48 protein-coding genes and 1 pseudogene (1 of these 49 only partly in view) are annotated in these 56,645 nt (G+C 73.1%); 35 read left to right on the top strand and 14 right to left on the bottom strand.

Annotated elements, in window-relative coordinates; translation table 11 throughout:
* Both ACFZB9_RS11655 and ACFZB9_RS11650 read left to right on the top strand, forming a co-directional pair.
* Positions 1–1,142, top strand: partial view of an adenylate/guanylate cyclase domain-containing protein gene (locus ACFZB9_RS11655; RefSeq protein ID WP_391446030.1) — the 3' portion only. The gene continues 34 nt to the left of window position 1, outside the view; only the last 1,142 of its 1,176 coding nucleotides appear in the window; its start codon lies beyond the left edge, outside the window; its stop codon occupies positions 1,140–1,142.
* A gap of 320 nt (positions 1,143–1,462) precedes the next feature.
* Positions 1,463–2,641 (top strand): annotated as a pseudogene (locus tag ACFZB9_RS11650) (diguanylate cyclase domain-containing protein); the annotation flags it as partial.
* Positions 2,642–3,301: 660 nt separating this feature from the next.
* Here ACFZB9_RS11650 and fdhD read toward each other — a convergent pair.
* Positions 3,302–4,126 carry a formate dehydrogenase accessory sulfurtransferase FdhD gene (fdhD, locus tag ACFZB9_RS11645; RefSeq protein ID WP_391446028.1) on the bottom strand — a complete coding sequence of 275 codons (825 nt, stop codon included), beginning with the start codon at positions 4,124–4,126 and terminating at the stop codon, positions 3,302–3,304.
* Between the two features lie 164 nt (positions 4,127–4,290).
* On the opposite strand from fdhD, the gene hutH reads away from it, so the two are divergent.
* Positions 4,291–5,865, top strand: a complete 1,575-nt coding sequence (gene hutH, locus ACFZB9_RS11640) for a histidine ammonia-lyase (RefSeq protein ID WP_391446727.1) — start codon at positions 4,291–4,293, stop codon at positions 5,863–5,865.
* 24 nt (positions 5,866–5,889) lie between these two features.
* Here the strand turns inward: hutH and ACFZB9_RS11635 are convergent, their stop codons facing one another.
* Positions 5,890–6,339, bottom strand: a complete 450-nt coding sequence (locus tag ACFZB9_RS11635) for a hypothetical protein (protein WP_391446027.1) — start codon at positions 6,337–6,339, stop codon at positions 5,890–5,892.
* A 182-nt stretch (positions 6,340–6,521) separates the two neighbouring features.
* On the opposite strand from ACFZB9_RS11635, the gene ACFZB9_RS11630 reads away from it, so the two are divergent.
* Together ACFZB9_RS11630 and ACFZB9_RS11625 are read left to right on the top strand one after the other, a co-directional pair.
* Positions 6,522–7,388: a MurR/RpiR family transcriptional regulator gene (locus ACFZB9_RS11630; RefSeq protein WP_391446025.1), complete on the top strand. Its 867-nt coding sequence runs from the start codon at positions 6,522–6,524 to the stop codon at positions 7,386–7,388.
* Positions 7,389–7,468: 80 nt separating this feature from the next.
* Complete coding sequence (locus tag ACFZB9_RS11625; protein WP_391446024.1) at positions 7,469–7,819, top strand: hypothetical protein; 351 nt, start codon at positions 7,469–7,471, stop codon at positions 7,817–7,819.
* Positions 7,820–7,826: 7 nt separating this feature from the next.
* Here ACFZB9_RS11625 and ACFZB9_RS11620 read toward each other — a convergent pair whose 3' ends face one another.
* The gene (locus ACFZB9_RS11620) at positions 7,827–8,396 is read right to left on the bottom strand and encodes a Uma2 family endonuclease (protein ID WP_391446022.1); all 570 of its coding nucleotides are present in this window, start codon (positions 8,394–8,396) and stop codon (positions 7,827–7,829) included.
* Positions 8,397–8,579: 183 nt separating this feature from the next.
* Between ACFZB9_RS11620 and hutU the strand changes: the two genes are divergently transcribed.
* The 4 genes from hutU (at position 8,580) to hutI (ending at position 14,071) form a co-directional block, all read left to right on the top strand.
* The gene (gene hutU / locus ACFZB9_RS11615) at positions 8,580–10,250 is read left to right on the top strand and encodes a urocanate hydratase (RefSeq protein WP_391446020.1); all 1,671 of its coding nucleotides are present in this window, start codon (positions 8,580–8,582) and stop codon (positions 10,248–10,250) included.
* Positions 10,251–10,267: 17 nt separating this feature from the next.
* The gene (locus tag ACFZB9_RS11610; protein WP_391446725.1) at positions 10,268–11,452 is read left to right on the top strand and encodes an allantoate amidohydrolase; all 1,185 of its coding nucleotides are present in this window, start codon (positions 10,268–10,270) and stop codon (positions 11,450–11,452) included.
* Positions 11,443–12,828 carry a formimidoylglutamate deiminase gene (locus ACFZB9_RS11605; RefSeq protein ID WP_391446018.1) on the top strand — a complete coding sequence of 462 codons (1,386 nt, stop codon included), beginning with the start codon at positions 11,443–11,445 and terminating at the stop codon, positions 12,826–12,828. Before ACFZB9_RS11610 ends, ACFZB9_RS11605 begins: the two co-directional genes overlap by 10 nt.
* A 76-nt stretch (positions 12,829–12,904) precedes the next feature.
* Entirely contained in the window at positions 12,905–14,071 is a 1,167-nt protein-coding gene (gene hutI / locus ACFZB9_RS11600; protein ID WP_391446016.1) for an imidazolonepropionase, read from the top strand.
* 77 nt (positions 14,072–14,148) lie between these two features.
* Here the strand turns inward: hutI and ACFZB9_RS11595 are convergent, their stop codons facing one another.
* Positions 14,149–15,660: a peptide MFS transporter gene (locus ACFZB9_RS11595; RefSeq protein ID WP_391446014.1), complete on the bottom strand. Its 1,512-nt coding sequence runs from the start codon at positions 15,658–15,660 to the stop codon at positions 14,149–14,151.
* Positions 15,661–16,101: 441 nt separating this feature from the next.
* Here ACFZB9_RS11595 and ACFZB9_RS11590 point away from each other — a divergent pair, with 441 nt between their 5' ends.
* Positions 16,102–16,776 carry a response regulator transcription factor gene (locus tag ACFZB9_RS11590; protein ID WP_035848478.1) on the top strand — a complete coding sequence of 225 codons (675 nt, stop codon included), beginning with the start codon at positions 16,102–16,104 and terminating at the stop codon, positions 16,774–16,776.
* A gap of 17 nt (positions 16,777–16,793) precedes the next feature.
* The gene (locus tag ACFZB9_RS11585; RefSeq protein WP_391446012.1) at positions 16,794–18,038 is read left to right on the top strand and encodes an ATP-binding protein; all 1,245 of its coding nucleotides are present in this window, start codon (positions 16,794–16,796) and stop codon (positions 18,036–18,038) included.
* A 66-nt stretch (positions 18,039–18,104) separates the two neighbouring features.
* Here the strand turns inward: ACFZB9_RS11585 and ACFZB9_RS11580 are convergent, their stop codons facing one another.
* Positions 18,105–18,641, bottom strand: a complete 537-nt coding sequence (locus tag ACFZB9_RS11580; protein ID WP_391446010.1) for a GtrA family protein — start codon at positions 18,639–18,641, stop codon at positions 18,105–18,107.
* A 237-nt stretch (positions 18,642–18,878) separates the two neighbouring features.
* On the opposite strand from ACFZB9_RS11580, the gene ACFZB9_RS11575 reads away from it, so the two are divergent.
* The 3 genes from ACFZB9_RS11575 to ACFZB9_RS11565 are packed head-to-tail and all read left to right on the top strand — an operon-like array spanning position 18,879 to position 21,769.
* Positions 18,879–20,036 (top strand): 5-(carboxyamino)imidazole ribonucleotide synthase, encoded by a 1,158-nt coding sequence (locus tag ACFZB9_RS11575; RefSeq protein ID WP_391446008.1) that lies wholly within the window; start codon positions 18,879–18,881, stop codon positions 20,034–20,036.
* Positions 20,033–20,563 carry a 5-(carboxyamino)imidazole ribonucleotide mutase gene (purE, locus tag ACFZB9_RS11570; protein WP_391446006.1) on the top strand — a complete coding sequence of 177 codons (531 nt, stop codon included), beginning with the start codon at positions 20,033–20,035 and terminating at the stop codon, positions 20,561–20,563. The genes ACFZB9_RS11575 and purE overlap by 4 nt, the downstream gene beginning before the upstream one ends.
* Before the next feature lie 12 nt (positions 20,564–20,575).
* Entirely contained in the window at positions 20,576–21,769 is a 1,194-nt protein-coding gene (locus tag ACFZB9_RS11565; RefSeq protein ID WP_391446004.1) for a dipeptidase, read from the top strand.
* Positions 21,770–21,801: 32 nt separating this feature from the next.
* On the opposite strand, the gene ACFZB9_RS11560 is transcribed toward ACFZB9_RS11565, so the two are convergent.
* Positions 21,802–22,212 carry a CoA-binding protein gene (locus ACFZB9_RS11560; RefSeq protein ID WP_391446002.1) on the bottom strand — a complete coding sequence of 137 codons (411 nt, stop codon included), beginning with the start codon at positions 22,210–22,212 and terminating at the stop codon, positions 21,802–21,804.
* Between the two features lie 62 nt (positions 22,213–22,274).
* Positions 22,275–23,615, bottom strand: a complete 1,341-nt coding sequence (locus tag ACFZB9_RS11555) for a UDP-glucose dehydrogenase family protein (RefSeq protein ID WP_391446000.1) — start codon at positions 23,613–23,615, stop codon at positions 22,275–22,277.
* Between the two features lie 183 nt (positions 23,616–23,798).
* Between ACFZB9_RS11555 and ACFZB9_RS11550 the strand changes: the two genes are divergently transcribed.
* The gene (locus ACFZB9_RS11550) at positions 23,799–24,977 is read left to right on the top strand and encodes an acyl-CoA dehydrogenase (RefSeq protein WP_391445998.1); all 1,179 of its coding nucleotides are present in this window, start codon (positions 23,799–23,801) and stop codon (positions 24,975–24,977) included.
* A 171-nt stretch (positions 24,978–25,148) separates the two neighbouring features.
* Positions 25,149–25,850, top strand: coding sequence for a DUF4232 domain-containing protein (locus ACFZB9_RS11545; RefSeq protein ID WP_391445996.1), 702 nt, complete (start codon positions 25,149–25,151; stop codon positions 25,848–25,850).
* Positions 25,851–26,110: 260 nt separating this feature from the next.
* Here the strand turns inward: ACFZB9_RS11545 and ACFZB9_RS11540 are convergent, their stop codons facing one another.
* Positions 26,111–27,439: an LCP family protein gene (locus ACFZB9_RS11540; protein ID WP_391445994.1), complete on the bottom strand. Its 1,329-nt coding sequence runs from the start codon at positions 27,437–27,439 to the stop codon at positions 26,111–26,113.
* Positions 27,440–27,606: 167 nt separating this feature from the next.
* On the opposite strand from ACFZB9_RS11540, the gene ACFZB9_RS11535 reads away from it, so the two are divergent.
* From ACFZB9_RS11535 to ACFZB9_RS11510, 6 genes are all read left to right on the top strand, one after another.
* Complete coding sequence (locus ACFZB9_RS11535) at positions 27,607–27,705, top strand: putative leader peptide (RefSeq protein WP_391445992.1); 99 nt, start codon at positions 27,607–27,609, stop codon at positions 27,703–27,705.
* Positions 27,706–27,895: 190 nt separating this feature from the next.
* Complete coding sequence (gene ssuE / locus ACFZB9_RS11530; protein ID WP_391445990.1) at positions 27,896–28,462, top strand: NADPH-dependent FMN reductase; 567 nt, start codon at positions 27,896–27,898, stop codon at positions 28,460–28,462.
* A gap of 177 nt (positions 28,463–28,639) precedes the next feature.
* Positions 28,640–29,428, top strand: coding sequence for an ABC transporter ATP-binding protein (locus tag ACFZB9_RS11525; protein ID WP_391445988.1), 789 nt, complete (start codon positions 28,640–28,642; stop codon positions 29,426–29,428).
* Between the two features lie 16 nt (positions 29,429–29,444).
* The gene (locus tag ACFZB9_RS11520) at positions 29,445–32,015 is read left to right on the top strand and encodes an ABC transporter permease (protein WP_391445986.1); all 2,571 of its coding nucleotides are present in this window, start codon (positions 29,445–29,447) and stop codon (positions 32,013–32,015) included.
* 110 nt (positions 32,016–32,125) lie between these two features.
* A complete protein-coding gene (locus tag ACFZB9_RS11515; RefSeq protein ID WP_391445984.1) occupies positions 32,126–33,157 on the top strand; it encodes a glycosyltransferase family 2 protein in 1,032 nt (343 codons plus the stop codon).
* Positions 33,158–33,183: 26 nt separating this feature from the next.
* The gene (locus ACFZB9_RS11510) at positions 33,184–33,783 is read left to right on the top strand and encodes an acyltransferase (RefSeq protein WP_391445982.1); all 600 of its coding nucleotides are present in this window, start codon (positions 33,184–33,186) and stop codon (positions 33,781–33,783) included.
* Between the two features lie 39 nt (positions 33,784–33,822).
* Here ACFZB9_RS11510 and ACFZB9_RS11505 read toward each other — a convergent pair whose 3' ends face one another.
* Positions 33,823–34,599: a TIGR03089 family protein gene (locus ACFZB9_RS11505; RefSeq protein ID WP_391445980.1), complete on the bottom strand. Its 777-nt coding sequence runs from the start codon at positions 34,597–34,599 to the stop codon at positions 33,823–33,825.
* Between the two features lie 257 nt (positions 34,600–34,856).
* On the opposite strand from ACFZB9_RS11505, the gene ACFZB9_RS11500 reads away from it, so the two are divergent.
* On the top strand, positions 34,857–36,122 hold the full coding sequence (locus tag ACFZB9_RS11500) for a peptidoglycan recognition protein (RefSeq protein WP_391445978.1): 1,266 nt from the start codon (positions 34,857–34,859) through the stop codon (positions 36,120–36,122).
* Between the two features lie 125 nt (positions 36,123–36,247).
* On the top strand, positions 36,248–37,180 hold the full coding sequence (locus tag ACFZB9_RS11495; RefSeq protein ID WP_391445976.1) for a DNA-3-methyladenine glycosylase family protein: 933 nt from the start codon (positions 36,248–36,250) through the stop codon (positions 37,178–37,180).
* 24 nt (positions 37,181–37,204) lie between these two features.
* Here the strand turns inward: ACFZB9_RS11495 and ACFZB9_RS11490 are convergent, their stop codons facing one another.
* The gene (locus ACFZB9_RS11490; RefSeq protein WP_391445974.1) at positions 37,205–37,429 is read right to left on the bottom strand and encodes a hypothetical protein; all 225 of its coding nucleotides are present in this window, start codon (positions 37,427–37,429) and stop codon (positions 37,205–37,207) included.
* Positions 37,430–37,630: 201 nt separating this feature from the next.
* Between ACFZB9_RS11490 and ACFZB9_RS11485 the strand changes: the two genes are divergently transcribed.
* Entirely contained in the window at positions 37,631–38,287 is a 657-nt protein-coding gene (locus ACFZB9_RS11485) for a class I SAM-dependent methyltransferase (RefSeq protein ID WP_391445972.1), read from the top strand.
* Positions 38,288–38,315: 28 nt separating this feature from the next.
* On the opposite strand, the gene ACFZB9_RS11480 is transcribed toward ACFZB9_RS11485, so the two are convergent.
* The 3 genes from ACFZB9_RS11480 to ACFZB9_RS11470 are packed head-to-tail and all read right to left on the bottom strand — an operon-like array spanning position 38,316 to position 41,301.
* The gene (locus tag ACFZB9_RS11480; RefSeq protein ID WP_391445970.1) at positions 38,316–39,614 is read right to left on the bottom strand and encodes a coenzyme F420-0:L-glutamate ligase; all 1,299 of its coding nucleotides are present in this window, start codon (positions 39,612–39,614) and stop codon (positions 38,316–38,318) included.
* On the bottom strand, positions 39,611–40,570 hold the full coding sequence (gene cofD, locus ACFZB9_RS11475; RefSeq protein WP_391445968.1) for a 2-phospho-L-lactate transferase: 960 nt from the start codon (positions 40,568–40,570) through the stop codon (positions 39,611–39,613). Before cofD ends, ACFZB9_RS11480 begins: the two co-directional genes overlap by 4 nt.
* A 50-nt stretch (positions 40,571–40,620) precedes the next feature.
* The gene (locus ACFZB9_RS11470) at positions 40,621–41,301 is read right to left on the bottom strand and encodes a cysteine dioxygenase (RefSeq protein WP_391445966.1); all 681 of its coding nucleotides are present in this window, start codon (positions 41,299–41,301) and stop codon (positions 40,621–40,623) included.
* 849 nt (positions 41,302–42,150) lie between these two features.
* On the opposite strand from ACFZB9_RS11470, the gene ACFZB9_RS11465 reads away from it, so the two are divergent.
* The 3 genes from ACFZB9_RS11465 (at position 42,151) to ACFZB9_RS11455 (ending at position 48,354) form a co-directional block, all read left to right on the top strand.
* Positions 42,151–42,420: a WhiB family transcriptional regulator gene (locus ACFZB9_RS11465; protein WP_035848588.1), complete on the top strand. Its 270-nt coding sequence runs from the start codon at positions 42,151–42,153 to the stop codon at positions 42,418–42,420.
* A 283-nt stretch (positions 42,421–42,703) separates the two neighbouring features.
* A complete protein-coding gene (locus tag ACFZB9_RS11460; RefSeq protein WP_391445963.1) occupies positions 42,704–46,693 on the top strand; it encodes a glycosyltransferase in 3,990 nt (1,329 codons plus the stop codon).
* Positions 46,690–48,354 carry a DUF5719 family protein gene (locus tag ACFZB9_RS11455; RefSeq protein ID WP_391445961.1) on the top strand — a complete coding sequence of 555 codons (1,665 nt, stop codon included), beginning with the start codon at positions 46,690–46,692 and terminating at the stop codon, positions 48,352–48,354. The genes ACFZB9_RS11460 and ACFZB9_RS11455 overlap by 4 nt, the downstream gene beginning before the upstream one ends.
* Positions 48,355–48,389: 35 nt before the next feature.
* Here the strand turns inward: ACFZB9_RS11455 and ACFZB9_RS11450 are convergent, their stop codons facing one another.
* Complete coding sequence (locus tag ACFZB9_RS11450) at positions 48,390–48,893, bottom strand: metallopeptidase family protein (protein WP_391445959.1); 504 nt, start codon at positions 48,891–48,893, stop codon at positions 48,390–48,392.
* Positions 48,894–49,044: 151 nt separating this feature from the next.
* Here ACFZB9_RS11450 and ACFZB9_RS11445 point away from each other — a divergent pair, with 151 nt between their 5' ends.
* The 7 genes from ACFZB9_RS11445 to ahcY all read left to right on the top strand — a co-directional run bounded on the left by ACFZB9_RS11445 (position 49,045) and on the right by ahcY (position 56,499).
* Positions 49,045–49,416: a DUF3499 domain-containing protein gene (locus tag ACFZB9_RS11445; protein WP_391445957.1), complete on the top strand. Its 372-nt coding sequence runs from the start codon at positions 49,045–49,047 to the stop codon at positions 49,414–49,416.
* 214 nt (positions 49,417–49,630) lie between these two features.
* Positions 49,631–51,028: a phosphomannomutase/phosphoglucomutase gene (locus ACFZB9_RS11440; protein ID WP_391445955.1), complete on the top strand. Its 1,398-nt coding sequence runs from the start codon at positions 49,631–49,633 to the stop codon at positions 51,026–51,028.
* A 48-nt stretch (positions 51,029–51,076) separates the two neighbouring features.
* The gene (locus tag ACFZB9_RS11435) at positions 51,077–51,259 is read left to right on the top strand and encodes a Trm112 family protein (RefSeq protein ID WP_391445953.1); all 183 of its coding nucleotides are present in this window, start codon (positions 51,077–51,079) and stop codon (positions 51,257–51,259) included.
* A gap of 41 nt (positions 51,260–51,300) precedes the next feature.
* A complete protein-coding gene (locus ACFZB9_RS11430; protein WP_391445951.1) occupies positions 51,301–52,506 on the top strand; it encodes an SIS domain-containing protein in 1,206 nt (401 codons plus the stop codon).
* A gap of 92 nt (positions 52,507–52,598) precedes the next feature.
* Positions 52,599–53,804, top strand: a complete 1,206-nt coding sequence (gene manA / locus ACFZB9_RS11425) for a mannose-6-phosphate isomerase, class I (protein ID WP_391446723.1) — start codon at positions 52,599–52,601, stop codon at positions 53,802–53,804.
* Positions 53,805–53,814: 10 nt separating this feature from the next.
* Positions 53,815–54,780 (top strand): cation diffusion facilitator family transporter, encoded by a 966-nt coding sequence (locus ACFZB9_RS11420; RefSeq protein WP_391445949.1) that lies wholly within the window; start codon positions 53,815–53,817, stop codon positions 54,778–54,780.
* A 270-nt stretch (positions 54,781–55,050) separates the two neighbouring features.
* Entirely contained in the window at positions 55,051–56,499 is a 1,449-nt protein-coding gene (gene ahcY / locus ACFZB9_RS11415; protein WP_391445947.1) for an adenosylhomocysteinase, read from the top strand.
* The last annotated feature ends 146 nt before the right edge of the window (positions 56,500–56,645 follow it).

The following is a 56,645-nucleotide window of genomic DNA, read 5'->3' as shown; positions in this document are numbered from 1 at the left end:
ACAGCGCACGCGATGGCGGTGGGCCCGAGGAGGCCGACGACCACACCGTCGCGCTCGATCTGGAGGAGCTGATCCTGGGGGCGCCGCGCCGCTACACGCCCTACCAGGCGGCCCGCACCGCCGAGGTGCCGATGGAGCTGGCCACCCGGTTCTGGCGGGCCATGGGGTTCCCCGACATCGGCCAGCAGCGGGCGCTCAACGACGGCGACGTGATCGCGCTGCGCCGGCTGGCGGGCCTGGTGGAGTCCGGCCTGATCAACGAGGCGATGGCGATCCAGGTGGCCCGGTCCACCGGCCAGACCACCGCCCGGCTGGCGGGCTGGCAGATGGACACCTTCCTGGAGAACCTGACCCAGGCCGCCGAGCCCGGGCTGACCCGGGCCGAGGTGGCGTACCCGCTGGTCGAGCTGCTGCTGCCGGAGCTGGAGCAGTTCCTGATCTACGTCTGGCGGCGGCAACTGGCCGCCGTCACCGGGCGGGTGGTGCAGGCCGCCGAGGACACCGAGATGACCAGCGGCCGGCTCGCAGTGGGCTTCGCCGACCTGGTCGGCTTCACCCGGCTCTCCCGGCGGCTGGAGGAGGAGGAGCTGGGCTCGCTGGTGGAGACCTTCGAGTCCACCTGCGCCGACCTGATCGCCGGTCAGGGCGGGCGGCTGATCAAGACCCTGGGCGACGAGATCCTCTTCGTCTCCGAGGACCCGGTGACCGCGGCCGAGATCGCGCTGAGCCTGGTGGAGACGCTGACCGGCGAGGAGAACATGCCCGCGCTGCGGGTCGGGATGGCCTTCGGCACGGTCACCTCGCGGATGGGCGACGTCTTCGGCACCACGGTCAACCTGGCCAGCCGGCTCACCTCGATCGCGCAGCGCGACGCGGTGCTGCTCGACGGTGAGTTCGCCACCGCGCTGGAGCAGGCGGGGGCGGCGCTGCGCGGTGCCGCGGACGGGACGGGCAGCGCCCAGGCGCAGCTGGCGGACGCGCTCGCCGCGCACTCCGGGGCCCCGCTGGCCTCGCTGGGGCGCGGGGCGGGCCAGGGGGCCGCGCCGCGGTTCCAGCTGCAGGCGATGTGGCGGCGGCCGGTGCGCGGGCTCGGACTGGTCGAGCCGTGGCTGCTCACCCGGCGGACCCGGCCGGTCCGCTAGGGCTTGTCCGGACAAGCGCCGGCCCGCGCCTATACCCGTTTTCGGGCCGCCGCGTGTGCCCGATGCGGAGATTTCCGCCTTTTCTGGCAAACCGGGCATAACCTCGGCAATCGCCCCTAGTCTGGTCCCGAACGCGGGAGTACCGGACCGAAGCGGCAGGGGTGAACGTGGGCGGTGCGCAGGTGATGGCGGAGCTCGGAGACACCGGCGGGCTCGGCACCGAGCCCGAGCGGGCGGCAGTCGCCGGCCTTGCGGCCCCCGACCTCCAGACCCCCGGTCTGGACCGGCGGCTGCAGGCCGTGGTCGAGCTCGCCCAGGACATGGCCGGTGCGCAGAGCGCGCTGGAGGCGGTGCGGGCCGCCGCCGCCCGGGCCACCACCGCGCTCGGCGCCACCATGGCCGCCGTCTCGGTCTGGGACCGCGAGTCGGGCCGGCTGCGGGTGCTGGTCAACCACGGCGAGCTGGCCGCGGGCGAGGAGGAGATCCCGGAGGACGAGTCCTACCCGGTGGCCGACTACCCGGAAATCGTCAGCTTCCTGGAGGAGCGCGGCGGCGCCGGCCGGCTGCCCAGGGCCTGGGTGCAGACGGCGGAGGAGCCGACCCCCACCGGGCCCGCCGGGTACGGGGCCGGCGCGCATCCGGAGGCCGGCGCTTTCTGCCAGCAGCGCGCGGCCGGACTGCGCCGGCGCGGGCGGTCCTGCTGCCTGGTCGCCCCGATCGTGCTGCACGGCCAGGTCTGGGGCGAGCTCTACCTGGCCCGCGGCCTGGGGACGGCGGTCTTCACCGAGGCGGACGCCCAGTACGCCACCCTGCTGGCCGCACAGATCTCGGCGGGCCTGGCGCAGACCGAGCGGCTCGCCGACCTGCGCCGGCTGGCCTTCACCGACCCGCTGACCGGACTGGCCAACCGGCGCGCGGTGGACGCCCGGCTGGAGAGCGCGCTGGACAACCACAACCGCGACAACACCGTGGTCACCCTGATGGTCTGCGACGTCAACGGTCTCAAGCGGATCAACGACCAGCACGGCCACGAGGTCGGCGACCGGCTGCTGGAACGTTTTGCCGGGCAGCTGTCGCTGGCCGGTGCCAAGCTGCCGGGCTCGCTGGCCGCCCGGCTCGGCGGGGACGAGTTCTGCCTGCTGGTGGAGGGCCAGAAGGCGGACGAGGTGGTCGCGGTGGCCGAGGAGCTGTGCACCAGGGCACTGCAACTGGCCGACGGCGAGGGGGTGGCCTGCGGGATCGCCTCCACCGGCGACTCGATCGGCCCGGTCTCCACCTCGGACCGGCTCTTCAGGCTGGCCGACGCCGCCCAGTACCGGGCCAAGGCGGCCCGGGCCGCGCGCCCGGTGGTGGCCGGCCGCAGCCACGGCCCCGGCCTGGCCCCCGACCCCACGGTGCTGCTGGCCGACGCCGCCGATCCGCACCACCGCAGCTCCGACGCCCGCGGGCGGACCGGCGGTGGGCGCGGCCCGCACGGCGACCGCCGCCGCTTCCGCGGCGCCGCGCACAGCGCCGACCCCGGGCAGCTGATCAGCGTGGTGCTGGCCGCCCTCGACCAGGAGGGCGGGCCGCGCGCGCACCACCCGGCCGACACGCTGGGGCGGTTGGCCACCGTCGCCGAGGCGGCGGCCCGGCTGCTGGACGCGGTGGCCTGGTGGATCTCCTACGTGCCGCCCGGCTCCCGGCTGATGCACACCACCCGGCACGCGGTCTACCGGCTGACCAGCGGCCCGAGCCCGCGCGCCATGGGAGCGCTGACCCCGGGCGCCGCCCGCCGGGCGGCGGACCTGCGGGCCCGGGTGGAGGCCCCGGACGCGGTCTTCGACCTGGTGCACTACCCGCTCACCGCCCGCGCGGTGCGCGGCGGCAGCTTCGCGCTGCGCACCGGCGCGGCGGGCAACGACCCGGCCGAGGAGGCGGTGCTGGTGGTCGGCGGCTACCGGGGCATGGTGGCGGCCGGCGGCGGCAACCCGGCCGGCGGCTGGCTGGTCGAGCTCTTCGCCGACGACGCCACCCTGCCGCTGGGCCAGATCGCCCCGGCGCTGCGCGCGCTGGTCGCGGTGGCGCTGGCGGGGCCGGCCTCGCCGCCGCCCGGCTGACGGAGCGTTCCCCCGTCGGGCTGCGTCAGGTGGTGGACAGCGTCGGTGGGTGAGCTGTGTTCAGTCGGTGAGTACCCGGTCCGCCCGGGTGTAGATGTTCGCGCCCTCGCCGCGCAGGAACCCGATCAGGGTGAGTCCCAGCTCCTCGGCCAGGTCGGCCGCCAGCGAGGACGGCGCCGAGACGGCCGCGAGCAGCGGCAGTCCGGCCAGCGCCGCCTTCTGGGTGAGCTCGAACGAGGCCCGGCCGCTGACCAGCAGCAGGTGGCCGGTGAGCGGCAGCCGGTCCTCGCGCAGCGCCCAGCCGATCACCTTGTCGACCGCGTTGTGCCGCCCCACGTCCTCGCGCGCGCAGAGCAGTTCGCCCGCCGCCGTGAAGAGCCCGGCGGCGTGCAGACCGCCGGTGGAGTCGAAGGCGCGCTGGGCGGCGCGCAGGGTGTCGGGCAGCCCGTAGAGCAGTTCGGGGCGCACGGTCAGCGGGTCGTCGCCGGGCTTGAAGCGCACCTGGGTGCGCACCGCCTCCACCGTGTCGCGCCCGCACAGGCCGCAGGCGCTGGTGGTCAGCAGGTTCCGCTGGGCGGAGAGCGGCGGTGCGTCCGGCTCGCGCACGGTCGCGTCCACGACGTTATAGGTATTGGCCCCCGCCTCGTCGGTCCCCGCGCAGTAGCGCAGGGCGGGCAGTTGGTCGCGGCGGTGCAGCAGTCCCTCGCCGACCAGGAAGCCGGCCACCAGGTCGAAGTCGTGGCCCGGGGTGCGCATGGTGATGGTCAGCGCCTGGCCGCCGACCCGGATCTCCAGCGGCTCCTCCGCCGCCAGCGCGTCGGGACGGGGTGTGCGCTCGGTCCCGCGCAGTCGCACCACGCGCCGTCGTGCCGTCGCCCGTGTCATCCGGCCCCGCCTCTCCTGCCCGCCCTGCCCCGCGGGAGATGCCCCGCCGACCCGACCCCGGGGTTCGCCCGCCGGCTGTCACCCTCCAGCATGAGGCATGCGGGCTTTCGGGCGTACAACGGTTGTCATATCTTCATTCAGCTGATCTGATAGTGCATATGGATATGCACAGTGCTCCGGCCGCCGACGCGCCGCTTGTTCAGGTCGGCAAGGCCGACGTCACCGCCGAGGACGTGCTTGCCGTGGCACGCGGCAACGCCCGGGTCGAGATCGGCCCCGACGCGCTGGCCGAGATGGCCGTCTCCCGGGCCCGGATCGACGCGCTGGCCGCCGAGCCGCGCCCGGTCTACGGCGTCTCCACCGGTTTCGGCGCGCTCGCCGTGCGCCACATCAGCCCCGAGCTCCGCGCCCAGCTGCAGCGTTCGCTGGTCCGCTCGCACGCGGCCGGCATGGGCCCGGTCGTCGAGCGCGAGGTCACCCGCGCACTGATGTTCTTGCGGATGAAGACCCTGGCCTCCGGCCGCACCGGCGTGCGCCCGCTGGTCGCCGAGACGATGGCCGCGATCCTCAACGCCGGCATCACCCCCGTGGTGCGCGAGTACGGCTCGCTCGGCTGTTCCGGTGACCTCGCCCCGCTCTCGCACTGCGCGCTGGTGCTGATGGGCGAGGGCCTGGCCTACGGCCCGGACGGCGCCGAGCACCCGGCCGGCGAGCTGCTCGCCGCCGCCGGCATCACCCCGGTCGAGCTGCTGGAGAAGGAGGGCCTGGCCCTCATCAACGGCACCGACGGCATGCTCGGCATGCTGGTGATGGCGATCGCCGACCTCTCCCGGCTCTTCACCACCGCCGACATCACCGCCGCGATGAGCCTGGAGGCGCTGCTCGGCACCGAGAAGGTGCTGGCCCCCGAGCTGCACGGCCCGATCCGCCCGCACCCGGGCCAGGCGCTGAGCGCCGCCAACATGCTCGCCGTGCTCCAGGGCTCCGGCCTGACCGGCCACCACCAGGACGACGCGCCGCGGGTCCAGGACGCCTACTCGATCCGCTGCGCCCCGCAGGTGGCCGGCGCGGGCCGCGACACCCTGGCGCACGCCCGTACCGTCGCCGAGCGCGAGCTGGCCGCCTCGGTCGACAACCCGGTGGTGCTGCCGGACGGCCGGGTGGAGTCCAACGGCAACTTCCACGGCGCCCCGGTCGCCTACGTGCTGGACTTCCTGGCCATCGCCGCCGCCGACCTGGGCTCGATCGCCGAGCGCCGCACCGACCGGCTGCTCGACAAGAGCCGCTCGCACGGCCTGCCGGCCTTCCTGGCCGACGACCCGGGCGTGGACTCCGGTCTGATGATCGCTCAGTACACCCAGGCCGCGCTGGTCAGCGAGAACAAGCGGCTGGCCGTCCCCGCCTCGGTGGACTCGATCCCCTCCTCGGCCATGCAGGAGGACCACGTCTCGATGGGCTGGTCGGCCGCCCGCAAGCTGCGTCAGGCCGTGGACAACCTCGGCCGGATCCTGGCCGTCGAGCTGACCGCCGCCGGTCGCGCGCTGGAGATCCGCACCGCCGACGGCAACGTCGCGCCGGCACCGGCCACGGCGGCCGCGCTCGCCGCCGCCCGCGCGGCCGGCGTCGGTGGCGCGGGCCGGGACCGGTTCCTGGCGCCCGACCTGGCCGCGGCCGAGGCGCTGGTCGCCTCCGGCGCGCTGGTCAAGGCCGTCGAGCAGGTCACCGGGCCGCTGGCCTGAGCCGGCGGACGCGGTGAGTGGGCCTCAGGCCCACTCACCGCGGGTGGCGTTCGGGCGCCGTCGCTCCTCGCGCTCCTGCTCGTGCCGGCTGGCGAACGCCGCGGCGAAGTTGACGCCCACGATGCCGGCCCAGGTGGCGAGCATGCCGGGCAGGCCCGCGGCGGAGCCGATCCCGGTCAGCGGGATCGCGAAGATCAGCGACATGACCGACAGCTTGGTGCCGCTGCCACCGCTCCAGCCGCGCCGGCCCTCGCGGCGCTCGAAGCGCTGCTCCGCCCGGGGGACCGGGCCCAGGTCGGCCAGCCGCTCGGCCACCCGCTGCTCGACCCGGGCGTCCAGCCGCGCGTCGACCCGGGAGAGGAACGAGTCGATGAGCGCCGACTCGTAGTCGGGGCCCAGCTCCTTGCGGGTCTGCAGAGCGGCGTCCAGATCGGCCCGGAACTCCGAGGGGCGACTGTCGTGGCGAGGATCCATGGGGACCAGCCTGCGCGCCGTGGCCACCCCGGGTCCAGCCGGGCGGGGGCCTCTCAGGGGGAAATCAGGGTGACCCTGAGAGCGGGAGTCCCGGCCAACGAGACACCATTGCCCTGGCGCCGCACCTGCTGCACAGTACGTCGACCGCCGCACCTGCCGTAGCCAGCCGAAAGGGACGCACCATGAGGACCAACGCCGAGTCGTCCCCCCCGCCGTCCGCCCGGCTGCTGGACCTCTTCGACGGTCACCGGCTCACCCCCACGCAGCGCCGGATCGCGCACGCCCTGGTGCGGCACGCCGCCGAGGCGCCGTTCCTGTCCAGCGTCGAGGTGGCCGAGCTGGCCGGGGTCAGCCAGCCCTCGGTCACCCGGTTCGCGGTCGCGCTCGGCTACGACGGCTACCCGGCGCTGCGCAAGCGGCTGCGTGACCTCGGCGTGGGCGAGACGGCCGCGCCCGAGACCCCGGCCGAGGTGGTGCGCAACGAGCACCAGCAGGCGGTGCTCGCCGAGATCGCTCACCTGCGCCACCTCGCGGAGCTGCTGGCCGACCCCGAGCCGATCGTCCGCGCCGCCCGGCTGCTGGCCGCCTCCCGCCCGCTGCCGGTGCTCGGCCTGCGGGCGGCCTCCGCCCAGGCGCGCGGCTTCGCCTACTTCGCCGCCAAGGTGCACCCGGACATCCGCCTGCTGGACGAGGGCGGCAGCATGCTTGCCGACCGGATCGAGCAGGCCGCGGCGGCCGGCGCCTCGGCGCTCCTGTGCTTCGCACTGCCGCGCTACCCGCGCGAGCTGATGGACGCGCTCACCGTGGCGCGGAGCTGCGGGCTGACCGTACTGACCGTCGCCGACAGCGCGTTCGCGCCGGTGGCGGCGCTCTCCGACCTGCTGCTGCCCGCCGAGGTCGGCACCGGGCTGGTCTTCGACACCGCGTGCGCGCCGATGGTGCTGGGGCGGGTGCTACTGCAGAGCATGTGCGACGAACTACCGGGCGCCGAGGCCCGATTGGAGTCGATCGAACAGTCGGCGGCGGCCCGGGGACTGTTCCTGGAATAGCGTCGGCGGATCGAGCCCGCACGGGAGTAGTAACCCCTGGACCGGGCATCCCATAGGCGGGACGAACGGGGGTGTCCGCCATGCGCGTGATCCACGAGATGAGACCGGTCGGCAGACTCGCTTCGGGGGCCGAGGAGTGGGCCTGTCCCAGCTGCGGCCGCCGGGTGGCGCTCGGCCCGCCCGGGCCCGGGCTGCGGGTGCTGGAGCCGGGCGACGAGTCCGCCGTCCACATCGGCCTGACCGACCCCGCCCCGCCCGGCGGCTCCACCGCCGAACGCTACGGCCTGGGCCCGATCCAGGAGATCCCCCGCCCGCTGTCGCTGCCCATGCTCCCCCTCGAAGCGCCGGCCGAATCCCCCGAGACGGCCGAACGCGACCGCCAGTGGCTGGCCGAGATCGGCATCGACTGGGGCGACGACGCGGCGGCGTGACGGAGCGTCAACTCCCGTAGCGGGGGAGGGCGGTGGTGCTCAGCTCGCCGGTCAGCGGCCCGGTCAGCGGGACGGACTCGCCGTAAGTGCCGTGCAGCACGCCCTGGTAGACGCCGTCGCGGGGGTGACTGTGGAGCGTCCACGTGCCGTTGCGCGGGTCGACGGCGAGCAGGAGGACGACACCGGCGAGGGCGTACCAGCGGGTCTTGTCCGCGATGCCTCGGGCTCGCTCGGGGCCTGGGACGACTTCGACCGAGAACGCCACATCGTGCGGATCGGCGAGCCAGCCATCGTCGTCGCCCCAGTCGATCGGGAGAACGAGCAGGTCCGGGGTGGCGTAGTCGGCCTCGTCGTCGGGCATGCCAACGGAGGACATCTGGTAAGCGCCCAGGCCGGAGGGCAGCAGCGCGTCGAGCCGGTCGCGCAGCAGGCGGACCGTGCCCGCGTGTTTGCCTCGTGACGGCGGGGACATGATCAGGACCCCTCCGATGATCTGTACCCGGAGGCCGGTGCTCTCCTCGATCTGCTCAGCCGCCTCGCGAAGCCGGCCGGGACGCATGCCGATCGCTGGCGTCACGGTGTCCTCCGCCATTGAGGGGATGGGCCGAGTGGCTGGTGTTCGCCGGCTCCAGAGTAGCGCCCGGCGGTTGGGAGGTTCGGGGCTGATCAGATGTGTGCGGGGTCTGGTCGTGGCTTGAATGATTGGATATATTCAGTGTGCTAGATCCTGAATGAATCCATCCGCAAGGAGACCGGCAGCATGGCGGAGCAGCAGACGAGTGGCCCGCGCGAGGTGCGTGCGGCGCGTGGGACGAAGCTCAGCACCCAGGGGTGGCAGCAGGAGGCCGCCCTGCGGATGCTGATGAACAACCTCGACCCCGAGGTGGCCGAGCACCCCTCCAAGCTGGTCGTCTACGGCGGCACCGGCAAGGCCGCGCGTGACTGGCGCTCCTACGACGCGATGGTCCGCACGCTGCAGACGCTCAAGCAGGACGAGACCATGCTGGTCCAGTCCGGCCGCCCGGTCGGCGTGATGCAGACCCACGAGTGGGCACCGCGGGTGCTGATCGCCAACTCCAACCTGGTCGGCGACTGGGCCAACTGGGAGGAGTTCCGCCGGCTGGAGAGCCTGGGGCTCACCATGTACGGCCAGATGACCGCGGGCTCCTGGATCTACATCGGCACCCAGGGCATCCTGCAGGGCACCTACGAGACCTTCGGCGCCGTCGCGGCCAAGAAGTTCAACGGCACGCTGGCCGGCACCATCACGCTGACCGCGGGCCTGGGCGGCATGGGCGGTGCCCAGCCGCTGGCCGTCACCATGAACGACGGCGTGGCGATCTGTATCGACTGCGACCCCTCCCGGATCGCGCGCCGGATCGAGCACCGTTACCTGGACGTCGAGGCCAAGAACCTCAGCCACGCGCTGGAGCTGGCCACCGCCGCCCGCGACAAGAGGCAGCCGCTCTCGATCGGCCTGCTGGGCAACGCCGCCGAGCTGTTCCCGCAGCTGCTCGCGATGGACGCGCCGATCGACATCGTCACCGACCAGACCAGCGCGCACGACCCGCTGAGCTACCTGCCGATCGGCGTCGCCTTCGACGACATGGCCGACTACGCGGCGCGCGAGCCCGCCGAGTTCACCACGCGCTCGCGCGAATCGATGGCCAAGCACGTGGAGGCCATGGTCGGCTTCCAGGACAAGGGCGCCGAGGTCTTCGACTACGGCAACTCGATCCGCGGCGAGGCCCAGCTGGCCGGCTACAAGCGGGCGTTCGAGTTCCCCGGCTTCGTGCCGGCCTACATCCGCCCGCTCTTCTGCGAGGGCAAGGGCCCGTTCCGCTGGGCCGCCCTCTCCGGCGACCCGCAGGACATCGCCAAGACCGACCGGGCCGTGCTCGACCTGTTCCCGGAGAACGAGTCGCTGCACCGCTGGATCAAGATGGCCCAGGAGAAGGTGCACTTCCAGGGCCTGCCGGCGCGGATCTGCTGGCTCGGCTACGGCGAGCGCGACAAGGCCGGCGAGCGGTTCAACGACATGGTCGCGTCCGGCGAGCTGTCCGCCCCGATCGTGATCGGCCGCGACCACCTGGACTGCGGCTCGGTGGCCTCGCCCTACCGCGAGACCGAGGCGATGCTGGACGGCTCCGACGCGATCGCCGACTGGCCGCTGCTCAACGCCATGGTCAACGTGGCTTCGGGCGCCTCCTGGGTCTCCATCCACCACGGCGGCGGCGTCGGCATCGGCCGCTCGATCCACGCCGGCCAGGTGACGGTCGCCGACGGCACCGAGCTGGCCGGCGAGAAGATCCGCCGGGTGCTCACCAACGACCCGGGCATGGGCGTGATCCGGCACGTGGACGCCGGTTACGACCGCGCCGACGAGGTCGCGAACGAGCGCGGGGTGCGCATCCCGATGGGTGAGCTGTGACCCTCGGTTTCCAGGAGATGTGGGCGGAGCTGCTCCCGGTGGGCCGCTCCGCCGCCTCCGGCGGCTACCGCCGGCACGCCTGGAACGCCGCCGACGCCGAGTGCCGGGCCTGGTTCGAGGAGCAGGCCCGCTCCCGCGGCCTGACCTATGAGCTGGACCGCAACGGCAACCAGTGGGCCTGGCTGGGCGATCCGCAGGGCGAGGGGGCGATCGTCACCGGCTCGCACCTGGACTCGGTGCCGGACGGCGGTGCCTTCGACGGCCCGCTCGGGGTGGTCTCCTCCTTCGCCGCGCTGGACGAACTGCGGGACCGAAAGGCCGAGTTCGGCAAGCCGCTGGCGATCGTCAACTTCGGTGACGAGGAGGGCGCCCGGTTCGGCGTGGCCTGCGTGGGGTCCCGGCTCAGTGCCGGGCTGCTGACCCCGGAGCAGGCCTGCGAGCTGCGCGACGCGAGCGGCACGCGGCTGCCCGACGCGATGGAGCGGGCCGGGCAGGACCCGAGCGCGATCGGCGCCGACACCGAGCGGCTGGCCCGGATCGGTGCCTTCGTGGAGCTGCACGTCGAGCAGGGCCGGTACCTGGCGGAGGATCAGCCGGTCGGGGTGGCCGGGGCGATCTGGCCGCACGGCCGCTGGCGCTTCGACTTCCACGGTGAGGCCAACCACGCGGGCACCACCCGCCTGGACGACCGGCACGACCCGATGCTCACCTACGCCACCACGGTGCTGGCCGCCCGCAAGAAGGCCCGGCAGGCCGGTGCGCTGGCCACCTTCGGCAAGATCGCCGTGGAGCCGAACGGGACCAACGCGATCGCCTCGCTGGTCCGCGGCTGGCTGGACTCCCGGGCGGCCGACGAGGCCACCCTCGACGAGCTGGTGGTGGCGATCGCGCAGGCGGCCGCCGAGCGCGGCGAGCGCGACGGCGTCAAGGTCGAGCTGGTGCGCGAGTCGTACACCCCGGTGGTGGACTTCGACGTCCCGCTGCGCGACCGGCTGGTCGGCGCACTCGGCGGCGTCCCGGTGCTGCCCACCGGCGCGGGACACGACGCGGGGATCCTGGCATCGGCGGTGCCGACCGCCATGCTGTTCGTACGGAACCCGAGCGGCGTCTCGCACTCCCCGGCCGAGCACGCCGAGGTGCCCGACTGCCTGGCGGGAGTGGCGGCACTCGCGGACGTCCTGGAGGACCTGGCATGTCAGTGACGCAAGAACCGGCGGCAGCGCCGGCGGTGGCGCAGCGGTACTGGGCCGAACAGGCCTGGCTGCCGCACGTGAACGGCCCGGTGGTGGAGCGGTCCGTGCTGATCGAGGTGGCCGCGAACGGGCGGATCACCAAGGTCACCCCGGACAGCGGCCCCTGCCCGCCGCAGGCCGTCCGGCTGGCCGGGCTGCTGGTGCCCGGGCAGGCCAACGCCCACTCGCACGCCTTCCACCGCGCGCTGCGCGGCCGGGTGCAGGTCGGCTCCGGCACCTTCTGGACCTGGCGCGACACCATGTACCGGTTCGCCGGCGCACTCGACCCGGACAGCTACCTGGAGCTGGCCACCGCCGTCTACGCCGAGATGGCGCTGGCCGGGATCACGGCGGTCGGCGAGTTCCACTACCTGCACCACGCGCCGGGCGGCGCCCGCTACGCCGACCCGAACGCGATGGGGGAGGCGCTCATCGAGGCCGCCGCGCGGGCCGGCATCCGGATCACGCTGCTCGACACCTGCTACCTCTCCTCCGGCTTCGGCGCCGAGCTGACCAAGCCCCAGCTGCGCTTCGGCGACGGCGACGCGCTCACCTGGGCGGAGCGCGCCGAGGCACTGAAGCCACGCGAGCACGCCCGGATCGGCGCCGCGATCCACTCGGTGCGCGCCGTCCCGGCCGAGCAGCTGAGCACGATCGCGCACTGGTCGGCGATGCGCAAGGCGCCGCTGCACGTCCACCTCTCCGAGCAGACCGCGGAGAACGACGCCTGCCTGACCGCGCACGGCGTCACCCCCACCCGGCTGCTCGCCGACCACGGCGTGCTCGGACCCCGGACCAGCGCGGTGCACGCCACCCACCTGACCGAGGAGGACGTCAAGCTGCTCACCGACTCCTCCACGGTGATCTGCATGTGCCCGACCACCGAGCGGGACCTGGCCGACGGCATCGGCCCGGCCCGCCAACTGGCCAGCGGAGGCTGCCCGGTGACCCTGGGCAGCGACAGCCACGCGGTGATCGACCCGTTCGAGGAGGCCCGCGCGCTGGAGCTCAACGAGCGGCTGCGCACCCGCACCCGCGGCCACTGGACGGCGGGCGCGCTGCTGCGGGCGGGCACCGAGGACGGGCACGCCTCGCTCGGCTGGCCGGAGGCCGGCCGGATCGAGGTGGGGGCGCTGGCCGACTTCACCGTGCTGGCGCTGGACTCGGTGCGCACCGCGGGCCCCGGTGCGCACCTGGGGGCCGAGACCGCCGTCTTCGCCGCCTCGGCGGCGGACGTGCGGCACGTGGTGGTCGGCGGCCGGCGGGTCGTCACCGACGGCGTGCACCAGAGCATCGCCGACGTCCCCGGCGCGCTGCACCGCGCGATCACCGCGCTGCTGCCCTGAACGCCGAGGCCTGAATGCCGAGGCCTGAATGCCGAAAAGCCCTGAACGCCGAAAAGCCTGAACCCCGGAAAGGCTCATGACCAGCACCCTGATCAGCAACATCGGCACCCTGGTCACCAACGACCCGTCACACCCCGGTCTGCTCGGCCTGATCGAGCAGGCCGCCGTGGTGATCGACGGCTCGGTGGTCACCTGGACCGGACGGACCGCCGACGCCCCCGCGGCCGACCAGCAGGTGGACGCGGCCGGGCGGGCCCTGCTGCCCGGCTTCGTCGACTCGCACGCCCACCTGGTCTTCGCAGGTGACCGGACCGCCGAGTTCAACGCCCGGATGTCCGGCCAGGCCTACACCGCGGGCGGCATCCGCACCACGGTGGCCGCCACCCGGGCCGCCTCGGACGCCGAGCTGGACGCCAACCTGGCCCGCTTCGTGCGCGAGGCGCTGCGCCAGGGCACCACGACCATCGAGTGCAAGTCCGGCTACGGCCTGACCGTCGAGGACGAGGCCCGGGCGCTGCGGATCGCCGCCGACCACACCCCGGAGACCACTTACCTGGGGGCCCACGTGGTCGCCCCGGAGTACGCCGACGACCCGGCGGGCTACGTCGACCTGGTCACCGGCGAGATGCTGGACGCCTGCGCCCCGCACGCCCGCTGGGTGGACGTCTTCTGCGAGAACGGCGCCTTCGACGGCGACCAGGCCCGGGCGATCCTGACCGCGGGCGTCGAGCGCGGCCTGACCCCCAGGGTGCACGCCAACCAGCTCTCCTACGGCCCCGGCGTGCAGCTCGCGGTCGAGCTGGGCGCCGCCTCGGCCGACCACTGCACCCACCTCACGGACGCGGACGTGGCGGCGCTGGCCGGCTCCGGCACGGTGGCCACCCTGCTGCCCGGCGCGGAGTTCTCCACCCGCGCCCCCTATCCCGACGCCCGCCGGCTGCTGGACGCGGGCGCCACCGTGGCGCTGTCCACCGACTGCAATCCGGGCTCCAGCTTCACCAGCTCGATGGCCTTCTGCATCGCGGTGGCCGTGCGCGAGATGGGCATGACCCCGGACGAGGCGGTGCACGCCGCCACCGCCGGCGGCGCGCGCGCCCTGCGCCGCACCGACGTCGGCCGGATCGCCCCGGGCGTGCGCGCCGACCTGCTGCTGCTGGACGCGCCCTCCCCGGTCCACCTCGCCTACCGCCCGGGCGTCCCGCTCACCGCGGCGGTCTGGCGGGCCGGGGTGCGGGAGCTGTGAGACGCGCCTGAACACCGCAAGGGCCGGTACCCGTGAGTGACGGGTACCGGCCCTTGCGGTGTGTGCGGGCGATCAGGTCAGTGGACGTCGCCCATCAGCCTGATCACGTTCTTGCGGTACATCACCAGTGCGATACCGGCGATGATCGCCGCCACGCCCTGGGAGGCGAAGTACCAGGTACTGCCGGTGGCGTTGCCCAGACCCAGCTGGATGATGGCCGCCACGCAGTCACCGGCGGTGACGGCGAGGAACCAGATACCCATCATCTGGCTGGCGTACTTGGCCGGCGCCAGCTTGGTGGTGACGGACAGACCCACCGGGGACAGGGCCAGCTCGCCGACGGTCTGGACCAGGTAGACCAGCGCCAGCCAGAGCGGGGTGACCTTGTGGCCGCCGGCGGCCGCGGCCATCGCCAGCATCATCACCAGGAACGAGGCGCCGATCAGCAGCAGGCCGACGGCGAACTTCATCGTGGTGCTCGGGTTCTTGGCCCGGCGGGAGAGCCAGACCCAGAGCCAGGCGAAGACCGGGGCCAGCGCCATGATGTAGAGCGGGTTCAGCGACTGGAACCAGCTGGAGGGGAAGCTCGCCCCGAGGATCGACAGCTTGGTGTTCTGGTCGGCGAAGACGCTCAGCGTGGAGCCGGACTGGTCGTAGATCATCCAGAACACGGCGGCGACCACGAAGAACCAGATGTAGCCGCGGATCTTGGAGTGGTCGGTGGGGCTGAGGTCCTTGTCCCGCTTGATCCGGGTGAAGACGACCACCGGGATCGCGATACCCGCGATGGACAGCGGCCAGACCGCCCAGTTGATGGTGAAGTGGCCGGAGAGCACCACGACGCCGTAGAAGACCACGGCCAGCGCCAGCCACAGGCCGGCCTTGCGCAGCAGCGCGGTCCGCTCGGAGTCCGAGATCGGCGAGGCCACCACGCTGCTCTGCGGGCTGAGGTGACGCGAGCCCAGCAGGTACTGGCCCAGACCCAGCGCCATGCCGATACCGGCCAGCGCGAAGCCGAGGTGCCAGTCGACGCTCTGGCCGACGGTGCCGATCACCAGCGGAGCCGCGAAGGCGCCGAGGTTGATGCCCATGTAGAAGATGGTGAAGCCACCATCGCGACGCGGGTCGTTCGGGCCGTCGTACAGGTGGCCGACCATCGTCGAGATGTTGGCCTTCAGCAGGCCGGAGCCCACCGCGATGAAGACCAGGCCGACGAAGAAGGAGCCCTCGAAGGGCACGGCCAGCAGGAAGTGGCCGATCATGATGATCGCGCCGCCGACCGCGACGGTCTTGCGGGCGCCGAGGAAGCGGTCCGCGATCCAGCCGCCGGGCAGGGCGAGCAGGTAGACCATGGCGTTGTAGACGCTGTAGATCGCGGTGGCCAGGGCCACCTTCATGCCGAGTCCGCCATGGGCCGTGGAGGCCGTCATGTAGAGGACCAGCAGGGCCCGCATCCCGTAGAAGCTGAACCGCTCCCAGGTCTCGGTCATGAAGAGGGTGGCGAGTCCGCGGGGGTGCCCGAAGAAGGTCTTGCCGCCGGAAGGAGTGACCGGCTTGAGGCCGGCGTCCAGGGTGGTGGGTGACGCCATGAGTCGTTGTTCCTTGCCTGACTGTCTGGGACACCGCCGCGCCGTGGGGGTGAGGCGAACGGGTCCGAGTGCCGCGGCGCCCCTGCTCGCTGCTCGAACAGGGGCGGACCGCAGTGCACGACATGGGGACCGGACCACTGTACGTCGCGAAATTCCACGACATGGGCGGACAAAAGCATTCAATTCAATAACGGGCCTTCGAAGGCTCGTTCGCCCTGGATGTGAGAATCGATGGTAAGGCAGGATTCGTTCCTTCGAAGCCATGGTCGAAGTGGAGATTCTGCGGTGGCTCCAGGCGTGGGAGCGTAGGTACGGCAGTTACCCGGTCCGGCGCGCCGACTACCCACTGTGAACTAGTTCACAACCCCGCAAGCGGTCGTGCGCCACCGCCGCGCCCGACGGGACTGATCGCCGAGTCCCGGGCGGACTACGATTCGCACCATGACCTGTGTGCTGCTCGCCGAGGACGACCCGGCTATCTCGGAACCGCTGGCCCGTGCCCTGCGCCGCGAGGGCTACGAGGTGCTCGTCCGTGAGGACGGCCCGTCGGCGCTCGAAGCCGGCCTGGAGGAGGAGGTCGACCTGGTCGTCCTCGATCTGGGCCTGCCGCAGATGGACGGCCTGGAGGTCTGCCGCCGGCTGCGCGCCGACGGCAAGAGCTGCCCGGTGCTGGTGCTCACCGCCCGCGCCGACGAGGTGGACACCGTGGTCGGCCTGGACGCCGGCGCCGACGACTACGTCACCAAGCCGTTCCGGCTGGCCGAACTGCTCGCCCGGGTCCGGGCGCTGCTGCGGCGCGGCAACGTGGACTCGCTGTCCACCGGCGCGCACGGCGTGCGGATCGACATCGAGTCGCACCGCGCCTGGGTCGGCGAGGAGGAACTGACCCTCTCGGCGAAGGAGTTCGAGCTGCTCCGGGTGCTGGTGCGGGACGCGGGCCGGGTGGTCACCCGCGAGGACATCATGCGCCAGGTCTGGGACACCACCTGGTGGACCTCGACCAAGACGCTGGACATGCACATCTCCTGGCTGCGCAAGAAGCTCGGTGACGACGCGACCAACCCGCGCTACATCGCCACCGTGCGCGGCGTGGGCTTCCGCTTCGAGAAGAACTAGGTCCGGAGCACCATCGCGTGAAACGCAGGATGATCAACTCGCTGCTGGGTGTGGTCCTGGTGGTGGTCGCGGTGTTCTGCGTGCCGCTCGCACTGGTGGAGAAACAGAGCATCATCGACACCGCCAACGAGCGGGCGGACGCCGCCGCCGTGCGGCTGCTCGGCCTGGTGGAGACCAGGCTGGCCGCCCACGAGCCGGTGACCGGGGAGCGGATCGGCAGCCAGGTCGTCGACGGCTACTACGCCGAGATCCAGGTGCCGGACCAGCCACTGATCACCATCGGGAGCAAGCCCGCGGGCGGCGACCCGGTCCGGGCCACCGAGTCCGGGGCCAGCGGCGAGACGGTGACCGTGGAGCAGTCCCGCTCCGAGGTCGACCGGGAGATCGGCCACATGCTGCTGCTGCTCGGCCTGGTGGCGCTGCTGGCCGTGCAGGCCGCGGTGGCGCTCGCGGTCTGGCAGGCGCGCCGGCTGGCCCGTCCGCTCACCGACCTGGTGGAGACCGCCGAGCGGCTCGGCTCCGGCGATCCGCGCCCGCGCGACCGGCGCTACGGGGTGGCCGAGCTGGACCGGGTGGCCGAGGTGCTGGACGCCAGCGCCGAGCGGATCGGCCGGATGCTCACCGCCGAGCGCCGGCTGGCCGCCGACGCCTCGCACCAGCTGCGCACCCCGCTCACCGCGCTGTCCATGCGGCTGGAGGAGATCACCGCGCTGTCCCACCAGCCGGAGACGGTGCGGGAGGAGGCCAGCATCGCGCTGCAGCAGGTCGAGCGGCTCACCGACGTGGTCCAGCGGCTGCTCACCAACCAGCGCGACACGCACGGGCCGTCGGCCGGCGGGTTCGAACTGGACGAGGTGATCCGCCAGCAGCGCGAGGAGTGGGCGGCCACCATGCGCGGCGCCGGGCGGCGGCTGGTGACCGAGGGCCTGGCCGGGGTGATCGCGCTCGGCACCCCGGGCACCGTCTCCCAGGTGCTGGCCACCCTGATCGAGAACTCGCTGATGCACGGCGCCGGCACGGTCACGCTGCGGGTGCGGCCGTCCAGCAGCTCGGTGGTGGTCGAGGTGCAGGACGAGGGCCCCGGGGTGCCGGCCGAGCTGGGCAACCGGGTCTTCGAACGGACGGTCAGCGGGCGCAACTCCACCGGCATCGGCCTGGCGGTGGCCCGCGACCTCGCGGAGGCGGACGGCGGGCGGCTGGAGCTGCTCTCGCTGCGGCCGCCGGTCTTCGCCCTGTTCCTCAACCGCCCGACGGTCGGCTGACCATCGGGCGGGGGCCTGCGTGTCCAACGCGGTGGGGCCTATGTGGTGGGGCCTACGCGGTGGGGCCTACTTGATGTAGGCCGCGTCCTCGGCCGCCAGGATCCGCTCGGCCTGGGCGACCACCGGCTGGGCCGCGAGCTGCTCGTGCTCGGCCAGCTCCGGCATCGCCTTGAAGACCCAGGTGCGGTAGGAGAAGAAGCGGAACAGCGTGGCCACCCCGGTGCCGGCCACCTTGGAGGCGTTGTAGGCCACCGTGCCGGTCATGGCCAGGGTGTAGGTGGTGAACCAGACCGCGCCGTTCTCGATCAGCAGGCCGATCGCGCTGAAGACCAGGAAGAGCGTGATCTCCCGGCGGCGCGAGGCCGCGTCGCTGTCCCGGTAGACCCAGTAGCGGTAGCCGAGGTAGTTGGCCAGGATCGCGACCACCGTGCCGATCACCGAGCAGCGCACCGGCGCCCAGTGGGTGGCGTGGATCACGGCGTTGGAGACACCGAAGTTGACCACGATGCCGACCAGGCCGACGACCGCGAACTTCAGCACCTCGCCGGAGACGCCCCGCAGTCGCTGGGTCAGGGAGGGGCGCGGAGCGCTGTGCTTCGTCATCCGTCAGGTCTCCTGTGTGCCTGGTCTGAGCGGCTGTTCGCCGAGGGCCGTGCCGGTGCGAACGGCCGCGCGGGCACATGATCACAACAGTGCCCCGTCTGGGTCAGGCCATCCAGGCTACCGGCTCCCGACGGCCCCACTCGCGCGCGAGCCTTCCGCGGGGCCCCGCACCGCCCCGCGGGGCCCCGCCCGCAGTGGCCGCGCACCCGGTTTGAGCGGCCCGGATATCCTGGCAGCGTGACTTTCCCGGGCAGCGCAAAATTTCCAACGGTAGGCATGGTCGGCGGCGGGCAGTTGGCCCGCATGGCGCACCAGGCGGGCATCCCTCTGGGGGTCCGTTTCAAGCTCCTCGCCGATACCCCGCAGGACTCCGCCTCCCAGGTGGTGGCCGACACCGTGTTCGGCGACTACCGGGACCTGGAGACGCTGCGCCGGTTCGCCGCCGACTGCGACGTGGTGACCTTCGACCACGAGCACGTCCCCACCGAGCACCTGCGGGCGCTGCAGGCCGACGGCATCGCCGTGCGGCCGGGCCCCCAGGCGCTGGTCAACGCCCAGGACAAGGGCGTGATGCGGGCCACGCTGGACTCCATCGGCGTGCCCTGCCCGCGCCACCGCCTGGTCGCGGACCCGGCCGACGTCACCGCCTTCGCGGGCGAGGGCGAGGGGTACCCCGTCGTCCTCAAGACCGTGCGCGGCGGCTATGACGGCAAGGGCGTCTGGGTGGTCGCCGACGAGGAGCAGGCGCGCGCGCCGTTCCTGGCCGGCGTCCCGGTGCTGGCCGAGGAGAAGGTCGACTTCGTCCGCGAGCTGGCCGCGAACGTGGTGCGCTCGCCCAGCGGCCAGGCGGTCGCCTACCCGGTGGTGGAGAGCCTGCAGGAGAACGGCGTCTGCGCCGAGGTCACCGCGCCCGCCCCCGACCTGGACCCCGCGCTCGCGAACGAGGCCCAGGAGCTGGCCCTGCGGATCGCCGGCGAGCTGGACATCACCGGCCACCTGGCGGTCGAGCTGTTCCAGACCCGCGACGGCCGGATCCTGGTCAACGAACTCGCCATGCGTCCGCACAACTCGGGCCACTGGTCGATCGACGGCGCGGTCACCTCGCAGTTCGAGAACCACCTGCGGGCGGTGCTCGACCTGCCGCTCGGCGACCCGCGCCCGCGGGCCCGGTGGACCGTGATGGTCAACGTGCTCGGCGGCGACTACCCCGACATGTACCACGCTTTCCTGCACTGCATGGCCCGTGACCCGGGCCTGCGGATCCACATGTACGGCAAGGACGTGAAGCCCGGCCGCAAGGTCGGCCACGTCACCGTCTTCGGGGACGACCTCGACGACGTGCGCGAGCGGGCGCGTCACGCGGCCGCGTACCTGAGAGGGACCATCACCGAATGAGCAGCTCAACTCCTGTCGTCGGCATCGCCATGGGCTCCGACTCCGACTGGTCGGTGATGGAGGCCGCCGCCCAGGCGCTCGACGAGTTCGAGGTGCCCTACGAGGTCAACGTGCTCTCCGCGCACCGGATGCCGCGCGAGATGATCGGCTACGGCGAGCAGGCCCACCGGCGCGGCCTGAAGGCGATCATCGCCGGGGCCGGCGGCGCCGCCCACCTGCCGGGCATGCTCGCCTCGGTGACCCCGCTGCCGGTCATCGGGGTCCCGGTGCCGCTGCGCTACCTGGACGGCATGGACAGCCTGCTCTCCATCGTCCAGATGCCGGCCGGCGTGCCGGTGGCCACCGTCTCGGTGGCCGGGGCGCGCAACGCGGGCTTGCTGGCGGTGCGCATGGTCGCCGCCTTCGACCCGGAACTCACCGAGAAGATGGTCGACTTCCAGGCCGAGCTGAACGCCCAGGCCACCGAGAAGGGCAAGAAGCTGCGCGCCAAGGTGGCCGGTTCGACCTCCTTCGGCTTCAGCCGGTAGAGGATAGGGGTCATGACGACCCCTGAACTGCTCGACCGCGCCCGTACGCTGCTCGCCGCCGCCCCCGTGGTGGACGGTCACAACGACCTGCCGTGGGCGATGCGCAAGCAGGCCGGCTACGACCTGGACGCCATCGACCTGGCCGCCGACCAGCGCAGCCGACTGCACACCGACCTCGACCGGCTGCGCGCCGGCGGGGTCGGCGGGCAGTTCTGGTCGGTGTACGTCTCCGCCGACCACGCGGGCGACGACGCGGTCAGCGCCACGCTGGAGCAGATCGACTTCGTGCGGGCGCTGGTCGACCGGTTCCCCGACCGGCTGCGCCTGGCCCTGACCGCCGCCGACATGGAGGCGGCCCGGGCCGAGGGCAAGGTCGCCTCGCTGATGGGCGCCGAGGGCGGACACAGCATCAACTGCTCGCTGGCCACCCTGCGCGCCCTGCACCAGCTGGGCGTGCGGTACATGACGCTCACTCACAACAGCAACGTGCCCTGGGCGGACTCGGCCACCGACGAGCCGGCGGCCGGCGGTCTGACCCGGTTCGGCGAGGAGGTCGTGCGGGAGATGAACCGGCTCGGCATGCTGGTCGACCTCTCGCACACCTCGCCCGACACCATGCGCGCGGCGCTGCGGGTCGGCCAGGCGCCGGTGATCTTCTCGCACTCCTCCTCGCGCGCGGTGCACGACCACCCGCGCAACATCCCCGACGACGTGCTCACCCAACTGCCCGCCAACGGGGGCGTGGCGATGGTCACCTTCGTCCCGCAGTTCATCTCGCCCGAGGCCCGCGCCTGGACCGACCGGGCCTCCGAGGAGCTGGCGAAGCACGGCTTCCACCACCTGGCGCACACGCCCGAAGCGATGAAGGTGCTGCGCGAGCTGGAGGCCCGGGACCCGCGCCCGATCACCACCGCGGCCACCGTCGCCGACCACCTGGACCACATGCGCGAGGTGGCCGGGATCGACCACCTCGGGGTGGGCGGCGACTTCGACGGCGTCGCCTTCACCCCGGCCGGGCTGGACGACGTGGCGGGCTACCCCAACCTGGTCGCCGAACTGCTCGGCCGCAACTGGTCCGAGGCCGACCTGTCCAAGCTCACCTGGGGCAACGCGGTGCGGGTGCTGGGCGACGCCGAGGCGGTCGCCGCCGAGCTGCGCACCACCCGCCGGCCGTCGATCGCCACCCTCGCCCAGCTGGACGGCTGAGAGCGGTCGGAGCAGGCGGTCGGAGCGGGCGGTCAGAGCAAGGGGATCTCGATCGCCGGGCAGCGGTCCATGACCATCAGCAGCCCGGCCTTCGTGGTCCGCTCGTACGCCTGCTCGTCGATCACGTCGAGCTGGAACCAGACCGCCTTGGCGCCCTTGGCGACCGCCTGGTCGGCCACCTCGCCGGCCAGCGAGCTGTTCACGAAGACGTCGACCACGTCGACCTCGAACGGGATCTCGGCCAGCGAGGCGTACCCCTGCTCGCCGAGCACCGTCTCGGCCTTGGGGTGCACCGGCACGATCCGCTTGCCGTAGCGCTGCAGGACCTGGGCCACGCCGTAGGCGGCGCGGCGGGTGTTGCTGGACAGGCCCACCACGGCCCAGGTCTCCCCGGTGGCGGTGAGGATCTCGCGGACGGTCGCCTTGTCGCGGAAGTCGGTCATGACCGCTGCAACACCGCCACCGGGCCGGCGATTCCAAGACCGGCCGGCCCATGGTGGGCGGTCTAGCTCGGCCGGCCCATCGCCCGGTAGGTCCAGCCCGCCGCGCGCCAGCGCGGGCCGTCCAGCACGTTGCGGCCGTCCAGCAGCCGGCGCTCGGCGACCACCTCGCCCAGTGCCACCGGGTCCAGCTCGCGGAACTCCTGCCACTCCGTCAGGTGCAGCACCACGTGCGCCCCGACGGCCGCTTCGCTCGCCGAGACGGCGTAGGAGAGCGAGGGGAACATCTTGCGGGCGTTGTCCATCGCCTTGGGGTCGTAGACGGTCACCTGCGCGCCCTGGAGCTGGATCTGGGCGGCCACGTTGAGCGCGGGGGAGTCGCGGATGTCGTCCGAGTTCGGCTTGAAGGCGGCGCCGAGCACGGCCACCCGGCGGTCCAGGAAGCCGCCGCCGCACTGCTCGCGGGCCAGCTCCACCATCCGCGAGCGGCGGCGCATGTTGATCGAGTCGACCTCGCGCAGGAAGGTCAGCGCCTGGTCGGCGCCGAGCTCGCCGGCCCGGGCCATGAAGGCCCGGATGTCCTTGGGCAGGCAGCCGCCGCCGAAGCCGAGCCCGGCGTTGAGGAACCGGCCGCCGATCCGCTCGTCGTAGGAGAGCGCCTTGGCGAGCAGCGTGACATCGGCGCCCGCGCTCTCGCAGACCTCGGCCATCGCGTTGATGAAGGAGATCTTGGTGGCCAGGAAGGAGTTGGCGGCGGCCTTGACCAGCTCGGCGGTGGGGTAGTCGGTGATCACCAGCGGCACGCCGTCGGCCAGCGGGGTCGCGTACACCTCGCGCAGCAGCTCCTCGGCGCGGCCGCCCTCGCACACCCCGACCACGATCCGGTCGGGGTGCAGGGTGTCGCCGACCGCGAAGCCCTCGCGCAGGAACTCCGGGTTCCAGGCCAGTTCGATCCCCTCGCCGGCCGGGGCCAGCGCCCGCAGCCGCTCGGCGAGCCGCCCCGCGCTGCCGACCGGGACGGTGGACTTGCCGACCACCAGCGCGGGGCGGGTCAGGTGCGGGGCGAGCGCGTCCACCGCCAGCTCGACATAGGACATGTCGGCGGCGAACTCGCCCTTCTTCTGCGGGGTGTTGACGCAGATGAAGTGGACGTCGGCGAACTCGGCGACCTCCTGGGGCGAGGAGGTGAAGCGCAGCCGGCCGGTCGAGCCCGGGTGCCCGGCGACGTGCTTGAGCAGCAGCTCGGAGAGCCCGGGCTCGTACATCGGCACCTGGCCGGCCGCCAGCGAGGCGAGCTTGTCGGGGTCGATGTCCATGCCGAGGACCTCGAAGCCCAACTCGGCGAGGCAGGCCGCGTGCGTGGCACCGAGATAGCCGGTACCGATCACCGAGATGCGCAGGGCCACAGGGCTTCCCCTTCACGGGCCGCCGGCGTACGACCGGCGAAGGACAGGAGTGAGGTGCAGCCACCGATGGTATCGGGCGCTCGGCATGTCATCGACGTCACGTCTGGTCATCACGCCCGCGAGGCCTAGAATGGGGATCTACTGAACAGTAACTAACGTCGTTTCGCAGAGGGGCAGCAGACCATGGCTGGCAATGCCGACTTCGACCTCTTCCGCATCTCGGAGGAGCACGAGATGCTCCGCGAGACGGTTCGAGCGCTCGCCGAGGCCAAAATCGCCCCGTTCGCGGCCGATGTGGACGAGCACGGCCGGTTCCCGCAGGAGGCGCGCGACGCTCTTGAGGCGAACGACCTGCACGCGGTGCACATCCCCGAGGAGTACGGCGGCGCCGGTGCCGACGCGCTGGCCACCGTGATCGTGATCGAGGAGGTCGCCCGGGTCTGCGCGTCCTCCTCGCTGATCCCGGCCGTCAACAAGCTCGGCTCGCTGCCGGTGCAGCTGTCCGGCTCCGAGGAGCTGAAGCAGAAGTACCTGGGTGCGCTCGCGCGCGGCGAGGGCATGTTCTCCTACTGCCTCTCCGAGCCGGACGCCGGTTCGGACGCGGCGGGCATGAAGACCCGCGCGGTGCGCGACGGCGACTTCTGGGTGCTCAACGGCGTCAAGCGGTGGATCACCAACGCGGGCGTCTCGGAGTTCTACACCGTCATGGCGGTCACCGACCCCGAGAAGCGCTCCAAGGGCATCTCGGCGTTCGTCGTCGAGAAGGGCGACGAGGGCGTCTCCTTCGGCGCCCCGGAGAAGAAGCTGGGCATCAAGGGCTCGCCGACCCGCGAGGTCTACCTGGACAACGTCCGGATCCCCGCCGACCGCATGATCGGCGCCGAGGGCACCGGCTTCGCCACCGCGATGAAGACCCTGGACCACACCCGGATCACCATCGCCGCCCAGGCGCTGGGCATCGCCCAGGGGGCGCTCGACTACGCCGCCGGCTACGTCAAGGAGCGCAAGCAGTTCGGCAAGCCGATCGGCGACTTCCAGGGCATCCAGTTCATGCTCGCCGACATGGCGATGAAGCTGGAGGCCGCCAGGCAGCTCACCTACGCGGCTGCCGCCAAGTCGCAGCGCGTTGCCGTCGGGGGGGACAAGGAGGATCTGACCTTCTTCGGCGCGGCTGCCAAGTGCTTCGCCTCGGACGTCGCGATGGAGGTCACCACCGACGCCGTCCAGCTGCTCGGCGGCTACGGCTACACCCGCGACTACCCGGTGGAGCGGATGATGCGCGACGCCAAGATCACCCAGATTTATGAAGGAACGAACCAGGTGCAGCGCATCGTGATGGCCCGCAACCTGCCGAGCGCCTGAGCACCACGCGCTCTGCCCCGGCCTCCAGCCCCCCGCGCCCCGTCCGGCGCGGGGGGCTGTTGCGTGCCGGACGACCGCTTGTTACGCAGCCGCGACAGCAGGGCGCGAACTGAAACGGCGGATGAGGGCGTGATGAGAGGAGTAATGATCACACCACCCGCTGGGGGAGTCATGAGGTTGCGCAAGGCGATGGCCATCGCGGTCACCACGATCGCACTGGGGCTGGGCGCGGTCGCGTGCAACGACGAGGTGCCGGCGACCTCCGCGGCCAATCCGGCCGCCTCCGTCACGCCCGCCTCCGCCGTGCCCGGCGCCTCGCACACGCCCGTACCCGGTGGTGCGTCGAGCGCCGGCGCCGGCGCCAAGACGAGCGCCAAGCCCGGCGCCCCGGCCGGCACCGCCAAGCCGACCGCCGACGCCTCCTCCCGCTGCCACACCGGGGACGTGACGGTGGAGGTCCAGCTCCAGCCGACCTCGATCCTGCCCAACTCGGCGATGGTGATGGTGACCAACAAGAGCTCGCGTACCTGCACCGTCTACGGCTACCTCGGTTACGGCGGCCTGCGGGCCGACAACAGCGCGATGGTGCTGAAGACCAGCCGGGTCGCCTACCCGGGTGCGCCGATGGCCAGCACCCTGAAGCCAGGCAACAGCGCCTTCGCCGGTCTGAAGTGGGCCTCCTGCGACAAGGCCGACCCGAACTGCAACGTGCTGGCCGGCCTCACCGTCACCCCGCCGGACGAGACCACCCAGGTGACCGCCAGCGTGCTGGGCGACGACGGCAAGCCGGTGGACCAGCTGCTGGTCTCCGCCGCCGGGTTCACCGTCGGCTCGCTGCAGCCGAGCCACGAGGGCGTGGACTTCACCTCCTGACGACGCGGCAGGGCCGCCGCACCCCTTCGCAGCCCTCCTGCCCCTGACCGGGGCGGGAGGGCTTCGTCATGCCTCCTTCGAGGTGGCCGGCTGTCGCCACCTCCCAGGTGGTCACCGCCGGCCCGCACCACCGGCACCGTGCTCACCATCGACGGCGGCCAGGTGCTGGTCCGAGCCGGCCCGTGACGACGCCGAACGCCGCACGGCCCGGGAGTTCGCCTCCCGGGCCGTGCGGCGTTCGGTACCTGCCCGACCTCCGGTCAGAAGGTGGGCACCGCGGTGTCGTTCTTGATCGCGTCGAAGACCTGCTTGGACTTGGCCGGGTCCCACTTGACCGCGGACTCGCCGGTGCTGGTGTGGTAGTCCGCGTTGCCGATCGGGATGGTGATGCTCTTCCCGTCGCCGCTGCTGACCGTGCGCATCGCCTCGAAGAGGGTGGCCAGGTCGGTCAGGCCGGTGTTGTTGTCGACGATCAGGGTGTCCAGGCCCGAGCCGATCAGCGGGTAGAGCTCGAAGGGGTTGAGCAGCGTGGTCGGCGAGGCCGCCTGGTGGGCCAGTGCGGAGAGGAACTTCTGCTGGTTGCGCATCCGGCCCAGGTCCTGGTCGGCCATCTGGTGGCGCTGGCGCACGAAGGCCAGCGACTGCGTCCCGTTCAGGGTCTGGCAGCCGGCCTTCAGGTTCAGCCCGGAGTCGGTGTCCTGGATGTCCTTGTCGATGCACATGTGCACGCCGCCCACCGCGTCCACGATGCCGACGAACCCGGCGAAGCCGACCTCGGCGTAGTGGTCGATGTGGATGCCGGTGTTCAACTCCACGGTGCGCACCAGCAGTTCGCCGCCGCCGTTGTTGAAGGCCGAGTTGATCTTGGAGGTGGTGGCGGCGATGGTCCGGCCGCTGCCCGAGGTGTCCTGATGGGCCGGGATCGGCACCCAGGAGTCACGCGGGATGCTCATCAGCGTGTTCCCGTGGTCGCCGATGTGCAGGATCATCATCGAGTCGCTGCGCTTGCCGTCGTCCGACCCGGTGTGCATGTCCTGCTTCTGGGTCGAGGTCAGGCCGTCGCGGCTGTCCGAGCCGACGATCAGCCAGTTGGTGCCCTTGCCCGCCGCCGGGCGCCCCGGGTAGTCGGCGAGCACGTTCTGGTGGTTCAGCTTGGAGTCGGCCCAGAAGTAGGTGCCCACGCTGGTGACCAGCACCGCCAGGATCACCCCGAGCACCGCGTACTTGATCTTGCGGCGGCGCGGCCAGCGCTTGCGGGCCTGCGGACGCGCGCCGGGCGGCACCGGGCCACCGGGACCACCAGGGCCGCCAGGGCCAACCGGGCCGCCAGGGCCAACCGGGCCGCCGGGCTGCCCGGGACCGGCCGGTCCGGTGGGCTGCCGCAGCGGCTGCCCCGGCACCTGGTGCGGGCGCTGCCCCGCTTGCTGGGCGGGCCGCGGCGCCGGCGGGCGCCGCCCGGCGGGTGCGCCCGCAGAGCGCGGCGAGAGACCGGGCGGCAGCGGCGGCTCGGCGCCGCCACCGGCCGCACCGTCTTGGTCGCCGTATCCACTGCCACCGCCGCTCGGGCGGCCCTGCTGCCACGTGTTCATGCTGTCGAGAATGCCCGATCGATCCGCTCCGAAGCCGCCTCGGGCCACTGTGCGGGTTGCTTGTAGCAGAGTTGATGCAGGGGTGGGACGGTCCGGGCGCACGGGCGCCCGGGAGCACACCCGGCGGACAGAACGATCCTTGACCGCCTGGAAGAGCACGTGTTTGCATGAGAACCATGGACCAGAGCCCGAGTCTCACGCGTCGGCGGCACGTCGACCTGCAGCGTGTCTCCGGGTCGCTCTGTCGTCCCCGTACTCGCGGTTGACCATCCGCCGCCTCTCCCGTCACTCACCAGGCCCCCTCGGCCGGATCTCGCGTGCCGTCCCGGGGTGCTCCCGTTGCAGCAGCGCCATCCCGCCCGGTCGCGCCGTCGCGTCCCGGACCCGTCCCGGCTGCCCAGCTCCCGCGTGCCCGCCCCCACCGTCGGCCCGCGTCTACCCCGAGGTTGTGAACCCATGGCCACCGTGCTCGCCGTCTCCGGCTCCCCGTCCCCGACCTCCCGCACCACCCGCCTGCTGCGCCACGTCGGTGCCCGGCTCGCCGACCAGGGGCACCGGGTGCTCCCGCTCGACGTCCGTGAGCTGCCCGCCGAGTCCCTGCTGTCCGGTGACACCCGGCACCCCCGGATAGCCCGCGCCCTGGAGCTGGTCGACCAGGCGGACGGCCTGGTGATCGGCACCCCCGTCTACAAGGCCGCCTACTCCGGCCTGCTCAAGGCCCTGCTGGACGTGCTGCCGCAGTACGCGCTGGCGGGCAAGACCGTGCTGCCGCTGGCCACCGGCGGGTCGACGGCCCACGTGCTGGCCGTGGACTACGCGCTGCGCCCGGTGCTCTCCTCGATGGGCGCGAGCCACATCACCCAGGGCTGGTTCGTCCTGGACCGGCACATCTCGGTGCGCGAGGACGGTGTCACGGTGGTCGAGCGCGAAACCGACGTGCTGCTGCGCCCGGTGGTCGACGCGTTCGCCGCCGCGCTCGCGCTGCGTCCGCAGGGCGAGCCGGCGCTGCTCGCACGCCCCTGAGAACCCGCCCCCGGACCCCTAGGGGGACCGGCTGGACGACCCGTACAACTCTGGTCATCCAGCGTCCTCCCGCCGGATGACGAGGGCTCTGACCTCATGCCCTAGGTTGAGGACATCGGCTCGGCCCCTGCTGTCAAGGGGGCCGGGCTCGGGGGAACAACGACCTAGGAGCCAGACGTGACGACTGCATCGGCAGCCGTGCAGACTTCCGAGAACCCCGGCGGCGGGGCCGCCAGTGCCGCCAGCGCGCGGCAGGTGACCAAGGCGTACGGCGCGGGCGAGACCCGGGTCACCGCCCTGGACGCGGTGGACGTGGACATCGAGCGCGGCCGGTTCACAGCGATCATGGGCCCCTCCGGCTCGGGCAAGTCCACGCTGATGCACTGCCTGGCCGGGCTCGACACGGTCAGCCAGGGCCGGATCTGGATCGGTGACACCGAGGTCACCGGGCTGAAGGACAAGCAGCTCACCCGGCTGCGGCGAGACAAGATCGGTTTCATCTTCCAGGCCTTCAACCTGCTCCCGACGCTCAACGCGCTGGAGAACATCACGCTCCCGATGGACATAGCCGGGCGCAAGCCCGACCAGGCCTGGCTGGACCAGGTCGTCGCCACCGTCGGTCTGGGCGAGCGCCTCAAGCACCGTCCGACCCAGCTCTCCGGCGGCCAGCAGCAGCGCGTCGCGGTGGCCCGCGCCCTGGCCGCCCGCCCGGAGATCATCTTCGGTGACGAGCCCACCGGAAACCTCGACTCCCGCTCCGGCTCCGAGGTCCTGACCTTCCTGCGGCGCTCGGTGGACGAGCTCGCCCAGACCATCGTCATGGTCACCCACGACCCGGTGGCCGCGAGCTACGCGGACCGGGTGCTCTTCCTGGCCGACGGCCGGCTCGTCGACGAGATGCACGCCCCGACGGCCGACTCCGTCCTCGAACGCATGCGCCGTTTCGACGGCAAGCGCACCAGCTGAGCCGGGGCCGACACAGATGCTGCTCAAGACCTCACTGCGGAGCTTCCTGGCCCACAAGGGCCGGATGGTGCTCTCGCTGATCGCCGTCGTGCTCTCGGTCGCCTTCGTCTCCGGCACCCTGGTCTTCTCCAACACGGCCACCAGCACCTTCGACAAGCTCTTCGACGCCACCGCCTCCGACCTCTCGGTCAGCCAGGCGCCGCCCAAGGGCGGTGACGCGGCCCAGGAGAACGGCGGCAAGACGCTGACCGTCCCGGCCGCCGCCGTGGCACAGCTCGCCGGCCAGCCCGGCGTCAAGACCGCCGGCGGCCAGGTCTCGGTGCAGACCGGCACCCTGGTCAACCCGAAGACCAACAAGGCCGTCGGCCCCACCGGCGGCGCCCCGACCATCGTCGGCGGCTGGGCCCCCGGTCCGCACCCGGCGATGACCATCACCTCCGGCGGTGCCCCGGCCGGGTCCGGTCAGCTGATGATCGACGCGGACACCGCCAAGCACGCGGGCCTGCACCTGGGCGACCCGATCCGGGTGATCGGCGACCTGGGCACCTTCGACTTCACCATCTCCGGCATCGCCACCTTCAACGGCACCAACCCCGGTGCCGCGCTGGCCTTCCTGGACGTTCCCACCGCGCAGCAGGACCTGCTGGGCACCACCACCGGCTACACCTCGATCGACGTCTACGGCGACGGCAGCAGGAGCGACGACCAGCTGAAGGCGCAGGCAGCCGCCACCCTCGGCAACGGCTACCAGTTCAAGACCGCCGCCGAGCAGAAGGCCGACAACAAGAAGGGCGTCGGCTCCTTCCTCGACTTCATGAAGTACGTGATGCTCGGCTTCGCCGGCGTCTCGCTGCTGGTAGGCGCCTTCCTGATCATCAACACCTTCTCGATGCTGGTCGCCCAGCGCACCCGTGAGATCGGCCTGCTGCGCGCGCTCGGTGGCAGCCGCCGCCAGGTCAACCGCTCGGTGCTGATCGAGGCGCTGCTGCTCGGCGTGATCGGCTCCACGCTGGGCATGCTGGCGGGCCTGGGCCTGGCGCTGCTGCTGATCCAGCTGATGAAGGCGGTGGGGATGAACCTGTCCTCCTCGCTGGTGATCGGCGCCAACGTGCCGATCGCCTCCTACCTGGTCGGCATCGTGATCACCGTGCTGGCCGCCTGGATCCCGGCCCGCCGGGCCGGCAAGGTCTCCCCGATGGCCGCGCTGCGCGACCACGGGACGCCCAGCGAGGGCGCCGCCAACAAGATCCGGATGGCGCTCGGCCTGCTGATCACCGCCGGCGGCGGTGCGCTGCTGGCCGCCGGGGCCAACGCCTCGGCGCTCGGCACCGGCGGCAGCGACCTGGGACTGGGCCTGGTGCTGACCCTGGTCGGCTTCGTGGTGCTCGGTCCGCTGCTGGCCGGCGTGGTGATCCGGGTGCTCGGTGCCGTGCTGCCGGCCCTGTTCGGTCCGGCCGGGCGGCTGGCCCAGCGCAACGCGCTGCGCAACCCGCGCCGCACCGGCGCCACCGCCGCCGCGCTGATGATCGGCCTGGCGCTGGTCACCGGTGCCTCGGTGGTCACCAACTCGATGGTCAGCTCCACCAGCTCGCAGATCGACAAGTCGGTGGGCGCGGACTACATCGTCACGGTCAACCACGGCGGTCTGACCACCGCCATGGTCAACGCGGCCAAGGGCACACAGGGCCTGTCCCACCTCACCGAGCAGCGCGAGCTCGCCGCCACCGTCACCACCCCCGGCGGCAAGCAGCTGGACGAGTTCGTCTCGGCCGTCTCGCCCACCTTCACCCAGGACTTCTCGCTGCCGGTCAGCTCCGGCAGCCCTGATGGCCTGGCCGGCGGCGGGATCTCGGTCGACGCGAACTTCGCCAAGGACAACAACGTGAAGGCCGGCGACAAGCTGGCGATCGACTACGGCAAGGGCCGCACCCAGACCCTGCCGATCGCGGTGGTCACCAGTACCGGCAACAACATCTTCGACCACCACTTCTTCGCCACCATCGACACCGTCGCCCAGGCGGTGCCGCTGGACCAGCAGCCCAGCGACGTGGCCGTCTTCGGCAAGGCCGCCGCCGGGGCGGACGTCGAGAAGACCCTGACCGCCCTGCAGAACTCGCTGACCGCCTACCCGCAGGTCACGGTGCAGGACCAGGCCGGCTACAAGAAGATCGTCCAGAAGAGCGTGGACACCCTGCTCTACCTGGTCTACGGCCTGCTCGGGCTGGCGATCACCGTCGCGGTGCTCGGCGTGGTCAACACGCTGGCGCTCTCGGTGGTCGAGCGGACCAGGGAGATCGGCCTGCTGCGCGCGATCGGCCTGTCGCGCCGTCAGCTGCGCCGGATGATCCGCCTGGAGTCGGTGGTGATCGCCGTCTTCGGCGCGGTCCTGGGCACCGGCCTCGGCCTGGCCTGGGGCGTCACCGCCCAGCGGGTGCTGCGCAACTCCGGACTGAACGAGCTGTCGGTCCCGGTGGGCACCATCGTGGTGGTCCTGCTGCTCTCCGCCGTGGTCGGCCTGCTGGCCGCGCTGCTGCCGGCCTTCCGGGCCGGGCGGATGAACGTGCTGGCGGCCATCGCCACCGACTGACCTGCCGTCAGCCGACCGGGCCGGGCGCTCCCACAGGGGAGGAGCACCCGGCCCGGTCGCGCATTCCGGCCGTTCATCCAGGTCCGGTACCGTTGCCTGCGATGAACACCATGGCTGCTGAGGAGCTGCCGGCGGTCTCCGTGATCATGCCGGTGCTCAACGAGGAACGACACCTTCGCACCGCCGTGCGGCGCATCCTGGAGCAGGAGTACGCCGGGGACATGGAGGTGGTGATCGCGCTCGGCCCGTCCACCGACCGGACCGACCAGATCGCCGCCGAACTGGCCGCCGAGGACTCCCGGGTGCGGACCGTGCCGAACCCCACCGGGCGCACCCCCGCCGGGCTGAACGCCGCGATCAGAGCCTCCTCCCACCCGATAGTGGTACGGGTGGACGGCCACGGCCTGCTCACGCCCGGCTACATCGCCACCGCGGTGCGCCTGCTCGGCGAGATGGAGGCGGCCAACGTCGGCGGCATCATGCACGCCGAGGGCGAGAGCGAGTGGGAGAAGGCCGTCGCCGCCGCGATGACCGCCAAGATCGGCGTGGGCAACGCCGCCTTCCACACCGGCGGCCTGGCCGGCCCCGCCGAGACCGTCTACCTCGGTGTCTTCCGGCGCGAGGTGCTGGAGAGGCTCGGCGGCTACAACGAGGAGTTCATCCGCGCCCAGGACTGGGAGCTGAACTACCGCATCCGCCAGGACGGCGGCCTGATCTGGTTCACCCCGCAGCTGCGGGTCACCTACCGCCCGCGCCCCAGCGTGCGCGCGCTGGCCAAGCAGTACAAGGACTACGGCCGCTGGCGCCGGGTGGTCACCCGCTACCACCGCGGCTCGGTGAACCTGCGCTACCTGGCCCCGCCGAGCGCGCTGATCGCGGTGCTGCTCGGGCTGGTGCTGGGGGCCGCCGTGCACCCCGCCTTCTTCATCCTGCCGGGCGGCTACGCGCTCGGGATCATCGGCGGCTCGGTGCTGGAGGGCCGCGGCCTGTCCGTCCGGGCCCGGCTGCAACTCCCGCTGGCGCTGGCCACCATGCACTTCAGCTGGGGCTTCGGCTTCCTCACCTCCCCGCGCAGGCTGGCCGCCAGGGTGATCGCCAGCGCAGCGCCCGGCACCCGGCCCGTACCGGAACGTACCGGCTGAGCGACGGAGCCGCTACCGTCGGTCGTATGACGGAGGCGGTGCGTATCGAAGCCAGTGCGGACGTCGATCCGCGGGCACGGATCGGCGCGGGGAGCGCCGTGTGGCACCTCGCCCAGATCCGCGAGGACGCCGTGGTGGGCGCCGAGTGCGTGATCGGGCGCGGCGCCTACCTCGGGCCCGGGGTGCGGCTGGGCGACCGGGTGAAGGTGCAGAACCACGCGCTGCTCTACGAGCCGGCCGTGATCGAGGACGGGGTGTTCATCGGCCCCGCGGCCGTGCTGACCAACGACCTCTACCCGCGCTCGGTCGGCGTCGACGGCCGGCTCAAGGGGGCCGAGGACTGGCTGGCCCGGGGCGTCACGCTGCGCCAGGGCTGCTCGATCGGCGCCCGCGCGGTGCTGGTGGCCGGGGTCACGGTCGGCCGCTGGGCGCTGGTGGCGGCGGGTGCCGTGGTGCACCGGGACGTCCCCGACTTCGCCCTGGTGGCGGGCGTCCCGGCGCGCAAGACCGCCTGGGTCGGCCGGGCCGGCCAGCCGCTGCGCCGCCAGGGCGTGGGCCGCTGGCGCTGCCCGTGCACCGGCGAGATCTACGCCGAGGCGAACGGGCGGCTGGCGCTGATGGTCTGACGCTCCTGCGGGCGGCCAGGGCCGGTCCGGCGGCGGGGCTCAGCTCAGGCGCAGGGTCACTCGTTCGGCCTCGATCCGGGCCGCCCACTGATCCTCGGTCAGCCCCGCGGAGTTGCGGCAGAGCACCACCGAGGCGCCGGCCGCGAGCGGCGCCAGCAGCCCCGCCTCCAGGCCGGCCCAGCTGTCGTAGGGCAGCGTGCTGAGTACCCGCGAGCCGCGCTCCAGGCCCAGCCGCGCGGCGCCCTCCCGGGCCAGGTCCACGGTCTGCTCACCCGTCAGCTTGAGCGCGAGGCCGTCCACCGCCGTCTCCAGCGCGGGCGCCTGCGGGTCCACCGGCGAGTACGGTGCGAACCGGTCGCCCTGACCCGGCACCTCGGCCGCGTAGTCGAGGAACCCGTCGGGCCGCTGCGGGAACCGGCCGCCGAGCGGTCGCAGCGCCAGCGCCACCCGTTCGCCGGTACAGGCCTGCGCTGCTTCCAGTCCGTCCGGTCCGCTGATCACCAGCTCGGCCGTGGCCGGGTCGCCGTCCGGCAGCGCGGTGACGCCCACCGACCAGCAGGCCAGCAGCCAGACCGCGCTCTGCCAGTGCGCCGGCAGCAGCAGCGCCGCGCGGTCCTCGGGGCCCGCGTTCAGCTCGTCCTGGAGCAGGTTGGCGGTCTTGGCGACCCAGTTGTCGAAGGTCTTGACCGAGAGTTCCACCCGCTCACCCGACAGATCGTCGTAGAAGGTGACCAGGGGACGGGCGGAGTCCTCACCGAGGGCGGCTCGCAGCAGCTCGGCGGGGGTACGGGCGTCGGCAGCGAATGGCGCAGTCATGGTGCGTCCCAGCCTACGGCCTGAGCTCGTTCGGATGGGAGGGGGTCCGGGGAGGCTCGCCGGTCGCGTGTCCCGGTGCGTGTCCCGGTGCGTGTCCCGGTGCGTGCGCCCGGGGCGGGCCGGGGTCCGGCGGGCGGTGGATCAGTCGATGGTTCGTCAGATGTCGTGCTGCGTCCGGGTCACAGGGGAGGCCGAGGCGCGCCCGGGAACGGCCGGGCGGGTGGCGAGTCGTCCGATATGAACGCATCATCCCTTTTATGCGCATTTCACTGATCCCCCTTCTCGGCCTCGGCTGCACCGCCGCCCTGCTCATGCCCGCGTCGGCCGCGGGTGCGGCGCCGGCCCGGCCCCACCAGCCCACCGCCCAGCGGACCAGCGCCCCCCGGACCACCACGCTCGCCCTCACCCCGCTGTCCGCCGCCGCGGCGGACGCCGACCGCGCGGGCGAGCCGGACGGCGGGGACGATCAGGGCGGCGCGGACCGTACCCGGGGTGCGCTGACGCGCGGCCTGGACGCCCCCAGCACCGCGGGCTTCGCGCTGCTCGGAGTCAGCTGGGACGACCCCACCGCCACGCTGCGCGGGACCGTCGAGGTCCGCACCCGTCCGGCGTCCGGCGGCGGGCGCCAGGCCGCCTGGAGCGCCTGGCGCCCGCTCTCGGCCGACACCGAGGACAGCACCGGCCAGGGCCTGGAGGCCCGCCGCGGCCCGCACGCCCGCGGCGCCACCGCGCCGCTGTGGGTCGGGCCCAGCGACGGCGTGCAGGTGCGGGTCCACGGCGCCGCCGAACTGCCGCAGGGCCTGCGGGTCGACCTGGTCGACCCGGGCACGCGGACCGCCGTCCCCAGGGCCGAGCTGCCGGCCGAGGCGGCGTCGCCGCAGCCGGCGGACTCGCACCGGCTGCACGCCGCCGCTCACACGGCGCCCAGGCCCGGCATCGTCACCCGGTCCGGCTGGGGCGCGGACGAGAGCCTGCGGGAGTCGGGCTACGTCTACACCGGCACGGTCAAGGTGGTCTTCGTCCACCACACCGACACCGGCAACGACTACGGCTGCGCCGACTCGCCCTCGGTGATCCGCTCGATCTACCAGTACCACGTGGTCACCAACGGCTGGCGCGACATCGGCTACAACTTCCTGGTCGACCGCTGCGGCACGATCTACGAGGGCCGGGCCGGGGGCGTGGCCCGCTCGGTGCTCGGTGCCCACACGCTGGGCTTCAACACCGACTCCTCCGGCGTCGCCGCGCTCGGCACCTACACCTCCGACTCGCCGCCGCAGGCCCAGGTCGACGGCATCACCAAGATCGCCGCCTGGAAGCTCGGCCTGGGCAGCCGCGACGCGGCCGGCACCGCCACCCTCACCTCCGCCAGCGACGGCAGCCGCTACCCGCAGGGCACCAGCCACACCTTCTACGCGATCTCCGGCCACCGGGACGCCTTCGCCACCGACTGCCCCGGCGACACCCTCTACGCCCGCCTCGGCGACATCCGCAGCCGCGCCGCCCACCTGCAAGGCCGCTAGGGCCTGCCCCGGTCCGCGCCACGTGGCGGATCCTGCCGCTCCTGCCGTCGTCGGGGGCGGCAGGCTCACGCCCCGTCAATTGCGCCACCGCCCGCGCTGTCACCCGCGGGCGGCAGACTGGCAGGGTGAACGACCTCCCGCTCGAACGGGTCTGGCTCCCCGGCCACCCGCTCGACCTGCACCGCACCCTCGCCCCGCTGGGCCGGGGCCCGGGCGACCCGGCCTGCCGCCTCGGCGACGACGGCGCCCTCTGGCGTGCCTCGCGCACCCCGGCCGGGCCGGGCACGCTGCGCATGGTCGAGCGGTACGGCGAGGTGCGGGCGCGGGCGTGGGGTCCGGGGGCGGGCTGGCTGCTGGAGCGGCTGCCGGTGCTGCTCGGCGCCGAGGACGATCCGGCGGGCCTCGCGCCGCTGCCGCCGGGGCCGGTGCGCGAGGCCCGGCGCACCCACCCGGGGCTGCGGCTGTGCCGCACCGGCCTGGTGCTGGAGTCGCTGATCCCGGCGGTCCTGGAGCAGAAGGTCACCTCCGACGAGGCCTACCGTGCCTGGCGCCTGCTGCTGCGCGACTTCGGCACCCCGGCCCCCGGCCCGCAGGCCGGCGGCGCGGCCGAGGGGATGCGGGTGGCCCCCTCGGCCCGCGAGTGGGCGCTGATCCCGTCCTGGGAGTGGCACCGCGCGGGCGTCGACCCGAAGCGCTCGGCCACCATCCAGCGCGCCGTCCGGCTGGCCCCGCGGCTGGAGCAGGCCGCCGGGATGCCGCACGCCGAGGCCTTCGCGCGCCTCACCGCCGTCCCCGGCATCGGCGAGTGGACGGCCGCCGAGACCCTGCAGCGCAGCAACGGCGATGCCGACGCGGTCTCGGTCGGCGACTTCCACCTGCCCAACATCGTCGGCTGGGCGCTGGCCGGCCGTCCCCGCTCCGACGACGCCGACCTGCTGGCCCTGCTCGCCCCGTACGCGCCGCACCGGCACCGCGTCTGCCGCCTGATCGCGCTCACCGGCCTGCGCCCGCCCCGTTACGGCCCGCGCCTGGCGCCGAACGACCACCGGCGGCGGTGAGGCCGGCCAGTCGCGAGTCGCGAGTCACGAGAGCGAGTAGAGCCCCGTCTCGCGGTCGCGGTAGACGGAGCCCGCCTTGCGGAGCTGTTCGAGGTCGCGGCGCACGGTCCGCGGGTCGGGGTACACCTTGTAGGTCTCGCGGGCGCGGGTCCAGTCCCAGCCGCCACCGCCCTGGCGCATCGCCTCCAGAAGCTGGGCGCGGCGCTCGATGGCGGAGGTGGGGGCGTCGTCGGGGATGTTCTCGTTCATCCGCACATTCTCTCGCGCCCGTGCGGGGTACGGCGCCAGGGTGCCCGGCGCGGGGTGCTCCCTCCGTTCCGTTGGAGTCCGCGGTCAGCTGTGACGATCAACGGACCATGCTGGGGGACAGCCGTGCGGCAGCGCGGGCAGTGCGGGTTGTGTCGACGGAGCCCGGCCTGACCTGACCTTCGCAGCGGTAGCCTCGGCGGCGTGACCGAGCCGACCTACCTGCGCGAGATCCGGGCCTCCTACGACACCGTCGCCGTCGACTACGCCGACTTCGTGCGCACCGCCCTCCGGAGCGACCACTTGGGCCGGGCGATGCTCGCCGCCTTCGCCGACCTCGTGCGCGCCGAGGGCGGCGGGCCGGTCGCCGATATCGGCTGCGGGCCCGGCCACGTGACGGCGTATCTGCACGGCCTCGGCCTGGACGCGTTCGGCATCGAACTGTCGCCGGGCATGGTCGAGGTGGCCCGCCGGGACCACCCGGGCCTGCGGTACGAGGTCGGCTCGATGACCGCGCTCGACCTGCCGGACGGCGAGCTCGGCGGCGTGCTGGCCTGGTACTCCATCCTCCACACCCCGCCCGAGGTGCTGCCGACGGTCCTCGCCGAATTCCACCGGGTGCTGGCCCCGGGCGGCCACCTGCTGCTCGGCTTCCACGTCGGCGACGAGCGGCGGCGCAAGGAGGAGGGCTACGGTCACCGGATCGCCATGGACCTCTACCTGCTGCCTCCCGAGCGGATCGCCGAACTGGCCGCCCGGGCCGGCCTGGTGGCGCAGGCCCGGTTGATCAGCGAGTCGGATCGCCCGGGCGGGGCACCGCAGGCCCGCCTGCTGTTCCGAAAGGCCCAGGCCGGCGGGTAGACGACGAGCTCGAGCCGCCGGGTCGAACTCACCGCACCGTGATGAACGGGTCCGCCGCCCGCTCCGGCCGGTCCTGCGGCACAGCCGCCGGCCGTCCCACCGCCACCGCGCCCATCGGGTCCCACCCGGCCGGCAGCTCCAGCACCTCGCGCACGGTGTCCCGGCAGAACATCGTGGACGACACCCAGGCCGTTCCGTAGCCCTCGCCGGCCAGCGTGACCAGCAGGTTCTGCACTGCCGCGCCGATCGCCACGGTGAACATCTCGCGCTCGGCCCCGGCCCGCCGGGCGTCGGGGTAGTCGTGCGAGCCGGCCATCACCAGGCAGGGCACGACCAGGTACGGCGCGTTGCGCAGCACGTCCCCCCGCGCGGTGCGGCGCGCGATCCGGGCCTCGTCCCAGCCGTCCAGCTCCCGCAGGTCGCGCTGCCAGGCGGCGAGCATCGCGTCCAGCAGCGCGGTGCGCGCCTGCGCCGTCTCCAGCAGCACGAAGCGCCACGGCATCGTGTGGTGCGGGGCGGGCGCGGTGACGGCAGCCGCGACGGCGCGGCGGATCGCCTGCGGGTGCACCGGCTCGGTGCTGAACTCCCGCACGGTGCGGCGCATCGTCACCGCCGCCCGCATCGCCTCCGAGGTGCCGTAGCGGAACATGTCGTCCTCCAGCGACCGGATCAGCGGGCTGACGCCCGCGCCGTCCGCCTCGGTGAGCGCCTCGGGCAGGCCGCGCACCACCGCGACCGGGGTGCCGGTGGCCTTGCCCTTCACCAGGTCGGCCGCCGCGGCGAGTTCGTCGGCGGTGGCGGTGACGGTCAGGGCCAGCTCGTTGCCGTGGCTGTCGGTGCGGCCGCGGTGGTCCTCCACGACGCTCACGCCGGCGGCGCCGATCGCCACGTCGGTCAGCCCGTTGCGCCAGGGGCGGCCGAAGGTGTCGGTGATCAGCACGCCGACCTGATGGCCGGTCAGTTCCTGGATCCGGGCCCGGATCCGGCGGGCCGAGCCGTCCGGGTCCAGCGGCAGCAGCAGGATGGTGCCGGGCGCGGTGTTGGAGGCGTCCACACCGGCCGCGGCCATCACCAGGCCCTGCCGGTTCTGCACGATCCGGGTGCGGCCGCGCCGGGCGACCACCCGCACCGCCTCGGCGTCGATCGCCGCCTCACGGTCGTCGGCCCGCATCAGCCGGCCCTCGGCCTTGCTGACGATCTTCGAGGTGACCACCACGACGTCGCCGGAGCGCAGCTCCAGGCCCTTGACGATCAGCTCGCCGAGGTCGGCGCCCTGCTCGATCTCGGGCATCCCGAGGACCGGCAGGATCGAGAGGGACCGGCTCATCCGCGCACCTGCTCGGCCAGCTCCAGCGCGGCGCGGGCCATCGCGGCGGTGGCCGCCGGGTCGGACATCAGCAGCGGGACGGCCCGGCAGGGGATGCCGGCCGCCTCGACCTCGCTCACCGCCTCGGCGTCGGCCTCGTCCACCAGCCAGCCGTCGATCAGGTCGGCGCCGTAGTGCAGCGCCACCGCCGAGGCGGAGGCCGCCACACCGACGGCCGCCAGCACCTTGTCCGCCATCCCGCGCACCGGTGCGCCGCCGATGATCGGCGACAGTCCGACCACCGGCGCGGCAGCCCTGGCCACCGCCTCCCGGATGCCGGGCACGGCCAGGATGGTGCCGATGCTGACCACCGGGTTGGACGGCGGGAAGAGGATCACGTCGGCCGCGGCGATCGCCTCCAGCACGCCCGGGGCGGGCTTCGCGGTGTCGGCGCCGACCGCGATGATCGCCTCGGCGTCCACGGCCGCGTGCAGCTTGACCCAGTACTCCTGGAAGTGGATCGCGCGGGTGCCCTCGCCGTCGGTGATCTTGACGTGGGTCTCCACCCGGTCGTCGCTCATCGGCAGCAGCCGCACGCCGGGCTGCCAGCGGTCGCAGAGCGCCTCGGTGACGGCGCTCAGCGGGTAGCCGGCGCCGAGCATCTGGGTGCGCACGATGTGGGTGGCGAAGTCCTTGTCGCCGAGCCCGAACCAGGACGGGCCGACGCCGTAGGCGGTCAGCTCCTCCTTGACCGCGAAGCTCTCCTCGGCCCGGCCCCAGCCCTGTTCCTCGTGGATCCCGCCGCCGAGCGTGTACATCACGGTGTCCAGGTCGGGGCAGACCTTGAGCCCGAAGAGGTGGATGTCGTCCCCGGTGTTGCCGATGACGGTGATCTCGTCGCCGGGGGCCACGACGTCCTTGAGCCCGCGAAGGAAGCGGGCACCCCCGATCCCGCCTGCCAATGCCACGATACGCATGCGCCCATCCTGCCAGGCGCCCACGGCGGTCCCGCAGTTACGGCGGTCGGCTACGGCAGTTCCGCCTCCAGCTCGCGCTCGATCGCGACCGAGTCGTACTGGTTCATCTCGGTCAGGCCGGGCGAGTACAGGTGGATGCTCACGGCCGGCTCCAGCGCGGCGTTGACCACCTCGTGCCGGTAGCCGCCGGAGAAGACGCGATGGCCGCCGGGCCGCAGCGTGCGGGTGCGCTCGTCGCCGGACGCGCCGGAGCGGGGGACCGTCTGCGGGGGCACGGTCAGCGAGCGCTCCACCAGCTCACCCTGAACCACCGTCATGACGCCGGTGGCGGAGCCGTGGTCGTGGAAGCCGCTGCTCTGGCCCGGCAGCCAGCTGAGCAGCCAGACCTCGTAGCCCTGGCCGGTCTCCAGCCGGGCGTACCAGCGGGTCAGCGCGTCGTAGCGGACCAGCGGTGCCCAGCGGTCACGGTCGGCGGCGATCTCGCGGACCAGCCGGACGTAGTCGGCCACCGTGGTGGGGTGGGCGGGCAGGTCGGTGCGGGCCAGGTGCGGGAAGGCCAGCGGGTCGCCGGCGATGCTCACATCGCTGAGCCCGTCGGCCCAGCTGGCGGCGGTGGACAGTGGCGCAGCGGCGGGCAGCGGCGCGGCGGCGGTCAGGCGGCGGGCGGCGGCCTGGCGGGCGGGCTTGTTGCGGTCGCGGTTGCGCTTACGGGGGCGGATTCGGCCACGCATCATGCGGTCCTCGGCGGCTGGTCGGCGGAGCTGGGGCGGGGGAGCCGGGTCCGCGGAACAGGGTCAGACACGCGGGCGGCCTCGGTGGTCCTGGTGCGGCGCGCCGAGGCTGGAAACCGTCCGGGTCAGGGATGGAGAGCCCGGAGGACAGAGAAGAGCCGACGCGCCTAGCGACAACAGGAGCAGCGACGGCAACACAGAGCGCTCGCGGCACGCCGGAGCAGCACGTGGCGGCTCCGCGGGGCGTAGGACTCTGACATGCGTTACAGGAGACAGGCTCGCCGGGCTTCGTGTCAAGTCCGCCCGTAGGGCCATGAGAGGGACATCACGGACCAAGCACCGAATCAGGTGATAAGTCCGACTCAATGTTTCGATGTCCAGATTGCCGGGAAGGCAGCCGGTTGACCTGGTTGATCCCTGGTCAGGCCCGGTGTGCCGGTGGCTGTCTCGGTCCTCTGAGCAGGCCCTTGGCGACTCGGGGGCGGCTGCGAGCGGTGCCTGGCGGCTTCGCGCCACCAGGTCGGCCTCGGCGCCTCCAGGTCATCGCAGGCGGCGTCGGCAACCGGATCGGCCCGGTACTCGTCTCCGCCAACGGGCGGAGACGAGGGGTCCGGATGACGGGCCTCGGCCGCGAGCTGCGGAAAGTCCGTTCTGTCCGAATATGTACACTATTTGTAGCCGCTTGGTTCCGGGGAGTGAATTCGCGACCCAATACCAGAGCTCGGCTTGACTGAGCCAGAGTGACGCACATGTAATTTCAGTCGTGTCGTTCGGCCGAACCCAGTGCAGGAGTCGGTGCTTGCGGCACACACGCACGGGGACGCCAAGAGGGGCAGAGGAGGCGCGCCAATGAGCGAGCTCTTTGAGCTGTTGATCGGTGAGGACATCGAAGAGGAAGAGGAACTCGGTTGGCAGGAGCGTGCGCTGTGCGCCCAGACCGACCCTGAGTCGTTCTTCCCCGAGAAGGGCGGTTCCACCCGCGAGGCCAAGAAGGTCTGCCTGGCCTGCGAGGTGCGGTCCGAATGCCTGGAGTACGCCCTCGCCAACGACGAGCGATTCGGAATCTGGGGCGGTCTGTCCGAACGCGAACGTCGGCGGCTCAAGAAGAGTGCGGTCTGAGGCGGCATCCGGCGGGGATTTCCCCTTCTTTGCAGAATCTGTGCAGTATCCACCGCGATTGTGCAAGCGCCTCGCCGAAACGGCGGGGCGCTTTTGCATTTCCGTGCGCCCCTTGAGGTCAACGCGAGCCCCACAGCGGCCCCACAACGGCCCCAAGGCAACCCCGGGCCGCTCCCCGGCCCCGCCCCGGCCCCCGCGGCCCCCTACTGGCGGACCCTCTTAGCCGAAGCCGTTAGTGTGGTGCGCCACCTGCCGTCCACCGGAACCGGGGCTCGCGCACTCGATGACTGCCTACAGCCAGCAGCACGGCTACCCAGACCAGCCGTCATCCCCCCAGCTGAACCGCGGCTGGCCGGGCGGCGCCCGGCCGCCCGCGTACCCGCGCCACCTGGTGACCGCCGTCATCGTGAGCCACGACGGCGCCCGTTGGCTGCCGCAGGCGCTGGCCGGCCTGCTCGGCCAGGACCGCCAGGTGCAGCGCATCCTCGCGGTGGACACCGGCAGCACCGACACTTCCCCGCAACTGCTGCAGGAAACCCTCGGCGACTGGCTGCCCGAGTCGGGCCCCACCGTGCTCGGCCGCCGGGCCGGCTTCGGCACCGCGGTGGCCGAGGCCGTCTTCAACAGCCCGCCGTTGCGTCCGGAAGACCTCCCCTACAGCCTCGACCCGTCCGGCTACGACCCGGTCACCGGTGGCTGGGACGACTTCGGCGACCCGCTCGCCTCGGCGGACGACTTCAACGCCGGCAGCTCGCGCGAGACCCAGCCCGTCGAGTGGCTCTGGCTGCTGCACGACGACTGCGAACCGCAGACCGACGCGCTGCGCCGGCTGCTCCAGGTCGCCGACAGCACCCCGTCCGCCGCCGTGATCGGCCCCAAGCTGCGCAGCTGGTACGACCGGCGCCAGTTGCTCGAAGTCGGTGTCACCATCGCCCGCTCCGGGCGCCGCTGGACCGGCCTGGACCGGCGCGAGCAGGACCAGGGCCAGCACGACCAGGTCCGCCCGGTACTCGCCGTCTCCACCGCCGGCATGCTGGTGCGCCGCGACGTCTTCGAACAGCTCGGCGGCTTCGACAAGGCGCTGCCGCTGATGCGCGACGACACGGACTTCTGCTGGCGGGTCAACGCCGCCGGCCACCGGGTGGTGGTGGCCCCCGACGCGGTGCTGCGCCACGCCGAGGCCGCCAGTCGCGAGCGCCGCGCGATCGACTGCGGCGCCGCCCACCCGCACCGGGTCGACAAGGCCGGCGCCGTCTACACGCTGCTCGCCAACTCCCGCGGCCTGGTGCTGCCGTACGTCCTGCTGCGACTGGTGCTCGGCACCGTGCTGCGGGTGCTGGCCAACCTGATCGGCAAGGACCCGCGCCAGGCGCTGGACGAGGTGGCCGGCCTCGGCCACGAACTGGTCCGGTTGCCGCGCCTGCTGGCCGCCCGCAAACGCCGCGCCCGCACCCGCTCCTTCGACGCGCTGGACGACCGCGGCCTGTTCCCGCCGCCCGGCGCCACCGCCCGCCTGGCGGCGGAGACCGCGATCGGCTCGCTGGGCATCGGCGGCACGGACGACAACGCGATCGGCCGGCACGGCTCGGTCGAGGCCACCGGTGGCGACGACGACCAGGACGTGCTGGAGGTCGAGCAGTTCGCGCTGATCAAGCGCCTGGCCCGGCGCCCGGCGCCGGTGCTCTTCGCCGCCCTGCTGCTCGTCACGCTGGTCGCCGGCCGCAACCTGCTCGGCTCCGGCTCGCTGCTCGGCGGCTCGCTGCTGCCCGCGGCTGACGGTGCGTCGGGCCTGTGGAACATGTACGCCGCCGCCTGGCACCCGATCGGCACCGGCAGTACCGCCACCGCCCCGCCCTACCTCGCGGTCCTCTCGGTGCTCTCCTGGCTGCTGTTCGACCACGCCGCGCTGGCCGTCACCCTGGTGCTGGTGCTCGCGGTGCCGCTCTCCGCGGTCAGTGCCTACCTGGTCTCCCGGCCGCTGCTCGGCTCCAAGGTGGTCCGCTGCTGGGCCAGCGCCGCCTACGCGCTGCTGCCCGCCGCCACCGGGGCCATCGCCCAGGGCCGGCTCGGCACCGCGGTGCTCGCCGTGCTGCTGCCCCCGCTGGCCCGGGCCGCCGCCGTCTCGGCCGGCCTCGGCATCCGCACCGAGACCGCGGCCCGCGGCGCCCGCCCGGGTTGGCGGTCCACCTGGATGACCATCCTGCTGCTCACCCTGTGCACCGCCTTCGTGCCGCTGATCTGGGCGATCGCGGTGCCGCTCGCGCTGGCCGCGCTGGTGGCCGCGGTGCTGCGCGGCGGCGCCTACGGCAGCGGCGGATCGGCGCTGCGGCTGCTCGGCCCCCGGGTCGTGGCGATCCTGGGCGTGCCCGTGCTGGTGCTCGCGCCCTGGTTCCCCCAGGTGCTCGCGCATCCGACCCGGCTGCTGCTGGAGGCCGGTCTGCCCGGCTTCAGCGGGCACCGGGCCTCGGCGGCGGGCCTGCTGCTCGTCAACCCGGGCGGCTCGGGCGTGCCGCCGGTCTGGCTCTCGGCGGGCGTGCTGCTCGCCGCGCTGGCCGCGCTGCTGCGCGCCGACCGCCGCCGTGCGGTGCTGGCGGCCTGGGGCGCGGCCGCCGTCGGACTGCTCTTCGCGGTGGCGGTGGCCGGTACCAGCGTCACCCCGGCCTCCGGCGGCCTGCCGGTGGCCGCCTGGTCGGGCCCGGCCACCCTGCTCAGCGGCATCGCCCTGCTGGCGGCCGCCGCGATCGGCGCCGACGGCGCGAACGCCCGGGTCGCCGGGATCGCCTTCGGCTGGCGCCAGCCGGTGGCCGCCCTGGTGGTGGCCACCGCCGTGCTGGCCCCGCTGGGCACCGCCTGCTGGTGGGCCGTCAGCGGCGCCGACGGCCCGCTGCACCGCTCCGGGGCGGGCCAGGTGCCCGCCTTCATCGCGGAGGAGGCCGGTACCACCGACCGCTCCCGCACCCTGGTGCTCAGTGGCGACCCGCAGGCCGGCTCGGTCCACTTCAGCCTGGTCCGCGGCGCCGGTCTGACGCTCGGCCAGGCCGAGGGCACGGTGGACACCAGCGGTGACACCAAGGACCGGCTGACCAAGCTGGTCGGCAACCTGCTGGCCGGCTCCGGCGCCGACCAGGCCAGCGCACTGGCCGGCTACGGCGTGGCCTACGTGCTGGTCGAGGGTCCGATGATCGCCAAGGCCCAGAACGTGCTGGACACCACGCCCGGTCTGATCGGCGGCAACCAGGACAACAACACCGCGCTCTGGCAGGTCAGCGGCGTCCCGGCGACCCGTGCGGTGATCAACGCTCCGAACACCGTGCCGGTGCCGGTGCCGTCCGGCACCGAGACGATCACGACCACCATCCCGGCCGGCCCGGCCGGGCGGGTGCTGCGACTGGCCGAGCAGGCCGATCCGGGCTGGCAGGCCAGCCTGAACGGCAGCAAGCTCACCCCGGTCACCGTGGACGGCTGGGCGCAGGGCTTCCAGCTGCCGGCCGGCGGCGGCAAGCTCACCGTCGACCGCGACACCCCGCTGCTGCACACCGGCTGGATCGCCCTGCAGCTGCTGCTGGGTCTGACCCTGCTGGTGCTCGCGCTGCCCGGGCGGCGCAGCACCAAGGACGACGACCTGCCCGACGAGGTGCTGGCCGCCGCCGCGCTGGCCGCCGCAGCGCAGGCCCCGGCACCCGGCAGCCGCCGGGCGCGCCGGCTGGCCGAACGCGGTGAGGGCGAGGCCGGCGAGGAGCCGGGCGAGGCGGACCTCGGCGTGTACGGCGGCCCGGGCGGCATCCCGGCCCAGCCCACCGGCGAGCCGTACCCGGGCGCCGACCCGGCCCAGCCGGCCGACCCCTACGCCCAGGGCCAGTACCAGGCGGGCGGCTACGGCGAGGAGGACTTCCGCCAGGCCGACCCCTACGGCTACGACCCGTACGCGGCCCAGCAGACGTACCAGCCGAACTACGCCACCCAGCCGCAGGGCTACCCGGGCGAGCAGCCGTACGCCGCCGAGCCGTACCCCGGCCAGGGCGCGGCGGTGGCCCAGCCGGGGGAGCAGCCCTACGCCGACCCCGGCTACCAGGGCGACCCGTACACCCAGCAGCCCTACCCGCCGCAGTACGGCTACGAGGGCTACGACCAGAACGGCTACCAGGGCGGCGCCGAGCAGCAGCCGTGGCTGCCGGGCCAGGGTCAGCCGTACGACCCGGACGACCCCTCCTACGGCGGCCACCCGCAGCACCATGACGGCGCTGACCCGCGATACGGAGCTGACCCGCGATGAAGTTGCCCGCCTTCTCCCGAGGCCGCTCGGCCGACGAGCCGTCCGGCCCGGTGGAGCCCGCCGAGTTCGCCCCGCCCACCCCGCCCGCTGAGGCCGCCCCGCTCGGCGGCGCCGGTGGCAGCCGTGCCGGGGTGTCGCTGCTGGCCTGCGCGGCCGTGCTCGGTCTGGTCTTCGGTGTCGCCGAGCTGCGTCCCCCGGCCTCGCCCGCCGGGCCGCCCGCCGGGGCTCCGGTGGGCGCGCAGGTCGAGCGGACCGCGGTGATCTGCCCGCAGCCGATCCAGGGCGTGACCGGCAGCACCCAGATCACCGCCTTCACCCCGGGCAACGGCGGCCCGGCCCAGGGCGGCAGCGCCACCCTGCGCGACGTGGCTCCGCCGGCGGCCGCCGCCGGCAGCGCGTCCGGCTCGCCGGCTCCCGCTCCGTCGCCCGGCCAGGCCCAGAACGCCGGCCAAGCGAACGCCCTGGTCACCCTGACCAAGCCCGGCGTGCCGGTCGGCGCACAGGCCGACAACGGCGACAGCGCGGTGGGCACCATCGCGACCGCCACCGGCAGCTACGCCCCCGGCTTCACGGTCACCCAGACGACCACCGTCACCGACCCGCACGGCCAGGGCCTGTCGGCGGTCAACTGCGCGGCCTCGGGCACCCACTTCTGGTTCGCCGGCGCCAGCACCGCGGGCGACCGCAAGGACTACGTCAGCCTGACCAACCCGGACGCCACCGCCGCCGTGGTGGACCTGCGGCTGTACGGCGCCAACGGCCCGATCGACAGCGACGCGGCAACCGGGATCACGGTGCCGCCGGGCAGCTCGCTGGCGGTACTGCTGACCAGCGTGATCACCGACCAGGTCAGCGACCTCGCGGTGGAGGTGAGCGCCCGCAGCGGCCGGGTGGGCGCCTTCCTGCACGCCGCCGACGGCTCGGCCGGCGCCGACTGGATCCCCGCCTCGGTGGACCCGGCCCCCTCGGTGACGATCCCCGGCCTGCCCGGCGACCTGTCGGCGGCCCGGCTGATCGTGGCCGCCCCCGGCGGCAGCGACGACGCCGACCTGAAGGTCCAGCTCTCCGGCCCGAACGGCTGGTTCACCCCGGCCGGGCACGAGACGATCCACGTCAAGGCGGGCATGGTGAACGCGGTCGACCTCGGTCAGATCACCCGCCAGCAGGCCTCCGCGCTGCGGCTCACCCCCAGCGACCCGCAGCACCCCACCCCGGTGGTGGCCGCCATGCGGGTGGACCGTTCCGCCAACGGCAAGAGCGACTCGGCCTGGCTGACCGGCACCGACCCGGTGGGCCGGCGGGCCAGCGTGGCCGACACCCGTGGTGGTGGCACGTCCACTGTGCTGATCACCGCCACGGGTGATGCCGCCACCGTCAAGCTGACGGCCTCGGCGAGCACCGGCGGCGGCACCCCGAACACCCAGACCGTCCAGGTCCCGGCGGGTGCCACGATCTCCGTCGCCTCGCCCGAACCCGCAGGCGGCAACGGCACGTTCGGCCTCACCGTGGAGTCGGTCTCGGGTGGCCCGGTGGTGGCCGCGCGGGTGCTGGTGGTGCCCAGCAACAACGTGCCGATGTTCACCGTCCAGGCGCTGCGCGACGACCACAGCTATGTGCAGATCCCGCAGGCCAACCCGGACCCGGGAGTGCTGGTGCACTAGCGTCGACCGGGCCCGGGAGACTGCCTGAGCGGCTGTCAGTCCTCGTCGTAGCGCGGATCGATGGCGTCCGGCGAGAGCCCGAGCAGCTCGGCGACCTGCTCGATCAGGATCTCGTGCACCAGCGCCGCCCGGTCGTCGCGCGTCTTGGCGCGGATCTCCACCGGGCGGCGGTAGATCACGATCCGGCTCTTGCGGCCCTGTCGGGCACCGACCACCATGCCGAGCGGCACCCCGCCGCCGGCCGGCTCGTCGGGCTCGCCCGGCAGAGCCTCGGGCACCTCGTCGACCTCGAACTCGACGTCGATCAGCTGGGGCCAGCGCCGCTCCAGACGCTCGACCGACTCGCGGACGTAGTCCTCGAAGAGCTCGGAACGGCTCAGCGAGAGCGGAACCTGCGGCGGTGCCAACGGCCCGCGCAGGCCCCGCCCGTGCCGGTCGCGGCGCCGCGGACCAGGCGCCGGCCCGGTGGGCGGCGGCGGGCCGGGCGGCGACCCCGCGGGTGGCGGCGACGCGGGCGGTGGCGGTGCGGAGCTGTCCATATCAGTGACGAGCGTAGTCCTTGGAGGCCAGGAAATGGACCATGCGGACACCGATCCGAGCCGGCCCGCGAACCCGCTGCGACGCGACACGAACCATCGCGACGCACCGGGTCTTAGCCAGCCGGGCGTGGTTGCGGTACCGTCCACCCTCGTGAGCCCTGTACGTCGTTGTTCGCGGACCGCGTGCGGCCGACCGGCCGTGGCGACCCTGACGTACGTGTACGCCGACTCCACGGCGGTACTCGGCCCGCTCGCCACCTACGCCGAACCGCACTGCTACGACCTGTGCGCCGAGCACGCCGAGCGGCTGACCGCTCCGCGCGGCTGGGAGGTGGTCCGCCTGGCCACCGAGAGCGGCCCGATGCGCCGCAGCAGCGATGACCTGGAGGCGCTGGCCAACGCCGTGCGCGAGGCGGCCCGCCCGCAGGACCGCGGCCCGCGCCCGGTGCGGCCCACCGAGAGCGATCCCGCGGAGGTCGGCCGCCGGGCCCACCTGCGGGTGCTCCGCTCGCCCGAGAACTGATCACCGCCCGGGAGCCGAGCGCTCCCGGAACCGATCACTCCCACAACCGGGCGCTGCCAGGACGCGGAAGCGTTCCGAAGCGGACATCAGCACCCGGTACGCTGCTCCCCTGCCCGGGACGGGGCCCTGTGGTCACCCGTACCCGTGGCGCGACGTATCGTGACCGTGGGCCGACCGGAGCCCGATCCAGCACACAGACCAGGGTGGAGCCGCAGTGCGCGACCTCAAGCAGCTCGTGAAGGCCTACGACGTGCGAGGCGTCGTCCCGGACCAGTGGGACGAGAACCTGTCCCGTGCCTTCGGCGCCGCATTCGTGCAGGTCACCGGCGCGACCGCGATCGTGGTCGGGCATGACATGCGCCCCTCCTCGCCGAGCCTGAGCAGGGCCTTCGCCGAGGGCGCGGCCGCCCGGGGCGCCGATGTCACCGAGATCGGCCTGTGCTCCACCGACCAGCTGTACTACGCGAGCGGCAAGCTGGACCTGCCCGGCGCGATGTTCACCGCGAGCCACAACCCCGCGCAGTACAACGGGATCAAGCTCTGCCGCAAGGGCGCTGCCCCGGTCGGCGAGAACACCGGTCTGGCGGACATCCGCGAGCTGGTGCAGTCGTGGCTGCACGAGGATGCCGACGGGGTCGAAACCGTGGCCGTCCCGGCCGTGGACGTGAAGCCGGGCGTGCTGACCCAGCAGGACAGCCTGCGCGGCTACGCCGACCACCTGCTCGGCCTGGTCGACCTCACCGCGATCCGCCCGCTCAAGGTCGTGGTGGACGCGGGCAACGGCATGGGCGGCCACACCGTCCCGACCGTCTTCGACGGCCTGCCGCTCGACGTCGTGCCGATGTACTTCGAGCTGGACGGCACCTTCCCCAACCACGAGGCCAACCCGCTCGACCCGAAGAACCTGGTCGACCTGCAGGCCAAGGTCAAGGAGGTCGGCGCCGACATCGGCCTGGCCTTCGACGGCGACGCCGACCGCTGCTTCGTGATCGACGAGCGCGGCGAGCCGGTCTCCCCGTCCGCGATCACCGCCCTGGTCGCGGTGCGCGAGCTGGCCCGGGCCCGGGCCAACGGCGAGCCGAACGCCACGATCATCCACAACCTGATCACCTCCTGGACCGTGCCCGAGGTCGTCGCCGAGCACGGCGGCAAGGCCGTGCGCACCCGGGTCGGCCACTCCTTCATCAAGCAGGAGATGGCCGAGACCGACGCGATCTTCGGTGGCGAGCACTCCGCGCACTACTACTTCCGCGACTTCTGGCGCGCCGACACCGGCATGCTGGCCGCGCTGCACGTGCTCGCCGCGCTCGGCGGCCAGGAGCTCACGCTCTCCGCGCTGACCGCCGAGTACGACCGCTACGCGGCCTCCGGCGAGATCAACAGCGAGGTCGCCGACCAGGCCGCCAAGGCCGCCGAGGTCCGCGCCGCCTACGGCTCGCTGGAGGGCGTCAAGGTCGACGAGCTGGACGGCCTGACCATCGCCGGTGCCGACTGGTGGTTCAACCTGCGCGCCTCCAACACCGAGCCGCTGCTGCGCCTGAACGTGGAGGCCAAGGACCCGGCCAAGATGGCCGAGCTGCGCGACGCGGTGCTCGCGATCGTCCGCGCCTGATCCGTTGTTCGTCGCGCCACCCGAACGACCCGACGGAGCCCGTACACCATGACGCTCGAACCGTTCCTGCTGGAGATCCTGGTCTGCCCGAGCTGCCATGCCGCGCTGCGCGAGAGCGGCGAGGCCGACCAGCCCGAGCTGATCTGCACCGGCGCCGACTGCGGTCTGATCTACCCGGTCCGCGACGGCATCCCGGTGCTCCTCGTGGACGAGGCCCGTCGCCCCGCCTGAGTCCCCGTCACCGCAGAGAGCGGACCTGGAGGTCCAGCCGCATGCTCGACGACAGCCTGCTCGACGACCCGGCCGCCCTCCAGCGCGCCGACCGGGAGCACGCCCTGCTCTCGCTGGCCTCCGCCGGCGCCCGGGTCCGCACCGCGCTGCGCCTGGCCCAGGCCGCGGGCCTGGCCTCGATGCAGCCGGACGGACACCCGCGCGGCATTCTGGTCGCCGGGCACGGGAGTGCACTGACGGCCGGTCAGGCGCTGGCCGCGCTGGCCGGCAACGGGACCCTGGTCCAGCCGCTGGCCCCGGTGGACGCCCGGCCCGCCGCCCTCTTCAGCGAGGGCCTCAGCTGGCAGCTGCCCGGCTGGGCCGGACCGCTCGACCTGCTGGTGCTCTGCTCCGCCGACGGCACCGAGGCCGGCCTGATCAGCCTGGCCGAGCAGGCATACGCCAGCGGCTGCGCCATCGCGGTGATCGCCCCTGAAGGCCGCCCGCTGGCCGAGGCCGCGCTCCAGGTGCGCGGGATGCCGCTGCCGTATGTGCCCGCCACCCCCCTGGAGGAGGAGTACGAGGCCCGCGAGCCCGACCTCCCCGCGGAGGAGCTGGGCGCCCTGTGGGCCTACCTCACCCCGCTGCTCGCGCTGGCCGACCGGATCGGTGCGATCGATCTCCCCATCGCTCAACTCGATGCCACCGCCGACCTGTTGGACGAGCTGGCGGTCCGGCACCGGCCGGACGCCGCCGCCTACCGCAACCCCGCCAAGGAACTGGCCGCCCAGCTCTCCGGCACCGTCGCGCTGCTGTGGAGCGAGGGTCCGCTGGCCGCGGTGGCCGCCGAGCGGTTCACCGCGGTGCTCGCCGACCGGGCCGGGCGCCCCGCCGTCGCCGGTCAGCTGCCGCAGGTGCTCAGCACCCACCGGGGCATGATCACCGGCCGGTTCGGCACCGGCGCGGACCCCGCGGACTTCTTCCGCGACCGGATCGAGGAACCGGACCCGCTGTCGCTGCAGGTCCTGCTGCTGCGGCACACCCCGCGCGAGGAGGTGCCGGGCGCCGAGCCCCTCGATCCGCAGGCCGCCCCGGAGCCGGGTCCGGCCACCCCGACCGTGCGCCGCGTGCGCCGACTGCTCGCCGACCACGAGGTCCGGCTGACCGAGCTGGCCGGTCTGCGCCCCGAGCCGGTGCACGCGCTGGCCGAGCTGATCGCGCTGACCGACTTCGCCGCCGTCTACCTGGGCCTGGCGGAACAGCACTGAGGACTGGCGGAACAGCACCGAAGGCTGGTCGGCTAGGGTCTGATGGCCTCGACCACGTTGTGCAGAACACCAATAAGGAGCAGGGCCGCTACATGGACCGACTCGCCAACACCGTCCGCCCGTACGCCTGGGGCTCGACCACCGCGATCCCGGCCCTGCTCGGTGAGCAGCCCACCGGTGAGCCGCAGGCCGAGCTGTGGCTGGGCGCCCACCCCGGGGAGCCCTCCCGGGTGGACCGCGGCGCCGGCGCGCAGCCGCTCAACGAGGTGATCGCCGCCGACCCGGCCGCCGAGCTGGGCGCCGAGGCCGTCGCGAAGTTCGGCCCGACCCTGCCGTTCCTGCTCAAGGTGCTGGCCGCCGAGATCCCGCTCTCGCTCCAGGTGCACCCCTCGCTGGCCCAGGCCCGCGCGGGCTTCGCCGCCGAGGAGGCCGCCGGGGTGCCGATCGAGGCCGGCCACCGCAACTACAAGGACGCCAACCACAAGCCCGAGCTGATCTGCGCGCTGGAGCCGTTCGACGGCCTGTGCGGTTTCCGCGACCCGCTGGCGACCGCCGACCTGATGGAGGGTCTGGGCGTCCCGGGCCTGGCCCCGCTGATCGACCTGCTGCGCACCAAGCCCGAGGGGCAGGCGCTGCGCGAGACCCTGGCCACCGTGCTCACCACCGACGCGTCGGTGGTCGCGGTCGCCGTCAAGGAGCTGGCCGACGCGCTGGACCGCTCGCTGGCCGAGGAGCCCGCCTCGCCCTGGGCACCCACCTGGGCCGGCTACGCGTACGCCGCCAAGCACTTCCCGGGCGACGCCGGGGTGCTGGCCGCGCTGCTGCTCAACTTCGTCCAGCTGCAGCCCGGTGACGCGCTCTACCTCGGCGCGGGCGTCCCGCACGCCTACCTCAAGGGCACCGGCGTGGAGATCATGGCCAACTCCGACAACGTGCTGCGCTGCGGGCTGACCCCCAAGCACGTCGACGTCCCCGAGCTGCTCGCCGTGGTCGTCTTCGAGTCCGGCGACCCGGGCGTGCAGCGCCCGGTCGCGAGCGAGGACGGCGAGGAGCTGTTCCCGGTCCCGATCGACGAGTTCCGCCTCTCCCGCTTCACCCTGACCGCGGGCACCGAGCGCGAGGTGGCCGGGCGCACCGCCCAGATCCTGCTCTGCACCGAGGGCGCGGTCACCCTGACCGACGCCGCCGGGCAGCGACTGGAACTGGCCAAGGGCCGGTCCGCCTACCTGCCGGCCACCGGCAGCACCACCACCCTGGCCGGCGAGGGCGTGCTGTTCCGCGCCACCGTCACCCTCTGAGGCCCCACCGGTGAGCACCGAAGGCGGTACCCGAGCACTGGTCGCGGCGCTCAGCGCCAACCTGGCCATCGCGGTCAGCAAGTTCACCGCCTTCGCGTTCACCGGTTCCTCCTCGATGCTCGCCGAGGGGGTGCACTCGGTCGCCGACTCCGGCAACCAGGTGCTGCTGCTGATCGGCGGCAAGCGCGCCCGCCGCGCCGCCGACGAGGAGCACCCCTTCGGCTACGGCCGGGAGCGCTACGTCTACGGCTTCCTGGTCGCCATCGTGCTCTTCAGCCTCGGCGGGCTCTTCGCCCTCTACGAGGGAGTGGAGAAGATCCGCCACCCGCACGAACTGCACGGCTGGGGCTGGGCGGTGGGCGTGCTGCTGTTCGCCGTCGCGATGGAGGGCTGGTCCTTCCGCACCGCGGTGCGCGAGGCCTCGGCAGCCAAGGGCGCGCTGGGCTGGGCCGGTTACATCCGGCGGGCCAAGGCCCCCGAGCTCCCGGTGGTCCTGCTGGAGGACGCCGGTGCGCTGATCGGCCTGGTGCTGGCGCTGCTCGGCGTCGGGCTCACCGTGCTGACCGGCGACGGGATCTGGGACGGCGTGGGCACCCTGGCGATCGGGCTGCTGCTCGGCACCATCGCCGTGGTGCTGGCGCTGGAGACCAAGTCGCTGCTGATCGGCGAGTCGGCCGACAAGCACTCCGTCCAGCGGATCCGCGCCGCGCTGCTGGAGGGCGAGGCGATCACCGCCGTGATCCACCTGCGCACCCTGCACGTGGGGCCGGAGGAGCTGCTGGTGGCCGCCAAGATCGGGGTGCGCCGCGAGGACAGCGCCGAGCGCATCGCCCGGATCATCGACGAGGCCGAGGTCCGGGTGCGCGCGGCCGTGCCGATCGCGCGCGCGATCTACCTGGAGCCTGACATCTATTCAGCCGAGAAGGCCGCCGCCGGCCCGCACCCCGAGGCCACCCCCGGCGGGCCGGGCCACTAGGGCCTGACCGGCCGGAGCCCGTCCGAGCCGGCCCGCCGGACGCAGCGCGGCCGAATCCGGCCGGTGCGCCCCGCAGTCGTGCGCCCTCGGTGTAGATTCGTCACCAGTGCCAAACGTCGCTGCAGATGGCGGTCGATCCGGTCTGACTCCGGGTCGAGGGAGAGAGGTCCTCCGACGGATTGTGCCGCGCAGCAGGGCGCCGCCTCGGTGGCCGCTCTGCCGTCAAGCACACCCGTACGCATAGGCCCACGCAGCGAGGAGTACCCACGCATGTCGTCGAACACCACCGGTGATTTCAAGGTCGCCGACCTCTCCCTGGCCCCGTTCGGCCGCAAGGAGATCCAGCTGGCCGAGCACGAGATGCCCGGCCTGATGTCGATCCGCAAGGAGTTCGCCGCCAGCCAGCCGCTGGCCGGCGCCCGGATCACCGGCTCGCTGCACATGACCGTGCAGACCGCTGTGCTGATCGAGACGCTCACCGCGCTGGGGGCCGAGGTCCGCTGGTGCTCCTGCAACATCTTCTCCACCCAGGACCACGCGGCCGCCGCGATCGCGGTCGGCCCGGAGGGCACCCCGGAGAACCCCCAGGGCGTCCCGGTCTTCGCCTGGAAGGGCGAGACCCTGGAGGAGTACTGGTGGTGCACCGAGCAGGCGCTGACCTGGCCGAACGGCCAGACCCCCAACATGATCCTGGACGACGGCGGTGACGCCACGCTGCTGATCCACAAGGGCGTGGAGTTCGAGAAGGCCGGCACCGCGCCGGACCCGTCGACCGCCGACAACGACGAGTTCCGGATCATCCTGGAGCTGCTCAACCGCACCCTGGCCGAGTCCCCGCGCAAGTGGACCGAGGTCGCCGCCACCATCAAGGGCGTCACCGAGGAGACCACCACCGGCGTGCACCGCCTGTACGAGATGCACCGGGACGGCCAGCTGCTCTTCCCGGCGATCAACGTCAACGACTCGGTCACCAAGTCGAAGTTCGACAACAAGTACGGCTGCCGCCACTCGCTGATCGACGGCATCAACCGCGCCACCGACGTGCTGATCGGCGGCAAGGTCGCGGTCGTCTGCGGCTACGGCGACGTGGGCAAGGGCTGCGCCGAGTCGCTGCGCGGCCAGGGCGCCCGGGTCATCGTCACCGAGATCGACCCGATCTGCGCGCTGCAGGCGGCGATGGACGGCTACCAGGTCACCACGCTGGACGAGGTCATCTCGATCGGCGACATCTTCATCACCACCACGGGCAACAAGGACATCATCCTTGCCTCGGACATGGTGAAGATGAAGCACCAGGCGATCGTCGGCAACATCGGTCACTTCGACAACGAGCTCGACATGGCGGGCCTCGCCAAGCTCCCGGGCATCGTGAAGACCGAGGTCAAGCCGCAGGTCCACGAGTGGCGCTTCGAGGACGGCCACACCATCATCGTCCTCTCCGAGGGCCGCCTGCTGAACCTCGGCAACGCGACCGGTCACCCGTCCTTCGTGATGTCCAACTCCTTCGCGAACCAGACCATCGCGCAGATCGAGCTGTTCACCAAGACCGACGAGTACCCGATCGGTGTCTACGTGCTGCCCAAGCACCTGGACGAGAAGGTCGCCCGCCTCCACCTGGACGCGCTGGGCGTCAAGCTCACCGTCCTGAGCAAGGAGCAGGCCGACTACATCGGCGTCCCGGTCGAGGGCCCGTACAAGTCGGAGCAGTACCGCTACTGAGCCGATGGCTCGACAGACCGGGCGGCCGGGGGGGCCCCCCCCCGGGGGGGGCCCCCCCCCCCCCCCGGGGGGGGGGGGGCCCCAGCCGTTTTCGCAGGCCCCGCGCCGGGAGGACGGGGGGCGCCCCCCCGCCCCCCGGAGCGGGG

This window comes from Kitasatospora sp. NPDC008050, from assembly GCF_042957465.1.
GTDB lineage: Bacteria > Actinomycetota > Actinomycetes > Streptomycetales > Streptomycetaceae > Kitasatospora.
This window is presented reverse-complemented; position numbering and strand designations above follow the sequence as displayed.

Bases quoted from the DNA above. Each gene is read 5' to 3' on its own strand.
- fdhD (WP_391446028.1), bottom strand. From the start codon at position 4,126: ATGACACGGGCGACGGCACGACGGCGCGTGGTGCGACTGCGCGGGACC.
- hutH (WP_391446727.1), top strand. From the start codon at position 4,291: ATGCACAGTGCTCCGGCCGCCGACGCGCCGCTTGTTCAGGTCGGCAAG.
- ACFZB9_RS11635 (WP_391446027.1), bottom strand. From the start codon at position 6,339: ATGGATCCTCGCCACGACAGTCGCCCCTCGGAGTTCCGGGCCGATCTG.
- ACFZB9_RS11630 (WP_391446025.1), top strand. From the start codon at position 6,522: ATGAGGACCAACGCCGAGTCGTCCCCCCCGCCGTCCGCCCGGCTGCTG.
- ACFZB9_RS11625 (WP_391446024.1), top strand. From the start codon at position 7,469: ATGCGCGTGATCCACGAGATGAGACCGGTCGGCAGACTCGCTTCGGGG.
- hutU (WP_391446020.1), top strand. From the start codon at position 8,580: ATGGCGGAGCAGCAGACGAGTGGCCCGCGCGAGGTGCGTGCGGCGCGT.
- ACFZB9_RS11610 (WP_391446725.1), top strand. From the start codon at position 10,268: ATGTGGGCGGAGCTGCTCCCGGTGGGCCGCTCCGCCGCCTCCGGCGGC.
- ACFZB9_RS11605 (WP_391446018.1), top strand. From the start codon at position 11,443: ATGTCAGTGACGCAAGAACCGGCGGCAGCGCCGGCGGTGGCGCAGCGG.
- hutI (WP_391446016.1), top strand. From the start codon at position 12,905: ATGACCAGCACCCTGATCAGCAACATCGGCACCCTGGTCACCAACGAC.
- ACFZB9_RS11595 (WP_391446014.1), bottom strand. From the start codon at position 15,660: ATGGCGTCACCCACCACCCTGGACGCCGGCCTCAAGCCGGTCACTCCT.
- ACFZB9_RS11590 (WP_035848478.1), top strand. From the start codon at position 16,102: ATGACCTGTGTGCTGCTCGCCGAGGACGACCCGGCTATCTCGGAACCG.
- ACFZB9_RS11580 (WP_391446010.1), bottom strand. From the start codon at position 18,641: ATGACGAAGCACAGCGCTCCGCGCCCCTCCCTGACCCAGCGACTGCGG.
- purE (WP_391446006.1), top strand. From the start codon at position 20,033: ATGAGCAGCTCAACTCCTGTCGTCGGCATCGCCATGGGCTCCGACTCC.
- ACFZB9_RS11565 (WP_391446004.1), top strand. From the start codon at position 20,576: ATGACGACCCCTGAACTGCTCGACCGCGCCCGTACGCTGCTCGCCGCC.
- ACFZB9_RS11560 (WP_391446002.1), bottom strand. From the start codon at position 22,212: ATGACCGACTTCCGCGACAAGGCGACCGTCCGCGAGATCCTCACCGCC.
- ACFZB9_RS11550 (WP_391445998.1), top strand. From the start codon at position 23,799: ATGGCTGGCAATGCCGACTTCGACCTCTTCCGCATCTCGGAGGAGCAC.
- ACFZB9_RS11545 (WP_391445996.1), top strand. From the start codon at position 25,149: ATGAGGTTGCGCAAGGCGATGGCCATCGCGGTCACCACGATCGCACTG.
- ACFZB9_RS11540 (WP_391445994.1), bottom strand. From the start codon at position 27,439: ATGAACACGTGGCAGCAGGGCCGCCCGAGCGGCGGTGGCAGTGGATAC.
- ACFZB9_RS11535 (WP_391445992.1), top strand. From the start codon at position 27,607: ATGAGAACCATGGACCAGAGCCCGAGTCTCACGCGTCGGCGGCACGTC.
- ssuE (WP_391445990.1), top strand. From the start codon at position 27,896: ATGGCCACCGTGCTCGCCGTCTCCGGCTCCCCGTCCCCGACCTCCCGC.
- ACFZB9_RS11520 (WP_391445986.1), top strand. From the start codon at position 29,445: ATGCTGCTCAAGACCTCACTGCGGAGCTTCCTGGCCCACAAGGGCCGG.
- ACFZB9_RS11515 (WP_391445984.1), top strand. From the start codon at position 32,126: ATGGCTGCTGAGGAGCTGCCGGCGGTCTCCGTGATCATGCCGGTGCTC.
- ACFZB9_RS11510 (WP_391445982.1), top strand. From the start codon at position 33,184: ATGACGGAGGCGGTGCGTATCGAAGCCAGTGCGGACGTCGATCCGCGG.
- ACFZB9_RS11505 (WP_391445980.1), bottom strand. From the start codon at position 34,599: ATGACTGCGCCATTCGCTGCCGACGCCCGTACCCCCGCCGAGCTGCTG.
- ACFZB9_RS11500 (WP_391445978.1), top strand. From the start codon at position 34,857: ATGCGCATTTCACTGATCCCCCTTCTCGGCCTCGGCTGCACCGCCGCC.
- ACFZB9_RS11490 (WP_391445974.1), bottom strand. From the start codon at position 37,429: ATGAACGAGAACATCCCCGACGACGCCCCCACCTCCGCCATCGAGCGC.
- ACFZB9_RS11480 (WP_391445970.1), bottom strand. From the start codon at position 39,614: ATGAGCCGGTCCCTCTCGATCCTGCCGGTCCTCGGGATGCCCGAGATC.
- cofD (WP_391445968.1), bottom strand. From the start codon at position 40,570: ATGCGTATCGTGGCATTGGCAGGCGGGATCGGGGGTGCCCGCTTCCTT.
- ACFZB9_RS11470 (WP_391445966.1), bottom strand. From the start codon at position 41,301: ATGCGTGGCCGAATCCGCCCCCGTAAGCGCAACCGCGACCGCAACAAG.
- ACFZB9_RS11465 (WP_035848588.1), top strand. From the start codon at position 42,151: ATGAGCGAGCTCTTTGAGCTGTTGATCGGTGAGGACATCGAAGAGGAA.
- ACFZB9_RS11460 (WP_391445963.1), top strand. From the start codon at position 42,704: ATGACTGCCTACAGCCAGCAGCACGGCTACCCAGACCAGCCGTCATCC.
- ACFZB9_RS11455 (WP_391445961.1), top strand. From the start codon at position 46,690: ATGAAGTTGCCCGCCTTCTCCCGAGGCCGCTCGGCCGACGAGCCGTCC.
- ACFZB9_RS11450 (WP_391445959.1), bottom strand. From the start codon at position 48,893: ATGGACAGCTCCGCACCGCCACCGCCCGCGTCGCCGCCACCCGCGGGG.
- ACFZB9_RS11435 (WP_391445953.1), top strand. From the start codon at position 51,077: ATGACGCTCGAACCGTTCCTGCTGGAGATCCTGGTCTGCCCGAGCTGC.
- ACFZB9_RS11430 (WP_391445951.1), top strand. From the start codon at position 51,301: ATGCTCGACGACAGCCTGCTCGACGACCCGGCCGCCCTCCAGCGCGCC.
- manA (WP_391446723.1), top strand. From the start codon at position 52,599: ATGGACCGACTCGCCAACACCGTCCGCCCGTACGCCTGGGGCTCGACC.
- ahcY (WP_391445947.1), top strand. From the start codon at position 55,051: ATGTCGTCGAACACCACCGGTGATTTCAAGGTCGCCGACCTCTCCCTG.